Origin of the sequence: Streptococcus acidominimus (assembly GCF_001921825.1) — a bacterium.
Taxonomy (GTDB): Bacteria; Bacillota; Bacilli; order Lactobacillales; family Streptococcaceae; genus Streptococcus; species Streptococcus acidominimus.
Genome location: NZ_MSJL01000010.1, coordinates 1 through 57671, shown reverse-complemented (window position 1 = coordinate 57671; position 57671 = coordinate 1). Strand labels below are relative to the sequence as shown.

The following is a 57671-nucleotide window of genomic DNA, read 5'->3' as shown; positions in this document are numbered from 1 at the left end:
AGGGGAACAAACGGTACTGTCCTTTGGAGATATTCGCTTGGATTTAAAAAGCATGCAGGTCAGCTATGTGGGATTAACGGAGGAGTTGACCAAGAATGAATTTCAGATTTTACGCATTTTATTTGAACGCGCACAAGCTATTGTCAGTCGTGAAGAATTGATGAAAGGCTTGTGGAACAGCGATCTATTTGTCGATGACAAACGCTAACAGTGAATGTTGGTCGCCTGCGGCGCAAATTAGCAGCCCTAGGCTTGCAGGATTTGATTGCGACTAAAAAAGGAATTGGCTACGGGTTGGTGAGAAAAGATGACTAAAGGGCGGATTGGTTTTTTTATTAGGCACTGGCTAGGAAGACGCTGGTTTTTTATGGCAGGAATGTTTAGTTTTCTAGGTTTGATTGTCGGTGTTAGTACCCTTTTTCGTGTGGAGACGGACTTGGCAGCCTATACCAGTCTTTTGCTAATGGTTATTGGAATGCTTGTCATAGCCGTTGACTTGTCTAGAGAGTGGCGAAACTATGTCTTGGCTGAACGAGGGGAAGAGATTAGAAGTGGGACAGCGACAGAGTTGCTCATGCAGGAGCGGGTAAATCAGCTAGAGGAAAGATTGAAGGCGTGTTTGGAACAGGAGCGGGAGCGACAAAATGATTTTCAGGACTACTATACCTTGTGGACCCACCAGATGAAGATTCCTATTGCAGCCAGTCAGCTCTTGGTTGGAGACCTGCTGGCAAGTGAGGAAAAGCAAGCCTTAGAGCGGGAATTATTCAAGATTGAGCAGTATACAAGTCTAGCCTTAAACTACTTACGCTTACACTCTTTTCATGAGGATTTGGTGGTTCAGCGTGAATCGCTTGATACTCTGGTGAGACAAGTAGTTAAGAAATTTTCGATTTTTTTTATTCAACAAAAGATAGAGCTACGTTTGGATAGCTTGGATCTGGTCCTTGCCACGGATAAAAAATGGTTTAGTTTATTGTTGGAACAATTCATCTCGAACGCTATTAAATATACGGCGGGTGGTCAGATTTGGATTTACTTAGATGGGGATGATCTCCTTATTCAAGACACGGGTATCGGCATTGCAAAAAGCGATATGGAGCGGAGTTTTGCCCATGGTTTTTCGGGTTACAATGGACGGATTTCCCAGCAGTCATCAGGACTAGGGCTTTACTTGGCACAACATATTAGCGGAAAGCTAGGCATCCGTTTTTCTCTGACATCTGAAGTAGGACAGGGGACCCAAGTCCGTATCTCCCTAAAAGAAGAGGAGCTAGTGCTCGATTAACAACCTTACAAGAATGTAAGGTAAATGTGAGGTAAAGCTAAGGTAGGCGGGTGTGAAATAAGGTATCATAATGATAGTCATTCAGTCTCTCAAGCTCTTATAGTCGTTTCCTTTATCTTTTATAATTGTAAACTCTGTGCAAAAAAGAGACGCAACTGTCGCAACTTTTAGGGATAAATATCCCTGTGAAATAGTTCTCAACTAGACGAATACCTGCGACTTTTGACCAAAACTTTGTTTTCTTCATTTCCCAGACAGTTTGAGCTACTACTAAAAGTAAAGGAACTATATACTCTTCAGAAATCAAAAGATGTTGGGAATAGAGGGCTACTTGTGGCTTTGCCACCTAGTATATGTCTGAATGTTATTGAGGATTAGTCTGTCTTTGATGGCTGACAAGTCAACTGCAAGACTATACGGTAAAGAGGCAGTCCATGCTTTAGAAAGAGGATTGCTTGCCTCGAGAAGATCGCCACCAGCATCGGTCCATGATGTAGAGAGTGATGTTTAAATAAATAAGGAGGTTATTATGGTATTACTCAACGTTCAACACGTCCAGAAAGTCTATCAAACTCGCTTTTTGGCCAATCAAGTAGAAGCCCTTAAAGATATTCATTTCACCGTGGAACAGGGTGAATATGTTGCTATTATGGGAGAATCTGGATCAGGTAAATCGACCCTGCTGAATATTTTAGCTATGCTGGACAAGCCGACCCAAGGTAAGGTTTTCTTGAATGGTGTAGATACCCAGACGATTAAAAATAAGGACGCTTCAGCCTTCCGGCGAGAGAAATTGGGGTTTGTTTTTCAGGATTTTAACCTACTAGACACCTTGTCGGTCAAGGACAATGTCCTGCTACCCTTGGTACTTTCTCGCGTTCCGCTTAGCGAGATGAACCAGCGTCAGCTTGAGGTTCTCAACAGCCTAGACATTGCGGATTTGAAGGACAAGATGCCCTATGAAATCTCTGGTGGTCAGCAACAGCGAGTAGCGGTCGCAAGAGCCATTATTACCAAGCCCGAAATCCTGCTGGCAGATGAACCCACTGGCGCGCTTGATTCCAAGTCTTCTGCGACCCTGCTCGATATTTTTGACCAGATCAATGAACTGGGACAAACCCTACTCATGGTGACCCACTCCACCACAGCAGCCAGCCGTGCCAAACGTGTCCTCTTTATCAAGGATGGTAGGCTCTACAACCAGATTTTCCGAGGAGAACGTAGCACACAGGAAATGTTCCAGCTTATTTCAGATACACTGACCCTGATGGCGAATCGAGGTGAGTAGTATGTGGAATGTAACCTACAAATTAGCAGTCAGCAATCTGCTTAAAAACCGCAAATTATACTTTCCTTTTGCCTTGATGACGGTCTTTTCAGTGACCATCGCCTACCTCTTTACCTCTCTCAGCAACAATCCACACTTAGCAGAAATCAAGGGTGCAAATAGTGTGAGACTGACCCTGCAATTGGGGCAGGTTGTTGTCATGATTGCTGTTGCGATGATGTTTCTTTATGCCAATAGCTTTGTCATGAAATATCGCTCTAAGGAGCTGGGGATCTATACAGTCCTTGGTTTAGAAAAGCGCCACTTGCTCTTGATGACCTTGTTTGAAACCCTTCTTTTTTCAACGATTACAATCAGTCTAGGCTTGCTTCCGGGAGTATTGTTCGACAAGCTAATCTATGCGATTTTGCTCAAAGCCATACACTTCGAGGTGGTTTTGGTCTCTGTCTTTCAGTGGGCAAATGTCCTAACCGTTCTAGTTTATTTTGCCCTACTGTTCCTCTTTTTAGCAATCTTAAATGCTGGGAAATTGAGCCTATCGTCCTCCCTAAATCTGGTCAAGGGACGAAAACGCGGAGAAGGTCGGGGACGATTGCTACTTCCGCAAACCTTGTTGGGGCTAGCGGTCTTAGGTGGGGCATACTATTTGGCACAGACCGTCAGTAGTCCAGTCAAGACCCTGCCCACCTTTTTTGTGGCAGTTTTAATGGTTATCTTTGCGACTTATCTACTATTTAACACAGGGATTATTAGCCTTTTAAAATGGCTTCAGAAGCGCCAAAGTTACTATTATCAACCCGCTAATTTTATCGCGGTCTCCAATCTGGTCTTTCGGATGCGTAAAAATGCTATGGGTTTAGCCACGATTACGATTTTATCGACAATGTTTATCGTGACCATGATTGGTGGAACCAATATCTATGTGGGGGCAACGATATGGTCAACCTGACTCACCCTAATGCTTACAACCTTACCTATACGCTGGATAGAAAGGGTGTACCTACGGAAGGTTCGATTGTTGACAAGGAGGCCAAGGTCAAGGAATTGGCTTCCCAGACCTTGGAACTAAATGCCATTCCTGTTACAGGAATCGTTACCTATCGCTATATCGAACAACTTGCTGGAAAACTGGAGGAGAACAAGGTTCAGTTCTTTGACAGATTGACAGTCGGTTTTGATATGGCAGACATCAGTATCCTTTATATCTTTGATGCAGCTTCCTACCAAGAGATGACAGGTGAGCACTTGGAGCTAGCCAGCAATCAAGTAGCAGTTTATGCAAAAGGTATTGATCTAGATAGTCGAAAGCCCTTGATGATTGGTGATCAAGCCTTTACGATTCAGAAAGTATTGTCGAGGAATTTCACCGATTATAAAGCACCAAGCAATATCACCCATGTAGTGCCAGGTTTGATTTTGGTCGTGCAGGATTTAGATGAGATAAGGGAAGATGTGGATCGAAAAGTCTATGTCGGAGTAGAGACCAGCTTGAGTGAGCAGGAGCAGGCACAGCGCTGGGAGGATTGGCGTGAAGTAGATTTCAATGAGATGTCTAAATCATTGATGATTCATGGAATGGGAAGGGGCAGTCGGGCAGCGACACATGCCAGTACCTTTGCTTTTTCAGGCTCTCTCTTCTTTATCGGAGTATTCTTGTCGATAGTCTTTTTAGTAGCGACGATTCTGGTCATTTACTACAAGCAGATTTCAGAAGCCTATGAGGATCGGGAACGTTTTGGCATCATGCAAAAGCTAGGACTTGATGAGCAGCAGACCAAGCAAAGTGTTCGCAAGCAGATGTTGACAGTCTTTTTCCTTCCGCTCGTTTTTGCCTTTACTCACTTGCTTTTTGCTTACAAGATGTTGCAGAATATTTTACTTGTAATAGGTGTCTTAAATAGCAATCTGGTAATGCAGGTAACGCTCGTTAGCTGTCTCGGCTATCTGGTGCTTTATGTGGTGGTGTATCTCTTAACCTCCCGCTCCTATCGCAACATTATCAGTTCCCATTAAATTGTTCAAAATCAGTCTCAAGACGGATGTGAGGAACGGTAAGATTGGGTATACTAAAGTCAATCCTAAATATTTTTCATAATCTCCTAAAAAGCATCAGTCCTAGGGCTGGTGTTTTTTTGTAGTCATTACCAAGATATAGTCATTTAGTTTATATTTTTATTACTTCGTTAACTCGTCTTGTTGTACTCCAGTACTACCTGCGACTTTTAACGAAAACTTCGTTTTCTTCATTTCCCACCTCAAACAGTCTCTCCCCAGACTGTTTGAGCTAGTACTAAAAATAAACTAAACGACTATAATAAATAAGTATATAGACTACTACTCATATTCTATAAAAATCAACATTCAACTATCTAGGCAGTTTTGAAGGTATTTTCGATATAGTCTCCACCGGTTTGCAGACTTGTGTTAGGTCATTCAGAAAAGACCAAAAGAGAAACTTTTCATTACATGTTAGACTTGTGGTATAATGGATAGGAAAAAATTGTGAGTACAGTGAGCCATTGGTCACTGGTGGAAAAGGGGAGCAGTTGTGTGTTTAGCCTTTCCCTAATCCACCTCTTCACTAAACAACTATGAAAGGAAGTGTATATGATGTCCAGTTCAAGATTAGAAGCCTTTAGCGATGGTGTGCTAGCCATCATTATCACCATCATGGTGCTTGAATTAAAAGTTCCTGAAGTCGATAATATAGCGGGTCTAACCTCCCTGATCCCCAGCATCCTAGCCTACATTCTTAGTTTCCTATATGTTGCTATCTATTGGAATAACCACCATCACCTAGCAAAAGGGATTACGGCAGTCAATCCCAACATACTGTGGGCCAACATGCTGTGGTTACTCTCTATTTCATTTATCCCATGGGCTACGGCATGGCTAGCCACATTTTATACGAGTGCATTACCTGTGATGGTTTATTGCCTTGTATTATTGATGGTCGCTATGACCTACCTTATTCTGCAAAATCAGATTACCAAGGGCAACCCCGCATTGCGAAAGAAGATAGGGAGAGACCGAAAGGGGAAACTATCAATTGTCCTCTATCTGATCTCGGTTGCCGTGTCCCCCGTCTTTTCCTCCTTATCTCTCCTATGTGTGGTGCTTGTAGCTATCATGTGGCTCATTCCGGATCAGCGTATTGAGCAACTATTCCGTTAGCGCCTCCTCAAATAGGAAGAGATAGTACATCTATTCTAACAAGAAAGAAAACAGGTGAGAAAGAGGTCAAGCTCTTTATACTCTCTAACTCCCCTAACTATTGTAAGTCTACAAAAGGGGAACAAATTTATACAACAAGTCGTTATAGGGTTCAAGAAATCTTATAAAAAATCAAAATCTGGAACTGGCTAAAGCTGAAACAGTTATGTCCCAAAGGGAGCCATACTTGACACGAGTTGCACTCGTTCTATCTTGTTTTAAGGGAACAGGCTAAAAACCTCCACTGGAGCTTTTTACTCAGCAAGGTGAGTTAACGACGTCAGATTTTGATTTTTGACGAGTATTAGTTATTAGAATGAAGGAGAAACCATGACATTTGAAGAGATTCTACCGGGCTTAAAGGCCAAGAAAAAATATGTTCGGACAGGTTGGGGCGGAGCTGAAAACTATGTCCAGCTCTTTGATACCATCGAACAAAACGGTGTAGCACTAGAGGTAACCCCCTACTTTTTAATCAATGTATCAGGCGAGGGGGAAGGATTTTCGATGTGGAGTCCAACGCCCTGTGATGTTTTAGCGACAGATTGGGTGGAAGTCCATGACTAAGAAAGTCCTTGTGACGGGCGTTTCCTCGGGGATTGGACGGGCTCAGGCACAGCTATTTTTGAAAAAGGGCTATGAAGTCTATGGTGTGGATCAGGGACAAGATCCCTCATTGACCGGTGACTTTCATTTTTTGCCGTTAGACCTGCGGGAATCTCTAGTTCCGCTGTTTGACTGGTTACCAGAAGTGGATATCCTCTGCAATACTGCTGGGAAGTTAGATGGTTATAAGGCCTTGTTAGAGGTCAGCGAGGAAGAAATAGAGGCGATCTTTTCTGTTAATCTGTTTGCGACCATGCGGCTTACCCGCTTTTATCTCGCAAAGATGTTGGAAAAGCAGGCGGGCATCATCATCAATATGTGTTCGATTGCTAGCTTTCTTGCTGGTGGTGGCGGTGCAGCCTATACGGCTAGCAAGCATGCTCTGGCAGGTTTTACCAAGCAGCTGGCGCTCGATTATGCCGATAGAGGAATTCAGGTCTTTGGGATAGCCCCGGGAGCAGTAAAGACAGCCATGACAGCAAGTGATTTTGAAGAGGGCGGGCTAGCGGACTGGGTCGCAGCCGAAACACCAATTAAGCGGTGGTTAGAGCCAGATGAAGTCGCAGAAGTCACCTTGTTTTTAGCAAGCGGAAAGGCCAGCGCTATGCAAGGAGAGATTCTCAAGATTGACGGTGGTTGGAGCTTGAAATAAATGCTATTAGCTATACATGAGAAGAGTGGCATGATGTAGCACTTGGTTTTCAAAGAGAGAAGAGGAATGGGGTTGCTTCCCTTTTAGTTGATGGGCGGATGTACTCTCATAGGTCTGTGCGAAAATGATGATGCTATCTAATATCCCTGTCTGCAATAGGAGAGGGATTTTTGTTTGCGATTCTGTTCTTGGAGAAGAGGGTCAGGGCTTTATTGACCCTAGAAAATATGCTATAATAGGAGCGAAAATAGTAGATTGGAAAGATAATATGACAAATTATGCAATTATTTTAGCGGCAGGCAAGGGTACTCGGATGAAATCGGACTTGCCCAAGGTCTTACATAAGGTCGCAGGTATTTCAATGTTGGAACATGTTTTTCGTAGTGTTTCTGCCATTTCACCTGAAAAAATCGTAACTGTTGTTGGTCACAAGGCAGACATGGTTGAGGCCGTTCTAGCTAAGCAGACAGAGTTTGTGACCCAGTCAGAACAGCTGGGGACTGGTCATGCGGTCATGATGGCAGAGCCTCTGCTACAAGATTGTAGCGGGCAAACCTTGGTGATTGCAGGTGATACACCGCTGATTACAGGCGAGAGCCTGCGTGACTTGGTCGAATTTCATGTCAACCATAAAAACGTTGCTACTATTCTGACAGCAGAAACAGACAATCCATTTGGCTACGGGCGTATTGTGCGCAATCAACATGCCGAGGTGACCAAGATTGTCGAAGAAAAAGATGCCTCTGATTTTGAAAAGCAAATCAAGGAAATCAATACAGGCACCTATATTTTTGATAATGAACGCTTGTTTGAGGCACTTAAAAATATCAATACCAACAATGCACAGGGAGAGTACTATATCACGGATGTTATCAGTATTTTCCGCCAAGCAGGTGAAAAGGTCGGTGCCTATCTTCTCCGTGATTTTGATGAAAGTCTTGGAGTGAATGATCGTGTCGCTCTTGCAAAAGCAGAAGAGGTGATGCGTGAGCGGATTAACAGAGCCCACATGGTTAATGGCGTTAGCTTTGTGAACCCGGCAGCGACCTATATTGATATTGATGTGGTGATTGCGCCGGATGTGCAGATTGAAGCCAATGTGACCTTGAAAGGTAAGACCTCTATCGGTGCAGAAAGTGTGCTGACAAATGGTAGCTACATTGTCGATTCAGAAATCGGTGCGCGCGTGGTGGTGACGAACTCTATGATTGAAGAGTCGTATATCGCAGAAGCTGTGACGATTGGTCCCTATGCTCATATCCGCCCGGGTTCCCAGCTAGCAAAAGATGTCCACATTGGTAATTTTGTTGAGATCAAAGGTTCTAGCATTGGGGAAAATACCAAGGCTGGTCATTTGACCTATATCGGCAATGCAGAGGTGGGGCGTGATGTTAACTTTGGTGCCGGAACGATTACGGTCAACTATGACGGACAGAAAAAATATACCACCAAGATTGGCAACCATGTTTTTGTTGGCTCTAATTCAACCTTGATTGCTCCGCTTGAAATTGGAGACAATGGACTGACAGCAGCTGGCTCAACGATTACCAAGGATGTGCCAGAAGATGCAGTAGCCATTGGTCGGAGTCGTCAAGAAAATAAGGAAGAATATGCTAAACGTTTGCCGCATTATCCAAAGAAAGGCTAGGAGTTACTATGAAATTTGAAGAAAAGACCATTAAGAGAACAGAGATTTTTAAGGGACACATTTTTGATGTCGTCGTAGATGACGTGGCGCTTCCCATGGGGGGAGAAGCGAAGCGGGAATTGATTTTTCACAAGGGGGCAGTCTGTGTGCTAGCCCTGACCCCTGAGGATAAGTTAATCTTGGTCAAGCAATACCGCAAGGCGATTGAGCAGACGAGCTACGAGATTCCAGCAGGCAAGTTAGAAATTGGAGAAAATGCTGATCCTAAGGCAGCAGCCCTAAGGGAGCTGGAAGAAGAGACCGGTTATACGGGTGACTTGGAACTCTTGTATGATTTTTATTCAGCTATTGGTTTTTGCAATGAGCGTCTGCGTCTCTACCTAGCAAAAAATTTAGTCAGGGTTGAGAATCCCCGTCCCATGGACGATGATGAAGTGATTGAAATGCATCATGTGAGCTTGGAAGAGGCGCTTGACCTGATTGCAAGTGGGGATATTTGTGATGCCAAGACCATCATTGCGATTCAACAGCTACAATTGATGAGAAAGTAGGACGGACATGAGGAAGCCCTTATTGACAGATGAATTGTTAGAAGAAACGAGACGGAGAAAAAGCTCCCTTCCTCAAGGCTTTGGCTACTATGACCCTGAAAGGGAGTTTGAGGATGGGGATGAATTTGAGTTCGAAGAAGACTGGGAAGATGAGGATAGAGGGTATCGTGAGGGTTACACTCATAGGATTCCTGTTGATGCCTCTATTATCAAAAGCCGTCGGATTGAAACCGTCAAGCGAGAGGAATTTCGCAGTAAAATCAACAAAATTCTCTTTTGGGTGATACTTCTTGTTATCCTTTTCCTCATAGCAGTCTTTTTTTGGTAAGGAGTTTAGATGAAATTTGGAATTATTGCAGCTATGCCCGAAGAATTGAAGACCTTGGTTGAAGAGCTGGAGCATGGGACAGAGCAGGTTGTCTTAGGGCGAACCTATTATACAGGAAAACTAGGCCAGCATGAGGTAGTCTTGGTGCAATCAGGTGTCGGCAAGGTCATGTCTGCCATGTCAGTGGCTATTTTAGCCCAGCAATTTCAGGTAGATGTGCTGGTCAATACTGGCTCTGCTGGTGCAGTCGCAGACGGGATTGCGATCGGTGATGTGGTCATTGCTCGTAAGCTAGCCTACCATGATGCGGACTTGACTGCCTTTGGCTATGACTACGGTCAGATGTCTGCCCAGCCCTTGTATTTTGAAGCGGACAAGGATCTCGTTTCTAAGATGCAGGGTATTCTTGCGCAACAAGGGATCAGCGCACATCTAGGTTTGATTGCGACAGGTGATAGTTTCATTGCAGGACAGGACAAGATTATGGCGATTAAGGCTCATTTCCCAGATGTCCTAGCGGTTGAAATGGAGGGGGCAGCCATTGCCCAAGCGGCGTATAGTATCAATCTCCCATTTCTTGTCATTCGTGCCATGAGCGATACGGCGCAAGGTGATGCCAACATCACTTTTGACCAATTTATCATTGAAGCAGGCAAACGCTCGGCTCAAGTCTTACTTGCCTTGTTGCAGCAGTAAAGATAGGGAGTGGGTTACACTCAATCCTAGGCAAGGGAAGACGAAGCTCTTCCAATTTAACTGGTTATTGGTAGGGCTTCTTTGAGGAACAGAAGATATAAAGTCTGTTAATACTCGTTAAAAATGCCAGCGTACCCAGGGGCGTCCCTAGCTCTTGCAGGCTATGTGCCTGTTTTATAGAGAGAAGTAGACACTCTCGAGGTAAAATAAACATAGTAAAAGAGGCTGTTTTGAGCCTCTTTTACTATTTGTTCATGTCCTTTAAAATCTCAATAGATTCGATCTTGATGTCCGTTTTGGGTTTGTCCTTGTCATCTGTTTCAGTTGCTGCAATATTATCTACAACATCCAGCCCCTCAATGACTTGACCAAAGACCGTGTAGCCACCATCAAGACTTGGGTTTCCACCTGTTTTATAGGCTTCCTTGATTTTAGCTGGGTACTTGCTCGAGTCTAACTGCCCGGAAGCGTCCTTGGTATTTTGGTTGATAAAGAATTGACTGCCGTTGGTGTTAGGCCCAGCATTGGCCATAGATAGAGCACCTCGGATATTGTACAGGAAAGCGGAGCGTTCATTCTTAAAACCATTTCCTCCGTCAATCGTCTTGTCTTTACCAGCCCAGATAGACTCGCCTCCCATACCAGTTCCTTTGGGATCTCCACCTTGGATCATAAAGCCGTTGATGACCCGGTGGAAGATGACGCCGTTGTAGTAGCCCTCTTTAGCATGGGTTAGGAAATTTTCAACAGCTAGAGGCGCTTGCTCTGGAAAGAGCTTTAAGGTGATGTCTCCTGCACTGGTCTTAATGCGGACAGCGGCTTCCTTGTCTCCGACCTCCTTTGTCAATTGCGGGAAAGTTGCATCGGGATTGTTAATGGCGTAGGCCAGATCTTTAGCATATTGACTTGCAGCAGTCGCATCTGCGCTAGAGGTGGTCGCTGGGGTGCTGGTGGATGAAGTTGTTGTAGAGTTCGTCGCACAAGCAGAGAGCATAAGGCTCGCAGCTAGGGTAAACAGTAGTCGTTTTTTCATAACATTCCTTTCCTATGGATGGGCTATACTCAAGACGCCAAGATACAAAAGGGTAACGGGCAAATGGCTATATACTCTTCAAAAATCAGATTCAAACTATGTCAGAGTCGCCTTGTCGTATGTCAGTACAGCCTGTGGCTAGCTTCCTTGTTTGCTTTTTGATTTTTATTGGGTCTTAGTACTATTGTAGCATGAATTTTTTCCTTTTTCAAAATTCGGATTGAGGCACCAGATTGTATAGGAGTACATTATTGGTGATGTTGACTGATTTCTGGTGAGGGTTGGAGCGCTCCATTAGGATATAAGGTACTTGTATAGGCGTTTCGTTTATCTTTTGTAATTGAACTCGGGCTACGAGCTGTGCAAAAAAGAGTAATAACTGTTTCAGTTTTAGCTGATGATGGTTCTTTAGAAAATAGGCTGAAAACCTCCACAGGAGCTTTTCACTCATCAAGAATCTTGACAAAGTCTTCTTTTGATTTTTAAAGAGTATAATGTATAATAGGAGAGGAAGATTAGAGTTTGTAAGGGATACTTCCTGAAAATCCAAAAGAAGTTCTTGACAAAGTTTCATTTGGATTTTCGAAGAGTATAACATCAATGCTCATGTGACTGATGAATAGCTTAAGAAAGATAGGTACAATTGATGACAGTAGAAAAGCAGGTTCAAGAACTCTATAAAGACCATGCCCGTATGCCTTATATCGCACCAGACCGTGACTTGGCGACATGGTTGTTGGATGCCAAGCCTGTTCCCAAGCGCAATATGGAGCGATTAGCTGGAGGTCTTTTGGCAGGGGATATTATTCTCCTGTGGCGGATTCAGTTTGATACCTTTACAAACGATTCTGTCTTTCCTAAGTATTTTGAATATACCTATGGAATTGACGCTCCTAAGCATCTGGCAGAGCTTGTGGAAGCTGGTTATGCCTATCTGGAAACAGCCTTTGATTCTCTGGATCACCTCAATGCGACCATGAAGAAAAATATTCTGAAGCAAAAGGGGGTTGCAGGTCTGTCTAAAATGAAGGCGGCAGATTTGGATGTGGCTCTGAAAGAGCATTTTTCAGAAGAAGAATTATCCCAAACCTTTAGCGTGCGTGGTTATAAGCTGACAGATAAGGGGGCAGCAGCTCTTGTGGCTAACCCCGAGGTGATTGATCGTCATCCTAAGAAGAAATTCTAATCTGTTTTAAATAGACAATTTATGATATTGCATAAATTTAAAATTAACAAATTATTTGGAGAATGAAGTTCAGACTTGGGATTTAAATATAAAAAATGGTATGGGTTACAATATGATGACAGAAAAGGCAGTCAGATGACAACTATTTCCTTTTGTGACATTCAACATACAGTTTCATTAAAAAGGCTTGGAAAGCCTTTTTTCTATTCAAAATTGTGGTAAGATATCTCTATCACAGAAAAGGAAGGAAGAGTATATGTCTTTAACATTACCTCAAAAAACTATGCTGTTTTCAGCCGTAGCCCTGTCGCTTTTTACTGGAACAGCCCAAGCAGACGAGCTAGCACCAATATGGTCAGCGCGTTCTCTGGAGGAAATCAAGGCGGATATTTTAGAACAAAGTGATAAGCAGACCTATACCATCAAGTATGGAGACACGCTAAGCACCATTGCCCAAGCGTTTGATATTGAGATGAGCGTGTTAGCGAGGGTCAATCAAATTGCGAATATCAATCTGATTTTTCCGAATACGACCTTAACGGTGACAAACAATTCACAGGAAGAAGTTACTTCTATTGAAATTCAACCATCTCAAGGTCAAGAGCCCACTGAAGCGGTTAAAGCAACTGTAGATTTGGACAAGCAACAGGTGGTGATTGATGACCAAGTCATTCCAATCGGGGGTACAGCAGAGCCAACAGAAGTAGCTTCAGAAGCGACTGTGCAAGCTGATTCAGAAAGCCCAGCAAGCGATGCTTATCCGATACCAGAACAACAACAGGCGACTGAAGCAGTATCAGCAGCAACCGTGCAAGCTGATTCAGAAAGCCCAGCAAATGATGCTCATCTGGTACCAGCTCAACAACAGGAGGCTGAACCAGTGGCTGAGGCAGTAGCACCAGCTCTTGAACAAGCACAGGCAAGCCAACCGGCTCCAGTTGCTCCAGTAAGCGATTCAGCAATCGTCACGAATCCTGTCACGGCAAACCCTATCAATATGGGGCTTCAATTACATACGGCAGCCTTTAAGGAAGAAGTGGCGAGCATCTACGGTATTACTGCATTTAGTCTCTATCGTCCAGGTGACAGTGGTGATCATGGTAAAGGCCTGGCAGTCGACTTCATGGTGGGAAATAATACCGAGCTGGGAGACCAGGTAGCGAATTACGCCATTCAACAGATGGGCGCCAAAAACATTTCCTATATTATTTGGAAGCAGCATTTCTATTCTCCAACTCCAAACATCTACGGACCAGCCCACACCTGGAACCCGATGCCCGACCGTGGCAGTATCACAGAAAACCACTATGACCACGTTCACGTATCCATGAACCCATAACTCCTTTCCCCAATGAGCCTTGCTTGTTGGGGTATTTTGCTTCTATCCTCTACTAGACCTCCTCGTAAAGTATGGTATAATAGAGACATGGCAAAACAAAAAACGACAAAAAAAGGGCGTACAACTAGGCGTCCGACAAAGGCTGAATTGGCACAACAAGAAAAAATAAAATCTCTATTATTCCGCTTTCTGGCAGTTATCTTCCTCCTCTTTGCAGTTAGCAAACTAGGGGTATTTGGTGTGACCGCTTATAATCTCTTTCGGTTATTGGTCGGAAGTGCAGCATACCTGTTGATCGGAGCTCTGCTCGTTTACACAGTGTTCTCTAAAAAAATAAAGCAACGCGAAGGGACTATTTCAGGATTCTGGCTTGTATTTGCAGGTATTTTACTGGAATACCAGGCTTATTTTGATTTGAGCTACAAGGGAAAAGAACTACTAACTCATACATTTCGACTAGCCCTATCAGATCTGTCCGCTTTTCGGGTAAAGGAATTTTTAGGTGGTGGTCTCATTGGTGGTAGCCTTTATCTACCTGTTTCTTTTTTATTTGCAGCGATTGGCACCTTCTTTATCGGGCTACTCTTTATCCTCTTCGGTCTTTTCTTTATGAGTCCTTGGTCTATCTATGATGTGGCAGATGGTCTGGCTCTTTTACGGGAAAAGATTCAAGAAAGGGCGGCTATTCGTGCGGAAAAACGGGCTGAAAAAGCAGAAGCAAAAGCCAAACTTCAGGCGGCAGAAGAAGCGAGACGCTTAGCAGAACTAGATCAAGAATGTGAAGAAAAACCAGATGTTTGGGAAGAACCTGCTACGCCTACTCCGGTAGAAGCTCCGCTAGTTGATGTGGAGACGGGTGAAATCCTCGAAGTGGAAGATCGTGAGATTCCGATTCTGGCAGAGGAGCGTGAGCCTTTCGTTGATGAAGAAGAGTTCCCTGTCTTATTGGCTGCTGATGAGGAAGAGGGGCAGGAAGCGGCTGAAGATATGGAAGATCTAATAGAAGATATTGCCCTTGATTTCAAGCCCAAGGCTAGACTGGCTTATCAGTTGCCCTCCATTGACCTATTTGCACCGATCAAGGTCAAAAGTCAGGCAAATGAGAAAAAAATTGTCCGCCAGAATATCAAAGTTTTGGAGGATACCTTTGCAAGTTTTGGGATCAAAGTGGTGGTGGAGCGAGCTGAGATCGGACCGTCAGTGACCAAGTATGAAGTTAAGCCTGCCGTTGGTGTGCGGGTCAATCGAATTTCCAATCTGGCAGATGACTTGGCTCTCGCCCTTGCAGCCAAAGATGTCCGGATCGAAGCACCGATTCCGGGGAAATCCTTGGTCGGCATTGAAGTGCCCAACTCTGAAGTCGCCATGGTACCTTTTAGAGAATTGTGGGAACAGGCTAAGACTTCGCCAACCAAACTCCTTGATATTCCACTGGGCAAGGCAGTGAATGGGTCTGTACGCTCCTTTGATTTGGCAAGGATGCCCCATTTATTGGTGGCTGGCTCAACCGGTTCAGGGAAGTCTGTTGCGGTCAATGGTATCATTGCCTCTATTTTAATGAAGGCTGGTCCAGATCAGGTTAAGTTTATGATGATTGACCCCAAAATGGTCGAATTATCGGTCTACAATGATATTCCGCACCTCTTGATCCCTGTTGTTACCAATCCTCGAAAAGCTGCACGAGCACTTCAAAAGGTCGTGGATGAAATGGAAAAACGCTACGAGCTTTTCAGTCACTTAGGTGTGCGGCATCTTGAAGGCTACAATGCAAAGGTGACCGAATTTAACCGTCATTCAGAAGAAAAACAGATTCCACTACCTTTAATTGTCGTGATTGTGGATGAGTTGGCAGATTTGATGATGGTTGCGAGCAAGGAAGTGGAAGATGCGATTATCCGTCTGGGGCAAAAGGCACGGGCGGCAGGTATTCACATGATCTTAGCGACCCAACGCCCATCTGTCGATGTTATCTCTGGTTTGATTAAGGCCAACGTACCGTCTCGGATCGCTTTTGCTGTGTCAAGCGGGACAGATAGTCGAACGATTTTGGATGAAAATGGGGCAGAAAAATTATTGGGACGTGGGGACATGCTCTTTAAGCCTATTGATGAAAACCATCCTGTGCGCCTGCAAGGTTCCTTTATTTCGGATGATGATGTTGAAGCTATTGTCAGCTTTATTAAGAATCAAGCAGAGGCAGAGTATGATGAGTCCTTTGATCCTGGAGAAGTGACAGAGGGTGACTTTGAAAGTGGAGCAGGTGATAGCAGCGGAGACCCGCTTTTTGACCAAGCAAGAGCCCTTGTCATTGAAACGCAAAAAGCGAGTGCTTCCATGATTCAGCGCCGTTTATCTGTCGGCTTTAACCGAGCAACGCGTTTGATGGAAGAGTTGGAAGCCGCAGGCGTTATTGGCCCTGCTGAAGGTACAAAACCAAGGAAGGTGTTGGAAACCCAATGATACAATTAGACACGCTACATCATCTTGCCATTATCGGCAGTGATTACCAAAAGACAAAAGAATTTTATGTCGACAAGTTAGGATTCGAGCAGCTAGATGAGCATGTCCGTCCGGAAAAGCAGGACATGCTCTTTAATGTCCGCAAGGGAAATCTGGTACTTGAAATCTTTATCAAACCAACTGCGCCCATGAGACCTGTCCTGCCACAGCCAGAACATACAGGGCTACGGCATCTTGCCTTTAAAGTTGCAGATGTCGCCAGCTGTTTACAGGACTTTGATGCCCTCAATATTCCTCATGAACCACTGCGTTATGACGACTATGACGGACGCAAAATGGCATTCTTCTTCGACCCGGATGGCTTACCATTGGAAATACATGAATGAGAAAAGAGCCACACTCTTGTGTATGGCTTCGTTAGCTACAAATACTCCTAGAAGTGCTTACTTCTAGGAGTATTTCATATGTAGTCATTTCGTTTATATTTATAGAGTATGAGAAAAGTTACACTTTTCTTATCTATCACTTGTCTAGTTATCAACTACACCTACCTGCGGCTTTTGACGAAAACATTGTTTTCTTCATTTCCCGCCTCGCCCAGTCTCTCCCCAGACTGTTTTGACGAAAACATTGTTTTCTTTATTTCCCGCCTCGCCCAGTCTCTCCCCAGACTGTTTTGACGAAAATATTGTTTTCTTCATTTCCCACCTCAAACAGTCTCTCCCCAGACTGGGGGAGCTACTACTAAACATAAATCAAAAAAACTATTATATAGGATCTTTAGCTAAAGGCAGACAGTTATGATGTCGAATGTCAGAGTAGCTTTAGCAGGGATAAGAGCAAGGCAACAGCCCTACAAGCAGAGCTTTAAATAGCAATGGTCACGACTAGCTCTTGATGGTAAACAGGGCGATGATAAGTGCCAAGTACATGAAGAAGGTCAAGATAAAACCCGCCCGCCAAAAGAACTTGAAAAAACGTTGATAAGAAAAGAGGCGCTTCTTCATTAAGAAATAATAGACGATCGCTAGGGCGAGTAGGGATAAGGCTAGTACCAGCTGTGGCAATAGGCTGTGGTAGTAAGCCTTGTCTGAAATCAGATAAAATTCAAATGCAAGGAGCGGAAAAGCGATGTCAGCAAAGTTGTACCCCTTTTTTTGCAAACGAAATAGTTTGACAACTGTGATCGAAATGATGAAGGAAAGGATAAGGAGTAGCACCGAGGCAATTTTCAAGAATATCATAGCTTTATTCTATAAAAAAAGTGAGGAAAAGTAAACATAAAGCTTGATTTTTTGCTAAAATCCTGTATAATGAGAAGGTATGTGAAAAATCACATATTTGTGGGAGGTAAAAATCTGTAATTACCGCAAAAACCACAATAGGAGGATTTAAAGATGGCTAAAAAAGTCGAAAAACTTGTAAAACTTCAAATTCCTGCAGGTAAAGCTACTCCAGCTCCGCCAGTCGGACCAGCACTTGGTCAAGCAGGGATCAACATCATGGGATTCACTAAGGAATTTAACGCTCGTACAGCTGACCAAGCTGGTATGATCATTCCAGTCGTAATCTCAGTATACGAAGATAAATCATTTGATTTCATCTGTAAAACACCACCAGCTGCTGTTCTTTTGAAAAAAGCTGCAGGTGTTGAAAAAGGTTCAGGCACACCAAACAAAACAAAAGTTGCAACAGTTACTCGTGCGCAAGTACAAGAAATTGCTGAAACTAAAATGCCAGATTTAAACGCTGCAAACCTTGAGGCTGCAATGCGTATGATCGAAGGTACTGCTCGTTCTATGGGATTCACTGTTGTTGACTAATCAATAACGCCCACAACCCGCAAGACTTCATCATTTCTGATGAGTGACGTGGGAGATGAAAATCGATATGACCACATTACAAGGAGAACAAAAAATGGCTAAAAAAAGCAAACAAATGCGTGCTGCACTTGAAAAAATCGACAGCACAAAAGCTTACAGCGTAGAAGAAGCTGTGGCTCTTGCACAAGAAACTAACTTTGCAAAATTTGATGCAACTGTGGAAGTTGCTTACAACTTGAACATTGATGTTCGTAAAGCAGATCAACAAATCCGTGGCGCAATGGTATTGCCAAACGGAACTGGTAAAACATCACGCGTATTGGTATTTGCACGCGGTGCAAAGGCAGAAGAAGCAAAAGCTGCTGGTGCAGACTTTGTTGGCGAAGATGATCTCGTTGCAAAAATCAACGGTGGTTGGTTAGATTTCGATGTTGTAATCGCTACACCTGATATGATGGCACTTGTTGGACGTCTTGGACGTGTCCTTGGACCACGTAACTTGATGCCAAACCCTAAAACTGGTACAGTAACAATGGATGTTGCAAAAGCAGTTGAAGAGTCTAAAGGTGGTAAAATCACTTACCGTGCTGATAAAGCAGGTATCGTACAAGCAATTATCGGTAAAGTATCATTCAATGCTGAACAATTGGTAGGAAACTTCAAAGCTTTCCACGATACAATGGTTAAAGCAAAACCAGCGACAGCAAAAGGTACCTACATCACAAGCTTGACAATCACAACTACTCAAGGTGTGGGAATCAAGGTTGATCCAAATTCATTGTAATAAAAGAAAAAGTCTTATCGCTCGGTAAGGCTTTTCCTATTTCCCATGTCTTTTTATATATTTCAAAGAAAATCAAAGTTAGAAACTCTGCCCTATGCCAGTAGAGCCTGTGATGGATTTCCTTGTTCGCTTTTGAGCTTATGGGGTATAGTCAATCCACTTGAAAACAGTATTCTATGTATGTTTATGACACATGCTCAGGGCGGTCTTTCTAATGCCATAACATATTTTTTAAAGCTAAATCGCTATATTAGACCACGCACTGAATGGCTGGATAGGGAGTTTTCAGTTTCTCTTTTGTCTGTTGATTTTCAGTGGGTCTAATGCTCTATAAAAATCAAAATCTGGAACTGGTTAAAGCTGAAACAGTTATGTCCCAAAGAGGGGGACACTTGACACGAGTTCCCTTCGTTTTATTTCCTCCCTCCAACAGTCAATTCCTAGACTGTGCGACACGAGCTCCCCTCGTTTCATTTCCCCACCTTCCCCAGTCAATTCCTAGACTGTGTGGCACGAGTTTCACTCGTTCTATCTTGTTTTAAGGGAACAGGCTAAAAACCTCCACTGGAGCTTTTTACTCAACAAGGTGAATGAACGACGTCAGATTTTGATTTTTGACGAGTATAACTTTGTTTCTAGCCTATTTTTATGGTTGGATTTGCCAGCTTTTTTATCTTGAGCCAGTGAGACGAATGCCTGCTAATATGGTTCGTGAGTTCTAGTTTTACAAGTTAGGCGTAAAAGGTTATAATAAGGAACTAGACAGATAGAAATAGATGAAAGAATGAAGATGACGAAAATTAGAACAACAGAACAGACACAGCAACAGGCAAGTATGGTTAGAGGCCTTGCTTGGCTGACAGCCGGAAATTTTATTAGTCGTTTGATAGGAATTGCCTATATCATACCGTGGTATTTATGGATGGGAAGCCACCGGGCAGAAGCCAATGGCTTGTTTAATATGGGCTATCAGGTATATGGGAATTTCCTATTGATTTCAACCGTTGGTTTGCCGACGGCTGTTGCTAAGCAAATTGCCAAGTATAATGTACAAGGTCGGCAGGATATTTCCTACTATCTGGTGAGGGAGTTTTTTAAACTCATGCTGATTTTAGGGGCAGTCTTTGCGGGAGTTATGTTTATCAGTTCTCCGACCCTAGCAGAGCTGTCGGGAGTGAAAGAGCAATTAACGCCGGTGATGTACAGTCTGGTTCCCCCGCTCTTTATTTTCCCAGCCATGAGCATTATGCGTGGATTTTTCCAAGGGCATCATGATATGAAGCCCTATGCCATTAGCCAGATTGTGGAGCAGATTGCCCGTGTGATTTGGATTTTGGTAACCACTTTCTATATCATGAAGTTGGGGTCGGGAGACTATCTTTCAGCAGTTATCCAATCGACCTTTGCAGCCTTTATTGGAATGATTGCAAGTTTCGGTGTCCTCGTGTACAGTTTGCATAAGGAGGGCTTTATTGCCAAGGTGATAGGCGCTAAGCCTAAGGATGTCACGATTGATCTGAAGCCCTTGGTTCTGGAAACGCTCAAAGAAGCAGTTCCACTCATTATTTTGGGATCAGCGATTCAGATTTTTCAAATTATCGATCAATTGACCTTCATCAATACCCTGCTTGGGATAACCGATCTTACGAGGACGGAATTGTTGAAGCTATCGACCTATATGACTGCCAATCCAAGTAAGATTACCATGTTGATTATCGGGATTACAACCTCGATCGGTAGTGTAGCGATTCCGATGATCACAGAGCGATTTGTTCAAAAAGATCAGAAGAAGACAGCTGATTTAATTATCGATAATATCCAGCTATTCTTTCTCCTGATTCTTCCTGCCATTGTTGGTTCGGTAGTTCTAGCACGTCCCCTTTACAGTGTCTTTTATGGGCCTGTTGAGGATCAAGCAATCTACCTCTTTGTTATCAATCTGCTCTTGGTCTTTATTCAGGGGCTATACTCCCTACTTGGGGTTATTATTCAGGCGATTTTCCAAAATCGCAAGGCGATGTTGTATTTTTTCATCGGTTTTGCAGTGAAATTGGTCTTCCAATTTCCAGCCCTATACTTGTTCAAGGTGTATGGTCCTTTAGTGTCTACCGCGGTTGCTTTAACCGTTTCAGTGGTTTTATTTGACCGTCGTATCGATCAGATTATTCCAATTCCGCAAGCCCGTTTGCGGAAGAATTTTCACCAGGTCTTGGGCATTTCCCTGATCATGGGGCTAGGTGTGTGGCTGGTGGAAACGGGTATTGGCTTAGTCTTTCCAGCAACGGGGTATCTGTCGAGTGCCATTCATGTTAGCATTGCAGGTTTTGTCGGTATTTTTATCTTTGGAATCTTGACCTTGAAAACGCGTCATCTCGATCGGCTGATTGGAAATCGTGCGGCTATCCTGCGTAAAAAATTACATATTTCATAGAAAGATCTCATCCGTGAGATTTTTCTTTTTTATCTGCTCATCATACTACATAAAATAATAATTTTATGATAAAATAGTAAAGATAGAATAGAGGAGTAAGATGATGAGACCAAAATATGAACGTATTCTTATAAAATTATCTGGAGAAGCCTTGGCTGGTGACCGTGGTGTCGGGATTGATATTCCAACGGTTCAAAAAATGGCTCAGGAAATTCAAGAGGTAGCTGCTTCAGGTGTTCAGATTGCTTTGGTGATCGGTGGTGGTAACCTTTGGCGTGGAGAACCAGCAGCAGAGGCTGGTATGGATCGTGTGCAGGCAGACTATACGGGTATGCTTGGTACAGTGATGAATGCCTTGGTTATGGCAGATGCTTTGCAACAGTTTGGTGTCGAGACACGCGTGCAAACAGCGATTGCTATGCAGTCAGTGGCAGAGCCTTATATCCGTGGACGTGCCTTGCGCCACTTGGAAAAAGGTAGAATCGTGATCTTTGGTGCAGGAATTGGCTCACCTTACTTTTCAACGGATACGACAGCGGCTCTCCGTGCTGCCGAGATTGAAGCAGATGCGATTTTAATGGCAAAAAATGGTGTGGATGGTGTCTACAATGCTGATCCGAAGAAGGATGCCAATGCGGTGAAATTTAATGAGTTGACCCATCGTGAAGTCATCAGTCGTGGTTTGAAGATTATGGATGCCACAGCCTCTACCTTGTCGATGGATAATGATATTGATCTTGTTGTTTTTAATATGAATGAGCCTGGTAATATCAAGCGTGTCGTATTTGGAGAGCAAATCGGAACAACGGTTTCAAATAACAAAGAAGTAAAATAAAGGAGATTTTATGACAAAGGAAATTATTTCAAAAGCCCAAGAGCGTATGGCGCAGTCGCATCAAAGTTTGGCGCGGGAGTTTGGCCATATCCGTGCAGGTCGTGCCAATGCGAGCTTGCTCGATCGGATTTCAGTTGAATACTACGGAGCAGACACACCGCTCAACCAATTGGCAGGGATCACCGTACCAGAAGCGCGTGTCTTGTTGATCACCCCATTTGATAAGTCAATCTTGAAGGATATTGAACGGGCGATTAACGCTTCTGACCTTGGTTTGACCCCACAATCTGATGGCACAGTGATTCGTCTCGTGATTCCAGCCTTGACGGAGGAGACACGGAAGAACTTAGCCAAGGATGTGAAGAAGGTTGGGGAAAATTCTAAAGTGGCTATTCGTAATATCCGCCGCGATGCTATGGATGAAGCCAAGAAAGCTGAAAAAGCCAAGGAAATTACAGAGGACGATTTGAAATCACTTGAAAAAGAGATTCAGAAAGTGACCGACGATGCCATTAAGAAAATCGACCAGATGACTGCTGAAAAGGAAAAAGAACTCTTAGAAGTCTAATACTCTATGAACATAAAAATGTCCTTTTGATGTTAAAAGAGTACGAGGAATGTGAATGGGCGGGGAGGGCTCCCTTAGCCCTTTTGGCATTATATGGTCATCTTCCCACTAAGATGAGAAGCCGTAAAATCGACCGTACTGAACAGACATCACAATAGAAAGAATGATATGAACCAATTATTAGCAACCTTTATCACGGGTCTAGTGATCGATGAGAATAAGGAATTTTACTATGTCCAAAAGGATGGTTTGACCTTTGCTCTTGCAAAAGAGGAGGGGCAACATCAGCTAGGTGATCCTATCAAAGGCTTTGCCTACATGGATATGAAGCAGAGACTTCGTATGACGACAAAAGAGGTGACTGCGACCCGTACTCGTTTTGGTTGGGGAGAGGTGACGGAAGTGCGTCGCGACCTCGGTGTCTTTGTAGATACGGGCTTGCCTGATAAGCAGGTGGTGGTCTCTCTTGATGTCTTACCTGACTTGAAAGAGTTGTGGCCTAAAAAAGGTGACAAGCTCTATGTTCGCTATGATGTGGATAAAAAAGACCGGATTTGGGCATTGCCTGCCTTGCAGGAAGACTTTCAGCGTTTGGCTGGACCTGCCTATGACAACATGCAAAATCAAAACCTGCGTGCCATTGTCTATCGTCTCAAATTGAGCGGTACCTTTGTATACCTGCCAGATAACCAGATGCTAGGCTTTATTCACCCAAGTGAGCGATTTGCCGAGCCCCGTCTTGGAGAAGAGTTGCAGGTGCGAGTTATCGGCTACCGCCAAGTGGATCGTACCTTGAACTTGTCTACTAGACCGCGTTCTTTTGAGATGCTGGAAAATGATGCGCAGATGGTGTTGACCTATCTGGAGAGCACAGGTGGCTTTATGACCTTAAATGATAAATCTTCACCAGAAGACATCAAGGCTACCTTTGGTATTTCAAAAGGGCAATTTAAAAAGGCCTTGGGTGGCTTGATGAAGGCTGGGAAAATTAAACAGGATGAATCGGGAACAGAATTGGTCTAAGTGTAACCTTTTTTGCCTGCCATTCGTTATATAAATAGTAAAGAAAGATAGGAGATGGAGAGTGAAGAAATTTGTAGCGTGGTGTGTGGTGATTGCTTTATCTAGCATTTCAATCCCTGTTTTGGCAGATGAATTGATGGATATTACGCGAGCCGCTGGATATGATGTCAAAGAGATCAATCGTCCTAAATCATCGATTATTATTGATGGGAACACCGGTGATATTGTCTGGCAGGATAATCCTGATGAGTTGCGTGACCCTGCTAGTATGAGTAAGGTAATGACGCTTTATTTGGTCTATGAGGCAATGAGCCAAGGGAAATTTACCGAGGATACGGTGATTACAGCGACAGCCAATGACCAAGCGATTGCAGGTATCTATGAGATTTCAAACAACAAGATTGTGGCAGGAGTTGACTACACTATTGGGGAATTGATCACCATGACGGCTGTTCCGTCCTCCAATGCAACGACCGTGATGTTGGCAAATTACATTTCAGACAATGATCCAGATGTCTTTTTGGATATGATGAATGCTAAATCCCAAGAGCTCGGAATGACCAATACCTACTGGTCAAATGCTAGTGGTGCAGCAGCTCGTTCTTTCCATGGCTACTATAATCCAACGCGTTACAATCATGATGCAGCCAATCAGACTACTGCAAGAGACTTGTCTATTCTCGTCTACCATTTCTTGAAAAATTATCCGGGAATTTTAGAGCACACCAAGCATCCCGTGGTAACAGTCAAGGCAGGAACGCCTTATGAAGAAACCTTTGAAACCTACAATTATTCGCTTCCGGGTGCCAAATATGGGGTTGAAGGTGTGGATGGACTGAAAACAGGTTCTAGTCCGCGCGGAGCCTTTAACTACATTGCAACTGCTAAACGTGGTGAGCAACGCTTGATCAGTCTGATTATGGGGGTTGGGGATTGGTCTGACCAAGATGGTGAGTACTATCGCCATCCATTTGGAAATGCCCTGCTTGAAAAAGCCTATGCCGATTATGACTACAAAAAGGCATTGACAGCAGGCACGCAAACCATCAATGGTCAAAGCTACCACTTATCATCTGATCTTTATGCGACTGTCCCTCGAGGGCAAGAGCCGACTTATATAGTTGAAAACAATCAGTTGCGGGTCAATAATGGTCTGGAAACTGTAAGTCCTTTGATTTCAGATAGTGTGGCTGTTGAGCCAGCTGGAGCAGAAGGGACGAAGCCAGTGGCTACTGAAGCGCAGACATCTAGTGAACAGGAATCAGCTGCACCAAATTCAACTGATTGGAAGAGTTTAGTTAGCACCTACTGGTATCTTTTCCTTATTCCAATTGTTCTTGTTCTTATTGCCCTGCCGTTTATCCTAGCAGTTCGTAAGAGTAAAAAGCGTCGTGAGGATAGAGAAAAATATGCGACATCGCGGTCGCGCCGTCGTCGTAGAAGATAAGTGAGGCTGTTGTGAGAAAAAGTTTTTATAGTTGGCTGATGACCCAGCGCAATCCGAAAAGTCAGGAAGCGGTGGCAATCCTAGCTGATCTAGTCTTTGAAGAATCAGATTTCCCAAAACAGTCGGATCAATTCGATGAGGTGAGCCGTTTCCTAGAAGAACAAGCAAGTTTTAGCTTTTCGATGTCAGATTTCGATCGCATTTGGGAAGATTATTTAGCGCATTGAGACGCAGGGGAATGTTCATTATAAAATCAAAGAGCTATTTTCAAAAGCCTCAACTACCTGTGACTTTTGACGAAACTTTGTTTACTTCATTTCCCGCCTCCAACAGTCTCTCCCTAGGCTTTGTGTCTTAGGGAACGAAATGCGAGTTGGAACTTACGGTGCAAGCCCAGACTGATTGCAAGCTAGTCGTCTATGTTTACTATGGACGCTCAATGTTCCCGTTCTTAAATCGATGGCTGTTTATATCTTTGGAGACCTGTCCATGTTCTGAATGTATGTTTAGCCCCATGAAAAAATGTCCTTTGGGCATTTTTTTGATATAATAGAAAAAAGACCGATAAAGGAGCAAGCTATTGCAAGAACATTCAATTGATATTCACCTCTCCCATCCAGACGATATGTTGAGTTTGTTTGGGTCAAATGAACGCCATCTACGTCTGATGGAGCAGGAATTGGGCGTTATTATTCATGCTCGAACAGAAGTGGTACAGGTGATTGGGGAGCCAGCTGATGTAGAGTTGACCCGTTTGGTCATCCAGTCCTTACTCGTCTTGATCAACCGTGGTTTGACGATTCAGTTACCGGATGTGGTGACTGCCATTTCCATGGCTAAAAATGATGAGATTGAGAAATTTGTAGCCCTCTATGAAGAAGAAATTATCAAGGATCATTATGGCAAGCCCATTCGTGTCAAGACCTTGGGGCAAAAGCACTATGTAGATAGTATCAAGAATCACGACATTGTCTTTGGAATTGGACCAGCGGGGACAGGAAAGACCTTTCTTGCGGTGACGCTTGCAGTGACCGCCCTTAAGCGTGGCCAAGTCAAACGCATTATCTTGACCCGACCTGCAGTGGAGGCAGGTGAAAGTTTGGGATTTTTGCCGGGAGATTTGAAAGAGAAGGTGGATCCATATCTTCGTCCGGTTTATGATGCGCTCTACCAAATTTTAGGGAAGGATCAGACAACGCGACTGATGGAACGTGAGATTATTGAGATTGCTCCCTTAGCCTACATGCGTGGTCGGACCTTGGAAGATGCTTTTGTCATTCTGGATGAGGCGCAAAATACGACCATGATGCAGATGAAGATGTTCTTGACCCGTCTTGGTTTCCACTCTAAAATGATTGTCAATGGAGATAGCAGTCAGATTGACCTGCCGCGCAATGTTAAATCTGGTTTGATCGATACGATGGAAAAATTGAAGGGGATCCCACAGATTGACTTCGTCCATTTTTCAGCCAAGGATGTTGTCCGCCACCCTGTCGTTGCGGAAATCATCAAGGCTTATGAGCAAGAGTAGCTAAGAAAAAAGAACTGGCGCCAGTTCTTTTTTCTTATAGGTATAGTCGTTTGGTTTATGTCAAAAGCCGCGGTAGTTGATCCTCTTTATACTCCCCCTATAAAAATCAACATCTGGAACTGGCTAAAGCTGAAACAGTTATATCCCAAAGGGGATCACACTTGACACGAGTTGCCCTCGTTTTATTTCCCTGCTACAACAGTCTATTCCTAGACTGTTGTAGCAAGGAGAACTCAGTTCTTTCTTGTTTTAAGGGAACAGGCTAAAAACCTCCACTGGAGCTTTTTACTCAGCAAGGCGAGTTAACGACGTCAGATTTTGATTTTTGACGAGTATAAACATCAAAAAGATACTTTGTCATCCTAACTTGATGAATTGAACTTGGGCTAAAAGCTAGGAAAAAAGAGAGGTAGCTGTTGCAACTTTAGTTGCTTATAGATCAAGACTGATGTAGTCACGATGCAGACTTGCAGCGACAGCTGGATTAGTGATAAAGCCTTGATAGGTCGTCACTCCTTGTCGGAAACCAGCGTCTTCTAAGATAGCCTTTTTGAAGCCCTTATTAGCAAGGTTGACAATATAAGGTAAGGTTACATTGGTCAATGCAATGGTAGAAGTACGAGCAACAGCTCCCGGGATATTGGCAACAGCATAGTGGATGACACCATGTTTTTCATAGATGGGTTCATCATGAGTTGTCACGCGGTCGGCTGTTTCAACAACTCCGCCTTGATCAACTGCTACGTCTACAATGACAGAGCCTGAGCGCATTTGTTTAATCATCTGTTCAGTCACTAATTTTGGTGCTTTTGCTCCGGGAAGCAGCACTGCTCCAATCACGACATCTGCATCTTTGACACTGGCCTCAATGTTGAAGGGATTGGACATAAGGGTTTGGATCTGATTCCCAAAGATCTCTTCCAAGACCGAAAGGCGCTTAGCACTAATATCAAGAATGGTTACCTGAGCGCCAAGTCCTAGAGCAATCCGAGCTGCATGTGTACCGACTACTCCACCACCGATAATGGTCACTTTTCCTTTCGGAACGCCAGGTACTCCGCCTAGAAGAACTCCGGAACCACCTTCTTGCTTGGTAAGGAAATGGGCACCGATTTGAACTGCCATACGACCAGCCACTTCACTCATGGGGGTAAGAAGGGGGAGTTGGCCATTATCAGTTACAGTTTCATAAGCAATTCCTGTTGTTTTACTTGTTAGCATAGCTTCTGCCAATTCAGGTGCTGCTGCCATGTGAAGATAGGTAAAGAGGAGTAGGTCTTCACGGAGAAAGCCATATTCTTCAGCTAGGGGTTCTTTGACTTTCACGACCAATTCACTGGCCCAGACTTCTTTTGCTGTGGAGAGAATCTTCGCACCTTGTGCTTCATAATCTGCATCCGCAAAGCCAGAACCCATTCCAGCTCCTGTTTCAATCACGACTTGATGACCTTGTGAAACCAGACTTTGGACACCCGCAGGTGTCATCGCCACACGATTTTCATTGTTTTTTATTTCTTTTGGAATACCAATTAGCATAGTCAGCCTCCTTTTTTCTATGTCCCTAGTGTATAGAAAAGCGCCTAGAAAATCAAGTGAAACTCTAGTTGCTTCAATTATTTTAGAGGAAAGAGGGGAACAGGTTGGATATTTAATCTAGGCTGACCTCTATGGTAGTGATCAAAGGTGCTAGGTTCGGCGTTTCGAGAAGATATTGAAGAAGAGGGACAGACAGTATGAGGGGTCTCTCTTTTTTCTGTATTTTAAAGATTCAAATGAACAAAGAAATATATGTTTTGGCGATATTGCTATCAATTTAAAGCTCTAGGACTGACTGATTCGGGGAAGTTAGTTTTGAGAAACCTATTTCCTAGATAGCTGAAGCCTCCCTCTTTTTAATGCTTTAAGAATTGAAGAAGTAGTAGGAAATAGCTTATAGATAAGAGTTCCAGAAAGTCTGAATCTGGTTTTTTCATCAAGATGAGCAGATGATGGCTATATTTTATCAATTTATTATTCATTATGGAAAGGAATTACGAATAAGTATAAGAAGGGCTTTTGATAAATTGGATACTTGAAGGAGGAGTAGGTCAAGTAATGGCTTTTTATCTTTGAGATTAGAGCGCTTCTCTGCCTACCTGCTTTCCTGATAGTATCGTCTATGGTGTAGAGAAAAACTCAAATGACAGTAGCTCCTAAAACTGTTTGTGTTCTTTGACAACAGAATATCCCCACCTCCCTAAAAGCGTGACGATGGATAAAAAGAAGAAGAGGGTGGTGAAGTAGCTAGAAAGGTATATCTAGCCCGGTCACGGTAACGTAAAAGCATGGTCATAGACCATAAGCTGAAGGAGTTGGCAGTTCCTAGACTATAAACTGTGCATCACAAAACACTGATGAAAGGATACGTCCTTTCACAGCACGGCGTCAATCGCCTTTGATTCGCTACGAGGAGGAATAAGATGAATCAAATCAAAAGAGATACAGAAGTCACTTTAGCTGACTTACGCGCCCTAGGTCGACAAGGAGGAGTAACCGCCCGCCTTATTGACGGAAGTATTGTAACCTTGCATCCTCAATTTGGGACAATGTTACGGAAAGGTTATATTGCAGGTAGATTAGAAGAGGTGGAAGTCGTCTATGACTATCCAGGTCTTTACTCACAGATCCGTACGATTCTATCAAACGGGGTCTTGGTTGCTAGACGAGAAGGCATAGGGAATAGGAGTGTGCTTCGTCTGACAGGTAAGGGCTATAAACGGAAAGAGTAGGAGGAGAGAAAAAATGAGCATACCCCCTATATTTTTAAGCTGAAATATGATAGAATAAACCTAAACAGAAAGTGAGACATGATTATGAAAAAGACAATATTGGATACCCTCAAACAAACCACAAAAAAACAGCCTATTGTAGCTGGTACAGTTTTAGCGCTTGTACTCATCACGGGAGGCTTCTTCCTGACGCAACCAAGCGCTAAAACAGCTTCTACTTCAAAAGTAGAACAAACGAGCTCTAGCTCTAGTGTAGACAAGGAAGCTACACTTCTTAAAAAAGCAGAGGCTGCTGTCAAGCTCCTTGAAGATAATCAAGTAAAGGAAAATATTTCTGCAGCTGAAACAGCAGTTAAGGCTCTCAAGGCAGGAGATACAAAAGACAAGCTGACCAAACGAGTTGAAGCAGTCAAAACAGCTTTTGCCAAGAAAGAAGCAGAGGCAAAACTGGCAAAAGAAGCAGAAGATGCCGTTGTAGCTCTTGAAAAGGATCAAGTGAACGAGAAGGTCGCTTCTGCCCAGACAGCAGTTGATAAGATTGCCAATAAGGATACGAAAGACAAGCTCCAACAGCGTATCAACTCTGTCAAGAGTGTGCTAGATGCCCAAGCTCAACAAGCAATAGCTCAAGCCAAGGCAGAGGAAGAGGCACGAGCAGTCCAAGCTGCCGCAGAAGCGCAAGCTCAACAGGCTGTGGCACAAGAACAGGCACCCGCTCAACCTGCTTATGAAGCCCCTACTCAAACAGGAGGAGAGGCTCCAGCTCCTGCCCAAGACTACACCCCACCTGCTCCAGCAGCTCCGCAAGAGCCCCAACAAAAGTTGACCCAGGAACAAGTCCAACAACAGGTGAATGACGCAGAAGCTAATTTTAATAACGGAACTTATGATTATTAATGACCTCAAGACAAGTCCAGCACTTGTCTTTTTTGTTTAAAGGAAAGAGGTTTATGATTTCAGCTCGTTCTCCCTCTAGAGGGAATAATGACACACTTTGGTAGCTTTAGGAGCTACTTTTTTTATCTAAAAACAAATAAAGGAGATAGTAAATGAATGATTCTCAAACTCCCTCTTACCGCAACCGTAAGAAAAATGGGAAGAAGAAATTGAAACGCACCCTTGCTATGATTAGTGCAGGGGTCGCTTTAGGTGGTGCAGGGGTCGCAAGCCTTGTCCCACAAGTCCCTTGGAATCAAGGAGTTGTTAAAGCAAATGAAATCCAACACGGGAGACAGATTGGTACGTTAAACGGTGTCCCCGTTGTACAGGCCAACACTGCCGATATGTCCTCGCCTGAGTTCCAAGGATTGGTTGACTCTCTGTTAGAAGGTAAGGATTTAAGTGGCGTCAAATATATCGCTGACCAGATTCAATGGAATGCCAATACTCAGGTAAAAGGAGTGAACGGTGTCCAAACAGGGACACTGCACAATGTCTTTGGTACTAATATCAGTCACTTCCTCCAACAGGACGGCTTTGTTAAAGAAGATACAGGGGCCTATCTTAATCCAGGTCAATCACTAGCAGTGACTAATGTCGGAACAGTTACCGACCTTGAAACAGGAGAAAAAATTCCAGTTGATTTGATTATCACACACGTGGATGTAGAGCGTGGAAATGATGGCTGGTCGAATAAGAATGTGGCTATGGCGATTAAGAACCAAGGATCAGTTATCACTGTTGGTGTAGTCACGCCGACAGGAAGTGGTAATTTTTCCTCCACAGGTGGTCAGACAGAGGCTGGATCAGGTGGTGGTGGTCAAGCAGGAACAGGTTTAGGTGCTGGTTACATTGAACGGGTAACGTATGTGGCAGGACTTGTCCGCCAAGATACTAAGCAAGCCATTCCGAATGAACAAATTTTAATGGCCATGAAAGTCTCAGATATTGATGCCAGACAATTAGCTACTCTTGGTAGTCAAGGAGCTTTGGGATACATTGTCGGACCAAATACGGATTTATCTATTTCTGGAGGAGGCTTGGTTTCTGGCACGGCGACAGCTGTCAATAATGATTCTACCCAGCTTCTCCCAACTGCTTATACAGTCTTAAAGCAATGGAATTCCAATAGTGTCTCTTATCGTTATATGGACGGTCAAGGAAACCACTTTGACATTGTAACGGGTCTTTTTGGAAACATGGGCTTTAAGCTCAACGCAGACTCTAAAGGCTCTGTCACTATTCACAAGACCGGGACTGCTTCTGGGACAAGCATGTGGAACACACTTTATACCCTAGAGGGAAATGTCTTCCGCTTGACCAATAGGGAGACGGGCGTAACCTTTGAAGGCACTACCGATGAAAAAGGAAGTGTGACCTTGACCGACATTCCTTTTGGAAACTACACGGTGGAAGAAATCAGTTCCTCCCCAGGTTTCCATAAGACCTTTGCGCCCCAGGATATCACCTTGAGCGCCCAGACCCCGAAAGCGACTGTCAATGGAAAAGAAGATCAGCTTATCACTGTCAATGGTACCAATGATGAAATCACAGGCAAAATCAAGGTGGTCAAAAAGGGAACAGAGTCCCAGCTAGCCCTGTGGAATCAATACTATTCGCTACTTGGAAATAGATTCAAGTTGACTAACAAGCAGTCTGGTAAGGTGTATGAAGTGACGACTGATGCCAAAGGGGAAGCCCTTGTGGAGAACATGCAGTTGGGAGACTATACTGTTGAGGAAATCTCTGCTTCGGCTGGATTCGCTAAAACCTTTAAAAACCAGTCAGCTAGTCTCAAGCAGGATGGCACGCTTGAAATCACGGTTTCAGGTACCAATGATGAGATCAAGGGGGAAAATACCCTTGAGAAACGAGACAAGGATACCGCTACTGCTTCCCAAGGTCAAGGGATCTTGAAGCAGGCAGAGTACACCCTCTACTATGCAGAAGATACAACAGGATCTGCTAGTCATCAGAAGGATACCCCTGTCAAGTGGACCGATATTCCCAATGCTAAACTCCTCAAAGGAAAGAAGGTCAAGACCTCCATCATCAACGGAAAAGAAGTGGATAATGGCGAGAATATTGTCCTAAATGTTGATGACAAGGACTTGACGGTGGCGGTTGGAAACCTTGCCCTAGGCAAATACTACTGGAAAGAAAGCAACGCTCCTGAAGGCTATGCCATTGATGGCAAAAAACATCCCTTTACCATTGCCAAGAAAGATGATGCGACCAAGAATATTGTTACGCCAAGAACCAAATCCCTTGAACAGATCATCAAGGCGAAAATCTCTATCCAAAAGATTGTCCAAAGCAAGGGAGACGGCAGCCATTCTGGTATCAATGATGTGACCTTTAAAGCAACTCCAATCAATGATACCAAGGCAGAAGCTCTTGAGTTTACAACGACCATTAAGGAAGATGAAGATGGCTTTGCGACCACAGAGCTTCTTTATGGCGATTGGAAGATTGAAGAGATGGAAGCCCCAGCAGGCTATGAGAAGATTGACCCTATCTACATCCACATGAGCTATGATGAGAAAACAGATCTCTACACCATCACCGCCTCTAAACACAAGGATGGTTCACAGCCATTTTCCAGCCGTACCTTTAGCCAGTCAGATGACCAGCCAGAAAAGAATGGCCATGTCAAAGGAACTCTTGTAGGAACGTTAACCTCAACCAATGCCTTGATTAGTCTCTCCCGCATGACCTTTAAGGACAATCCAATCCCAGAACTCACTCCTGAAGAGCCAACTTTCCAACCAGAGAAGTTTGACTTATCTGAAGCCAAGTTCGACCTCACAGGAGAAAAACTCATGGATGATGACGACGAGCTGGCAGATGAGTATACAGAGACCAACAAGGATCCCTATGTCGACAAGGTGGACAACAACGAGCCACCAAACCTCAATACTAAGCTGGTCAAGCGAGGGAATACCCTCTTTTATCAAGTGTGGCTTGATACGACCCACTTTACCCCAGAGCAACTGATTCAATCAACAGGCTTGACAGATCGCTATGATGCCCAACGCTTGACCTTAGATGTCAAGAGCATCAAGGGCTATGATGGCAAGACAGGTGAGGAAGTGACTCAACTCTTTGACATCACCGACAAGGACGGTAAGTTGACCATTCAAACCAAGAAAGAGCTTGTCAAGGACGGGATACTTGATCTAGACCGCCTTGCCTTTGGTCGTTACTATAAGTTTGATCTGCCTGCCACTGTCAAGGATGATGTAGAAGCAGGGGCAGATATTGAAAATACTGCGAGCCAGTTCGTGACGATCGCAAATCCCAAGACACCGTCTGATGGAGAAGAAACAGAAGGAACTCCTCCAGAAAAAACACTTGAAAAACCAACGCAAAAGCGGGTGAATAAAGTCAAAGAAGTAGAAGAGCCAACTTTCCAACCAGAGAAGTTTGACTTATCTGAAGCCAAGTTCGACCTCACAGGAGAAAAACTCATGGATGATGACGATGAGTTGGCAGATGAGTATACAGAGACCAACAAGGATCCCTATGCCGACAAGGTGGATAACAACGAGCCTCAAAATCTCAATACTAAGCTGGTCAAACGTGGAGATAAGATTTTCTATCAAGTGTGGCTCGATACGACCCACTTTACCCCAGATCAGCTGATTCAAGCAACAGGCTTGACAGATCGCTATGATGCCCAACGCTTGACCTTAGATGTCAAGAGCATCAAGGGTTATGATGGTAAGACAGGTGAGGAAGTGACTCAACTCTTTGACATCACCGACAAAGACGGTAAGCTGACCATTCAAACCAAGAAGGAGCTTGTCAAGGACGGGATACTTGATCTAGACCGCCTTGCCTTTGGTCGTTACTATAAGTTTGATATCCCCGCTACTGTCAAGGATGATGTAGAAGCAGGGGCAGATATTGAAAATACTGCGAGCCAGTTCGTGACGACAATGAACCCTAAGACCAAAGAGCCGAATAAACCAGTTGAAAAACCAACGCAAAAGCGGGTAAACAAGGTGAAGCAGCTCAAACCAGAACCCCATAAGTTCGTGCTTGATAAAGCAGCAGTAGATGTTAAGGGAACCAAGCTATTGGATGATGATAGTGAGTTGAAGAACCGCTATCAGGAGACCAATAAGGATCCTTATGTCGATCAAACGAAGAACAACGAACCAGAGAACATCGATACAGCAGTCGTTAATGCAGGAACGGTTCTTCATTATCAGGTCTGGATGGATACTACTCCGTTTGACAAAGACAGTCTACTTCAAACTAGCAGTATAGAGGACGACTATGATGAGCGCTACGTGACCATTGATCCAACAGCGGTCAAGGTCTACAATAAGGCGACAGGAAAAGAGGTGACCCAGCAGTTCACCATCACAGATCAGAACGGGAAACTCTCTATTGAACCGAACGATTCCGTCAAGAAGACGCTTGGTCAAATCAAGGTATTAGATACGGCTAAGTTTGACCTAGGTGTCTATTATCAAGTGGAGATCCCAGCGACCGTCAAGAAAGATGTGGCAGCGGGCGTTGACATCACCAACACCGCTAAACAGATTATTGTCAACCAGGATGGTAAGAAAGAAGAGCTGATCACGGAAAAGCGGGTGAACAAGACGCCTCAAGAGGCAAAACCAGGAGGCTTCTTACCAAGAACAGGTGAAGGAGGCACTATCCTTTATACCTTGCTTGGAGGGCTTCTCTTTGGCACTCTCTTAGAATGGAGAACAGGCTTCTTGCGCAAGCACCTACAAAAAGCCTTGAACCGTAGTTCAAAGTAAGCTAGCTGTATCGAGACTATTGTTAGAAGACCAAAAGATACTCTGGGTCTACTCACATCTGACAGTGATTTTCTATGGTTGAAACAAGAGACTTGCCAAAAGCAACTTGATACAGTATACTAATCATGAAGCAGAGAGGATCTCCTTGATGGAGAGTTTCTGGTTCAACGAAAGTCCAGATTGAGGTAGAAGCTCGTTTTCTACCTCTATTTTTATATCCAAACCCTAATGAGCAGGTTCTTATGGACTTGCTCGTTTTATAGCCGTTTAGTTTATTTTTAGTCTAGCTCAAACAGTCTGGGGATAGACTGTTTGAGGTGGGAAATAAAGAAAACGAAGTTTTCGTTAAAAGTCGCAGGTAGTTGTCTAGTTGATAACTAGACAAGTGACAGATAAGAAAAGTGTAACTTTTCTCAATGGTACAACTCAAGATACGAGAGCGTTAAGCAACTCCTAGACAAAATAGGAAATACGACGAAGAAGCTTTGGCTTCTAGGAGTATTTATCTTTTTGTCAGTGAGTTGTAGCTCAAGTTCAATTATACAAGATACAAGGGCGTTAGACGGGCAAAGCAAAAATAGGAGTTTTGACGAAGAACTACAAGTTCTAGGAAAAACTATCTTTTTTGCACAGCTCGTAGCCCGAGTTCAATTATACAAGCCGAGTTAACGAAGTAATAAAAATATAAACTAAATGACTATATTTAGAAGGAGACGGTGATGACAAGAGAAAAGACACCACCCTTTCGCTTCCAGATTTTACAGAAGATTGCGGTCTTGTCAACTGATTCCACAGGCTGGACCAAGGAAGTGAATTTGATTTCATATAATGATAAGAAACCTGTCTTGGATATCCGCAAATGGAGTCCAAAGGGCAAAATGGGTCGAGGGATTACCCTCAAAGCAGAAGAACTAGAGGCTTTACAAGAAGTCCTCGCTACATTACAGATAGAACAAGGAGAAATAAATTATGGATATGGCAATTAAGATTGTAACGCTGATTGGAGGTCTGATGGCAGTATCAGGACTCTTTTGGATGTTGTTTGGCGTGTACAACCTCTTTGCGGGACGGAAAAATAAGCGTCCTGAACAGATTGATGAGGGGCAAGAAGGTATCATCAATGGCTTTGCCCTAGCAGCCTTTTCGGGGGCGATTGCGACCGGGATTGTGGCAGCCATCCGAGCGCTCACGTTTTAAGGAGGTTTGCCATGAAACTAGATGTTTCAGACCTCACCGCAAGTCTTTTGGAATACAACTCCTTGGTCAACCAGTCCGCTATCGCCATAAACAAGGCGCTCTTGGTCATAGGTAATATCCTCTTGTCCATCTTCTTACTGATCGAAATGATGAAGTGGCAGGAGCTGGTTGGCAGTACAATGGGTAAAAAAATGCCGATCAAACTGTGGTTTGAAATAGGCTTCAAGTATCTGGCTTGTTGGTTTCTCATCCAGTACTCTGCCCCGATCCTAGACGGGCTGATGTGGCTCTTAAATAGCGGTGTCCACTTGGTTTCTAAAGTCGTAAAGATTGAAGAATACTCCTATCAATTTAAACTTGGTACGGTCAGGGGACCTGCCAAGATCATCTTAAACTTGATTGGTGGGACAGTCTCACTCTTTGCCAATATGATCGCAAAGCTGATTGTCTTTTTGCGCTATATGGAGCTTTACTTCCTAAAGGGAATAGCTCCTGTTTTACTCCCCTCTATGGTGAATGAGACAGTTCGTCCGATCGCCATCAGTTTTTTGAAGTATTTTGCCTCCTACGTCCTCATTACTCTAGGTTTAGCGGTTGTGGGAGTCATCTATACGAGTCTTTTTTCTTCAAACCTCCTATCAACGTTAGTAGTATCCACAAATATTCCTTATGGGATAGCGATTGTGTCCATCTTTCAAGGTGGTATCTATATCTTCACCATAGTAGGAGTTGGACGAAAAATGAGACAGTTATTGGGGGGTGTAAGATGAACAAACTAGGTTCGCTATTTTTAGATGATTTTATCAAAGAGAACAAGCCCATCTTCTTCCAGTTGACAGGACGGGGCTTGTTGTTGGTGATAGGGGCAGTGATGACACTTGGTGTGACATTCCTCCTCTTTTTCTTTGGCTACCCAGACTTTCTGGTCGCAGCCATAGCCCTTATCTTATTTGCGCCCACCATTGTATTTGGACTAGGGATTGATCGAAAGCTCTCTTTAGTTGAGCGTTTTTATTTTTGGATTCTTACGAAACGTAGAATCTATCAGTTAGAAAACCAAGATAGAAAGGAGTATCATCCACGTGATTTTATTCAAGAAAAAACGGTCAGAGAAACTGACCCCGTCTGAGCAAGCACGGGCAGACCGCTTGAAGCGTCAGAAGAAGCCCACAACGCAAAATACCTTAGCCTATACCAGTTTATTCCAAGGAGGCCTCATGCACATTGTGGGCGACAGCTACTCGACCACTTATCGTCTGGGAGACGCTTCTTACTTAGCGGCAGACTACCAACAACAGCTGACCATAGGGGAAGCCCATGCCAAGGCCTTTAATGCCCTTGATGCAGGCGCAAGCATGCAGCTCTTGATTCTCAATCGCAGGGTCAAAGAAGATGTCCTCAAGCAGGTCTTGTATGAGCCTAGCCATGATGCATCAGATGTCTACCGTTCGGAGCTGAACCGCCAGATTGAAGAACGCTTTACAGTGACCAGCCATAACTTTGAAATCCAAAAATACATGACCATTTCTCAGGAAGCAGAGAGTCGGAAACAAGCCCAACTGGCTTTGCAGGATGTAGGGGTGACGCTGGAAGAAATCTATAAGACAGTGGATGTCTCCTTTGAGCCCTTGTCTGAAATGGAGCGCCTGTCTGTCTTTTCAGAGATTTTAAATGGGGAGGAAACCCTGCCCTACACCTATGATGATCTGCGGATCTCTGGTCTGACCAGTAAGGACTTGATTGCCCCAGACTTGATGGAGGTTCATAGAAATAACCTGACCCTCAATGGGAAAGTCGCCAAAACTCTTTACATCAAATACTATCCTAAGTCTATGGAAGATGATCTGATCAAGGAGCTGACCTCGGCTGGGATTGAGCTTGCGATTTCGATACAGGCACAGGCCTACGATACAGGAGAGATCTTGGAGGAGATTGAGGGAAGCCAGTCTGAAGCGGTCCTAGAACAGATCCGCTCTGCCAAGAAATCCCAAGTACCAGTAGAATTGACTTTGGAATCGCAGGCTTCGGAAGATTTTTCAGAGGCGCAGAAATGGCGAAAAGAGGTCAAGGAGCGCGATCAGAAAATCTTTAGGGGCTTGATTCTGGTTCACTTTCAGGCAGATAGTCAGGAAGAACTTGCCCTCCACCAAGGCAAGATTGAGCGAGCAGGTCGAAAGGTCGGGGTGCGATTCGGGGAAATCTATTACCACCAAGAAGAAGCCCTCAATACTCTTCTTCCGATTGGGAAAAACTACCTCGATTTGAAGCAAAATGTCCGTATCAAGAAGGTCTTTCCCAGAAGCATGACCACCGCTAACCTTGCGACCCAGATTCCCTTTGCTTCGGTCGATTGTATCTCCAAAAGCCCCAATGCCCGCTACTATGGTCAACACCAGGTGTCGCATAATATCATCTCGATTGACCGAAAAGAGGATCTCCTATCGGCAGGGGGAGTGATTGTCGGGGCTTCTGGATCCGGTAAGTCGGTCGTTGCCAAGAATGAGATTATCTCCACCCTCTTAAAGTACCAGCAGGATAGGGTGATGGTCATTGACCCGGAAGCCGAGTACCTGGATATTGGTCAGGAGTTTGGGGCTGAAATCATTGATATTTCTGTCGGAACCAAGACCTCCTTTAACCTGATGGACTTGCCGGATGAGGATAAGCTCATGAATGATGATCGGGACGCAGAGGGGGCAAAGTCCAATTTCCTAGTCACCCTCTTTACCAGCCTCCTATCAGACGTGGAACATGAGACAGTGTCTCTGATTGATCGGGTGACCAAGGAAACCTATCAGCGTTATCCAAAGCCGACCCTAAAGGAATGGCATCAGGTCTTAAGCGAGCAGGAAGAACCAGAGGCGAGACAACTGGCTTTGAAGTTAGAGATTTACACCCTAGGAAGCTATGACATCTTCTCCAAAGCGACCTCTGTCAACCTAGACAATCGCTTTATCATCTTCAATCTCCAAGGTCTGTCTGGCCAGCTCAAGCATTTCGCCTTGTTGGTCATTCAAGACTTTATCTGGAATCAGGTAGTCGAGGCTAGAAGCAAGGGGGAGACCATTTGGTTCTATTTTGATGAGCTCCAGCTCTACTTTGAGGAGGACTACCAAGCTACCTACTTTAACCACCTGTGGGCACGGATTCGGAAATACGGCTGTGTCCCAACAGGGATTACCCAGATGCCAGAGACCTTAACTGGTTCCCCACAAGGACGCAAGCTCCTTGGCAATAGCCAGTTTAAGATCCTCTTGAAACTAGAGGGCTTAGCCTTGAAAGAAGCCAAGAAGGTTGTCAAGCTCACTGAACAACAAGCCCGCTATATTGAGCGCCCGAAAGCCAAGGGAACAGGTCTCATTGTGGCAGGTGACACCATCGTCCCCTTTGAGAATCCGATTCCCAAGGACTCACGGCTTTACCGTCTGATTGCGACAGATGCCTAAGAGGTTAGAAAGAAAGGAGAGCTATGAAAGAAAAGAAAGCGATCCAGCTTCAGAGAGATCAAGGGCAGCTAGAAAGCCCTGTTTCTGTTCGGAAACTGGCTTCCCTTTCCCAACGCAATTGGAGGAAGATGGAGACAAGCGCCAAGGCTTCTCTGTTGAAAAAGCTAACGACAGAAGAGGTCAAGGGAATCCGAGAGCGGGTTCGCAAGGTAGGACCAGTGACGGCAAGAGCTCATCAGACGCAGAAGCCCACAAAGAAAGCACCAAGCATTCAAAAGCCCTCCTTTCTTAGTAGAAAAGGAACTCGTCCCTCACAGCTGGGGAAACAGTTGAAAGGAGAAGCGGGGCGACAGGCAGTCTCTTTCTTCTACCGAGAGGATCGGGAAGAAGAGGGCAGGACAAGGCAAGGGCTACAAAAGGGCAGAAGGGGGTTAGAGCATGTGCAGACCAGTCTAAAGCTTTTTCATTCCAGCCTTTCTCGCAGCACAAAAGCCCATGCCCTGTCTCTTTCACAGAAAGAAGACCAAGCAGACCAGAAAAAGCGGTCTCCGGTTCTTTCCCCTAAGCGGCGGAATCCCTCCTCCCTTTCCCTCCAGAGGGGAATATGGGGAGGAAGGGTTCGTCCAGTACCTGTTTTCTTTTCGAGCAGTGTGGGGAGGTGGACTGTCTGGGGGATCGGTGGCTTTCTTCTGTTCCTTTTGATGATGGCAAGTGTCCTTAGTCAGACCTTTCCTATCCAGAGTGAGTATGACTTGAATGAAACCTACCTCTATCTGACCCAGCTCGATCGGAAGAATTCAACAGAAGAGGTGGAATACTATACCAACTGGGAAGACCCCCTGCTTTACATTCACTATCACTACGATCGTATCCATGACGTTCAGCGACTGAATCCAGATCTTTCGTTCATGGATCAAGGAGCAGGGCGAACCTATGTCGAGGAGCTTTGGAAGGATTTGAATAAAGCCCCCCACCAGCTCAAGACCATCCAAAATCTTTATCAGGAGGAAAAGACCAAGTATGTCCTCTCAAAAGAGGAACAAGGAGAGTTTGAAGAGTTGATGGAAGAGGCCAAAGAGTTTGGCAAGTTTGCCAGTCTTTTGGAACTTGACAATCCCTTTTATCTGGAAGAGGATCCAAAGGTGGATGAGCCCTTACCGATCAAACAGCGCTTTGGCTACACCAGTCCAGACAAGCGAACAGATACCACGGTTCTGGCGATAGGAGGGAACCACCCTCTCTATGCTCCCCTAAGGGGAGAGGTCAAAGTGGAAGACGGGACTGTAACCATTGAGGCAGCAGATGCCAAGTTCACCTTTTACAAGGTCTCTCATATTCGGGTAGAGACAGGACAAGAAGTTGAGAGCGGGACACAGATTGGACAGACCAGCCCTGCTGGAGACCAGACCATCTCTTATCAGAAGAAGTTGGTCTACACTCCCAAAGCTACTCTCACTAACTGGAGTCCAGAACCCCGAGAAGACTGGTTTTATGTCAACCCGGGCTTTTACTTTCAAGCAGTGCGCTACCTAGAAGCAACCTATGTCAAGGATCTCACGGTAGATGGGGACAAGGCAAAGAAAGTCCAGCTGATCAAGAACTACCTGACCAAGGAACTTCAAAAGGAGGGAAAGCAGCTGTCTCTCAAGGGACTTGCTTCTATCTTGGGGAACTTTGACATTGAAAGCAGTATCACCGCAAAACGTGCCGAGGGAGACTACCTGTCTCCTCCCATTGGTGCTAGTAGCAGTTCTTGGGATGATCCGGACTGGCTGTCCATGAGTGGACCTGCCATCTACAATGGGCGCTATTCCAATATCCTCCACCGAGGACTTGGACTTGGCCAGTGGACGGATACGGCAGATGGTTCGGTGCGCCATACTATGTTGCTTGACTATGCCAAAGGCAAAGAGAAGAAATGGTATGACTTGGAGTTACAGCTCGACTTCATGCTTCATGGGGATTCGCCTTATTATAGGGCAGTGGTGCGAGACATTTTGACCAGTGATGCGTCAACGGATGACTTGACCCTTGCCTTTCTTGTCCAGTGGGAGGGCAATCCCGGGGATAAGCTAACAGCCAGAAGGCAGTCTGCCAAGCAATGGGAGGTCTATTTGAAGGGTGGCAGTACGGGTACTAGCACAGGGACTTCTAGCCAGACTGTCCCGAATGAGTATAAGGACAAGCTCCCTTATGGTTTGCCTAGTAATCAGGCAGTCTTAGAGGGGCAGGGCTATCCGGGCAATGCCTATGCGCCGGGTCAGTGTACCTGGTTTGTTTATAACCGCTTCTACCAAATTGGAAAACCCATTGACCCTTACTTGGGCAATGCGACCAACTGGGCGAGTTCTAGCCAACTGAGGGGTTATCAGGTAACGACAGAGCCACAGGCAGGCTCTGCGGTCGTCTTTCTGGCAGGGGCAGGAGGAAGCCATCCAGTCTATGGACACGTTGGTTTTTGTGAAGCGGTCAATGAAGACGGTTCTTTTTTGATGAGTGAGATGAATGCGGCCGGAGGGTTGTACAGCTTGAGCTGGCGTGTCCTATCCCCTCAAACAGGAATCTACTTTGTGACACCGAAATAAGGAAAGGAAATAAAAGAGCATGTATAATGAACGATTAGTAAAAGTCTTAAAGCTAGGGGCAGCAGTGATCACTGTCGTCCTTGTCTTTATCTTGGGCTATGGGACAGCTTCTGTCCAGTCAAAGATGAAGCCCAAAGCAGTACCAAGCACCCAAGCTGTCCAAAAGGAAGAAGCCACCCCACCAAAGGAGCTGAAGCGCAAAGAAGTGGAAGACTTTCTGGTGGCTTACTACACCCGAAAGGACTTGGGAGAAAACCGCAACCGCTACAAGCCCTTTATGACCGAGGGGCTTTATACGGCAACGGTCTCTGAAGAGGACAAGCCTCTCGAGAAGACCTACCAAGGTTATGTGGTGGACCGTGCCTATCAGGATGCGACCATCTACATTGATACAGAAAACAAGATGGTGATCAGCCAAGTTCGCTATTCCCAACTCATCTTAGAGGAAAAGGATAAACGCGAGGGCAAATCCTACACCGAGCAGGGAACGGCGACACTTCGCTTGACTTATAGTGAGACAGAAGCGGGCTTTTTGGTCAATCAGATAGAGCCGATTGTCCTTTCAGACGGCACAGAACTTACCCAAGGATCAAAATTGGATACCATTCCTAAGCAATAGTTGGGGAAAGTGTTTCGTCTTTCCCTCTCTCCCTAGGGTGTTTTGAGATTGATCAAAAAAATGTCTATAAATAGGCAAAAAACTTTGAAAGAGTGATTGACAAATGCTTCATTCTCTGATATACTATCATGGTGTCGCTGGTTTAGCTCAGTCGGTAGAGCGCATCCATGGTAAGGATGAGGTCGCCGGTTCAATCCCGGCAACTAGCATACTAACCATGAAAGCCCTTGTTCTGCAAGGGTTTTTAATATTTCTGTCCCCAATTTGCCTAAATGTTTATTTTGGCTAATAGGGATAAAGGGAGTGTCTCTTAGTATGGTTCTATTTCTTATACTCGCAAAACTCAAATGTAAATGAGAACACCATCACCTCGTCATATAGCGGTATAGAATAAGAGAACCTGCGGATTTTTGGGCTTCTAGTTCGTGTTTCAAAATTATTTCCCAAAAAGTCTAGTAATCCTTGACATCCGTATAGATTCTGTTAGAATGATACATGTATAGAAACAGGGAAAGGAGAATAACAATGAATAACAAGGTAACAATGATTCGTTATGTTTTTCAGAATAGCCTCCTTTCTAAGTATCAGCCTTAGTGTCTTTTTGTGGACTTGAGGGACTCGAGATGGAGCTATTCTATCTCGGGTTTTTTGTATGCTTTTTAGGATTATAAGGAGGAGATAATGATAGGACTGATTATTCGATATGTAAGGCAGCATAAGTGGCTGTACTTACTGGTTGCGGTTACCCTGATAGTCTATGATGTCTGTCTGTTGATACCGACAAAGATTATTCAGGGGTTGGTGGACAAGATTGGTCATGGAACGTTGACCACAGCTGGTCTCATGCAGGATATGCTGATTCTGTTAGGAGTGACCATTCTAACCTATATTACTGCCTATATTTGGCATTTGAAGTTGTTCCAGTCGTCGGTGCAGTTTAAGTTTGACATGCAGCAGAGTTCTTTCCGAAAACTGGTCGTTATGCGGACGCCATTTTATGAAAAGTTCCGCTCGGGTGATGTGATGACGCGGTTTTCAACAGATGTGGAAGGTTTGATGGACATGGTAGGCTACGGTCTGATGATCGTGGTCTATGGAGGAGGCATGATTGCCTTTATTATTCCGACCATGCTGCTCATCTCTTGGCAGATTAGCCTCGTAGCCTTGGTGCCAATGGTGCTTTTGGTGGTGGCAATTTATGCGATTGGGCAACGCCAAGATCAGGCAGTTGAGGCTAACCGGGAAGCAGTGGCAGGCTTGAATGATGAGGTTTTGGAAGTGGTCGAAGGGATTCGTGTCACGAGGGCTTATAGCAAGAAAGAGCGGCAGAAGCGCAAGTTCCAAGAGCGCACCCATAAGCTGGCGCGTGGTGGGGATAATATTATGGCGCTGCAGTCTCTCTATAATCCCTTGGCAACGATTTTATTGGGCTTTGCAACACTGGCGGTCTTAGGGATGGGAGCTATTTTCTTAGAGAATGGTCAGATAACGCTCGGGCAAGTGATTGCCTTGCAACTTTATACAGTGTCGCTTCTAGAGCCTTTTTGGATGCTGTCGGACTTCATCCTAGTCTATCAGACAGGAAAGACCTCTTTTGCCAAGTTGCAGGAGTTGGTGGAGACGGGTGATGAGATGGAAGAAGATGGTGCAGACTTGCTGGGAGACTTGCATGAGATCGCATTTGACAACTACGATTTTCGGTATCCACAGGCAGAGCGCAATAGTCTAACTGGCATTTCTTGGGTCTTGAAAGCAGGTCAGACAGTCGGAATTGTCGGAAAGACAGGGTCAGGAAAGACCACCTTGATTCGTCAGTTTTTGCGCCAATATCCTATCGGTAAGGGTCGTTTTACCATCAATGGGCAGTCGGTTCTTGCTATCAAGCGCTCTTCTATCGAAGAGAAGATAGGTTATGTACCACAGGAGCATGTCCTATTTTCTAAAACGGTGCGTGAAAATATCGCTCTTGGTAAAGGAGGCAGTCAGTTGGATGAGATCGTTCAAGCGATTGAGACGGCGGACTTTACCAAGGACTTGGAACGGATGTCAGAGGGGATAGAAACCCTTATCGGGGAGCGAGGGGTGTCGATTTCAGGAGGGCAGAAGCAGCGGATTTCCATTGCTCGTGCTTTCTTACGAAATCCAGACCTGCTGATCTTAGACGATTCGCTATCGGCAGTTGATGCCAGAACCGAACGTCAGATTATTGAAAATATCCAGCGGGAGCGAGAGGGAAAGACCAACATTATCGTGACGCACCGTCTGTCGGCAGTGCAACATGCGGACTGGGTCTTGGTTTTAGAAGATGGTCGTATCATCGAAGAGGGAACGCCCGCACAGCTCCTAGCAAATGCAGGCTGGTACTATGAGCAATACCAGCGTCAACAAAGTCAGGAAGGAGGAGGAGAATGAGGGTTATTGTTACTCTATTAAAAGAAATTCGTCGCGTCAAAGGCTTGTTTGCTCTAGGCGTTGTCATCTATCTTGCTGGGTCAACTTTGGTACGCCTATCGCCAATCCTCTTGCAGCGAATCATAGACGGATCGGTGACGGATCTAAGCAAGGGGCTAGCCTTTAATCGAGCAGATTTTCTCTTACAGTTAGCAGTCTACATGGGCTTGAATATCGTGGGTAGCGTCTTCTTTTATCTCTCGACACGCCTGCTGATGCACTGTGCTAATCGGATTGCGGAAACCTTGCGCAATCGTGCCTATGACCAGATGCAGCGCCTGCCAATTTCCTATTTTGATGATAAGCCAGCAGGGAAAATCGCCACGCGGATTGTCAACGATACGGAAACCTTGCGCAACCAGTTTTATGCCACCTTGGTCTATATCTTTAATAACCTAGTGCGTCTAGTCTTTACCTATGGGATTATCTTTTACATGAATGTGACCCTAGGCTTGATTTTACTTGCGCTCTTACCAGCATTCTATGTCCTGCAAGTCTTTTACAAACGCTTGACAGACCAGCCCATGAAAGATTTTTATGATGCCAGAAGTGACATCAATACTAAGGTAAATGAAACTATGAATGGAGCGAGCCTCATTCAGCTCTATGGTCAGGAAGAGGCTGTGATGCAGGATTTTGACCAGACTGCCAATAAGATGAGGCAGGCAGAAAATCGGATTATCTGGGCACAGTCTATCGCGACCTGGAACATGACCGAGTTTCTCAAATACTTGGTTATAACCTTGGTCTTGACGCTTGTTGGTCAACGATTTTTAGCAGGTCAGTGGCAGTTGACAGCAGGGGTTCTCTTCGTCTATGTCAACTATATTGCAGATGTTTTTGATTCGGTGGGACGGTTGGTTCAACAATTTCCCAACATGCTCCGTTCTTTAGAGACAGGAAAACGCTTGTTGGCTCTGTTGGAAGAGCCTGTTGAAGAAGATAGCGAGGCGGAGTTGGAGGTGAGCGCAGGTCGTATCGTCTTTGACCAAGTCCAATTTGCCTACGAGGAAGGCAAGCCTATTTTACAGGATATTTCCTTTGAGGTTGAAAAAGGGGAAACCATTGCCTTGGTCGGACATACCGGATCAGGTAAGACTTCTATCATGAACCTCCTCTATCGCTTCTATGATCCACAAGCAGGTTCTGTCTCGATTGATGGGCAGAATATCAGAAACTATGCCCGTGAAAGTGTCCGTAGCCACATGGGCATTGTCCTTCAGGATCCCTATCTCTTTACGGGAACGATTGCGACAAATGTCAGCATGAATGAGGAGGACATGGATCGTAAGAAGATTATGGACTCTCTGGAAAAGGTTGGAGCTAGGGATTTACTGAAACGACTTGAGAGAGGGATTGATGAGCCTGTTGTTGAAAAAGGTTCTTCCTTTTCAAGTGGGGAGCGGCAGCTCATTGCCTTTGCCCGTACCCTTTACTCTGATCCCAAGATTTTGATTTTGGATGAAGCGACCTCGCATATTGATACAGAGACAGAGGAAATGATTCAGCACGCCATGGAAGTGGTGAAAGAGGGGCGGACAACCCTTATCATTGCCCACCGACTTTCTACGATTCAAAATGCAAACCAGATCTTAGTTCTTGATAAGGGGCGCATTGTCGAACGGGGCAATCATGAGGAACTCATAGCCTTGGGAGGGATCTACGCCCAAATGCATGCTATTCAGCAAAAAGTAGGGTATAATACTGTTAGCTAAGAACTACATTCACAGATTTGGCTGTGAATCTAGGTTCTCTTAGAGAGGAACTGTTTTAATAGAAGCATTCAGCTTATAATGCTAGTCTAGTATTTTAGTTTATATTTTATAGTCGCTCAGTTTACTTTTATAGAGTATTATTACTTCCTTAACTCGTCTTGCTGTACTCCAGTGCTACCTCCAACTTTTGCCGAAAACTTCGTTTTCTTCATTTCCCGTTTCATCCAGTCTCTCCCCAGCCTGTTTTTACGAAAATTTAGTTCCCGCTTCAAGCAGTTGCAACTGCTCTAGCCCTAGTGCTTCGTTGTCTATTTTGGTGTCTAGTGACGATAACGAATAGGGGCTGGATATTGCAAGTGGGGGTAGTTAATGATATAGTATAAGTGGTTCGCTTAGATAAGCCCTGCTTTATGCTGCTGATGGATAGGGTAGAAGGGGTATCTTATACTCCCCAATAAAAATCAAAATCTGGAACTGGCTAAAGCTGAAACAGTTATGTCCCAAAGAGGGAACAGGCTAAAAACCTCCACTGGAGCTTTTTATTCAGCAAGGTGAGTTAACGACATCAGATTTTGATTTTTGACGAGTATTACAAATATAATATAAGGAATAATGTAGAAATATGGAAAAAATTAGTGTAGTAGTTCCTGTATATAATGGAGAGAAGTATCTCAAGATGTGTGTGGAAAGTATTATGAAGCAGACATATAGCCAGTTGGAGATACTGATTATCAATGATGGCTCGACAGATGGGACAGCCTTGCTCATTGAGCAATTACGGGCGCAGGATAGTCGGATCCGTGTGCTTCATAAGAAGCAAAATGAGGGGATTGGGGCAGCTCGAAATAGTGCCTTGGACATGGTGACAGGAGACTATCTGGCTTTTATCGATAGCGATGATTGGATGGATCCCAATCATATTGAGGATTTGTACGGCTTACTCACACGAACCAATAGTGACGTTGCCATTGCCAACTTTACACAATATGTTGAGGATACAGGTCACTATAATCTCCATATCACAGATGATGACTACTATGAGGCGGTCTATACGCCAGAGGAATGGTTTGTTTTCCAGTATGGTCATGGGAATAATTTGAGCCTTTGCTTCACGGTTCCTTGGTGCAAATTGTATAAGACCTCACTGTTTGAAACCATCCACTATCCGACAGATGGATTTGGCGAAGATGACAAGACAACTTGGAAAACCTATCTGATGGCAGACAAGATTGCCTATATGCACCGTTCCAGCTATCTCTATCGTGTCAATACAGGCAGCATGACAAAGACAGCAGATCTTGCGACTGTTTTTTCAGCGCAGCCAGTTGCAGAGCGCTTGGAAGTCTTGAGCCTGCTTGGGTTTGATGTGTCACGGGAAGTCGCAGCTTATAAGTGGCGTGCCCAATTAAACCGTGATAAGGAATTGAAGACCGGCAATATCCAGCGATATAAGGAATTAGAGTTCCGTCTAAAATTGTTAGAGAAATATGGGAAGTGATATGAGAGTTTATATTACAAATATCAACGGGCTAGCAGGCACAGCCTCCTTTGCGCAAAATATGGTAACAGATATTGCCCACACTCTCGGCTATCGAGAGCTGGGAATTTACTGTTATCAAATGGCGGCTGATAGTCCGAGTGAGCTAAATAAGCGCTTAGACGGGATTGTGGCAGGGCTTCATCATGGTGATGTCGTGATTTTCCAAACACCGACCTGGAATACGACGGCTTTTGACGAAAAAGTCATGGAAAAATTAAAAATGTACAATGTCAAAGTCATCCTCTTTATTCATGATGTGGTGCCCTTGATGTTTGCAGGAAATTTTTATTTGATGGAGCGGACGATCCGCTACTACAACCAAGCTGACCTCATTGTCGCTCCTAGTCAAGCCATGATTGACCAGTTGCGTGAGCATGGCTTAACAGTAGAAAAAACGATTATTCAAGGGATGTGGGATCATCCAACGAGTATCACTTCTGTTCCAGCAGCCTTTCTCCCAACCATTCATTTTCCGGGTGATGCGGAGCGGTTCAGCTTTGTGAAGGCCTGGGACTATGAGATTCCCTTGCATCTATATGCTCGAAATGGAGGCGATTTGCCAAAGCAGGTTGTCTACCATTCCTATATGCCGGATGACCAGCTCTTGCTGGAATTGTCCAAGGGTGGCTTTGGGCTAGTCTGGATGGATGATCATGATAAAGGCTATCAGCGATTGTATTGTCCGCACAAATTAGGAACCTTTTTGACGGCGGGGATTCCTGTCTTTGTTCAGAGAGGGATTGCTAATCAGGAAATCATTGAAAACAATAAGCTGGGCTTTGTCGTGGATTCCTTGGATGAGGTCGTGGCGAGGATTCAGGCGATGAGCGAGGGAGAGTACCAGCAGATTGTTGCCAAGGTTCGCTCCTTTAATCGCTTGCTTCGTCAAGGTTACTTTACGCGAAAATTATTAGTAAATGCAGTGTTTGAGGTGTTGTGTGAGTAAGAAAAGAGAATTATCAGAGATTCAGGTTCTACCCATTTTAGAGAGTCTGCGCTTTATTAAAGAACATCAGGCTTCGGTCGCGCGGTTTGGTGATGGTGAAATTGATATTATCAATGGGTCGAGTATTCCCTATCAAGAGTATGATGAGAACTTGGCATTGGCTTTGAAAGTGATCTTGCAATTGCCGAGTAGCGAGGACCTCTTGGTCTGTTTGCCAGATGTTTTTCAAAAGATTGAACGCTACAATCAGAATGCTCAGGTTTTCTGGCAATCACATTTTGAGAAATATAGGGATTTTTATCAAGAAGAGTGCCAGTCCGATTGGTACGGCTCAACGTTCCTGTCGCGCCCCTATATTGATTTACAGGACAAGTCCTTGGCGGATGTCTATTTCGCAGCGATTCGGGACTTGTGGCAGGGACGTGACGTGCTATTGGTCGAGGGAGAAACTTCTCGCTCGGGCGTGGGAAATGACCTATTTGCGAATGCGGTTTCTCTTTCTCGGATCATCTGTCCTTCTAAAAATGCCTTTGCTCATTATGACGCTATCATGGAGCGTATCTTGGAGCATGCAGAGGATAGATTGGTCATTCTGATGTTGGGACCGACTGCAAAGGTCTTGGTCTATGATTTGATGAAGCGTGGATTTCAGGCGATTGATCTGGGGCATATCGATTCGGAATATGAGTGGTACCAGATGAAAGCAACGCATAAAGTGAAACTGCATCATAAGCACACGGCGGAGTTCAATCGGGATGAAGGAATTGAACTGGTACAAGATGATGTATATGCGCAGCAAATTGTGGCAACAGTAGGAGTTGACTGGGCAAAAGAAGAGGAGCAGATGATGTCAGAGTTTGAAACGATTAGTATCATTGTACCTGTTTACAATGTGGAGCGCTATTTAAAGCGGTGTCTGGATTCCTTGTTGAGGCAGACCTATACAGACTTTGAGCTGTTACTGATTAACGACGGTTCGACAGATAGCAGTGCAGAGATCTGTGAGGAGTACGCTAAAAAGGACAAGCGGATTCGGGTCATTCATCAGGAAAATGCAGGTCCCTCAGCGGCACGAAACCGTGGGATTGAGTTAGCGCAGGGACGTTATATCACTTTCGTTGATTCTGATGATTTTGTGGAAGACTACTACCTAGACAATCTGCATACAGCGCTGGTAAAGAATCATGCCGATATTTCGATTTGTAACTTTAACTCTTTCAATGAAGACCGGCAAAGTTTCCTATTTTCCATTACAAAAGAAATGTATTTTGAACAGACCTATACCGTAGAAGAATGGCTAAATCAGGAAAATACAGCCAAAAACAATCTGTATCTAACCTTCACTTTTTCGCCTCTGAAGCTCTTCAAGCGAGAACTCTTTGATGGGATTAGCTTTCCGGTTGGACGCTTGCGCGAAGATGATGCTACGATCTATAAAGTGTACTTGAAAGCAAGGAAGATTGCCTTTATCAACCAAGGTTCCTACTATTATTCACAGCGCAGTGAGGGCTTGTCGCGAAATGGGATGCTGGATGATATTCGCAGTATGATTAGCAATGCCGAAGAGCGCCTTGCCCTTCTAGTGACACTGGGATATGATGTGCGAGAGCATATTGATTCTTATATCAAACGCTTGAAAAAGTGCCAGGCAGATAGCTTACGGGCTGGTCAAATTGGCCTCTATCAAGAATTAACGACCAAATTAGACTTGATTGAACAGCACCAAAAGGAGGACTAGGGTGGAAAAAGTCACAGTGATTGTCCCTGTTTTTAATGCCGGACCTTATTTGAAAACCTGTTTAGAGAGTATTGTGGGGCAGACCTATCAAGATTTGGAAATCCTGCTGATCAATGATGGCTCGACAGATGAATCTGCCAGCCTCTGCGAAGCCTATCGCAAGATGGATTCCCGCGTTCGCCTTGTCCATAAGAAATTAGGTGGTAGTGGTGTGGGTGCTGCAAGGAATACCGCCCTACCCCTTATTACCGGTGATTACGTTTTGTTTGTGGACAATGATGACTGGCTGGAGCCAGATCATATCGAGCGTCTATACCAGTCTTTAAAAGAGACGGACAGCGATATTGCCATTGCCAACTTTACCGAGTTTGATGAAGAAAAGCAGGTCTTTCGTTTTCACTTGACAGCGGATGACTATTTCCAAAAAGTCTATCGTCCCGAAGAATGGTTTCAGATGCAGTACGAGGGCAAATCTGCCTTTAGCCAGTGTTTTACAGTTCCTTGGTGCAAATTGTACAAGGCAGCCCTTTTTGACAATATCGTCTATCCAGAAGATGAAAAAGTTGAAGATGATTTAACGACTTGGAAAGTCTATTTGATGGCAGATCGGATTGTTTATTCTCATACAAGCCTTTATTACCACCGGAAACGTTCGACGAGCGTGACAAAGACGGTCGATATGGCGGCTGTTTTTCCTCTGAAAAGTATTGAAGAGCGCGTGACCATCCTTTCGATCTTGGGGATTGATATTGGAGCAGAATTGCGCGCTTACCGCTGGCGCCTGAACTTACATAAAGAGAGTTTCCTCCAAGCAGGGAAGGTACAAGAGTATCAAAAATGCCTGCAAAAACTTCAGATTTTAGAAAAATGGCAGAAATAATGGTTATCAGAAAGAAATGAGAAAGAGGCTGATAACCCAAGAATAACCTCAAAAAGATAGCAATCTCTATATTTTTGAGGTTTTTTTGCTATTCAAAATAGAGTGATTTTCAGAAATATTCCATAAAATTAGGCGTCTATTTCCGAGAATATATAAAAAACAGAGAAAATTATATAAAAAATAGTAGAAAAATATGGAAATTATAGAATAAATTACTTGAATTTTCGGGGGGGGGGGGATGATATAATATAGAATGCACGTTTTGTGCCAAAAATAAATATCCACATAAAAGGAAGTTTTCATGAGTAGTAAATTCAACAAAGACGGTTACGGCGAGTCGTCCCGTAAGACGCGTGTCAAGCTACACAAGTCTGGGAAGCACTGGGTTCGTACTGTGATGTCTCAGATTGGATTAATTCGCTTGATACGCGGTGGTTCAGTTGAAAAGACAGTTAAAGTAGATGATTTGTCTCTCGACAACATCTCAGCAACAACTATTTTAAAAGGAGCGGCAGCTCTGGGAGCGATAGCAGGTGGCGTCAGTTTGACGGATGATGTTTATGCAGAGGAAGTGGTGATTGCTACTGAAACAACGACATCTACCGTGGTAGGAGCAGACGAAGTTGCCTTAACTAGCCCTTCAGCCACCGTAGATGAAGCTGCTGACAAAGCAGCAGAAGAACAGGAACAGCAATCGGAAAAAGATTCGGAGTCGCTGTCACAATCAACGAGTGAATCAGCTTCAACTTTTGCGAGTGAGTCTGTGTCAGAATCTATTTCTGAATCCGTATCAGAATCTCTCTCCGAGTCAGTTTCAGATTCGCAAAGTGAGTCTGCTTCAGCCAGTGAATCTCTGTCTGAGTCTACCTCAGGTTCACTTAGTGAATCTGTATCAGCTAGTGAACTAACAAGTAGTTCAGCAACAAGTGAGTCAGATGCTTCTAAAGAAATAGAAGCATCTGTTATTCCAAAAGCTGATGAGAAGACTGAAAAGAATGCAAGTATGGCAGAGATCCCGGTAACAAAGGAATCAGCTGTTGCAAACCTAACAGTAGCAATCAATAATTTAAAGCAAACGTTGAACACGGCAGAGAGTTTGGAAATGTCGGATTTGGTGGCGGCATATGCTCTCTTACTCCAAGCTCAAGGGGTTATCAGTAGTTCTGATCCTTCATTAGAACAATTGAACTTGATGCAAAGTGTCATCGTAGCAACAGATAGTGCCGTTCAGAAACGAGTTTCTGAAAAGGTAATGGCGTCTGGAACAAGAACTGGAGACTACATTACTACAAGTAATGGTTTGACCTATGCTGAGACAACAGCTAGTGACGGTTCGAAACGTATCCGATTGACCTCGATTATGCCACATTCAGCTGAACACGGAAAGACCTTTGAAGAATTAGGGTTGATGGGCAGAGGATTTAGGGCGACAGTTAATGGTACAAAAATCACATTAGAATTTAAAGACCTTTCAAAGGGTATTTCTTCTTGGGGGTATTTCCTAAATAATAACGTTTCACAGCTAATCAGTAATCTACGTGGTGTCTATGACACTGTGACCAAAACGATTACATGGACTGCTGATTATGACAATAGCTTTCTAAGAAACGGGAATGCGACAACGAAAAAGAACTACAACCCTGGCTATATAGGAGCCTATATTGGAACCTCTGGAGGATTGGGAACTCCTACAAATATCACAATCAATGGGGCAAGAACTTCGGCAGGTCGTTCTTCAACAGTAAGTGGCGTCACTGGTACACAGTACTATACGACGGGTACACAATCTTTAGGGACACATCGCATTTCCTTTACGACATCTTATACCGGTTCGCTGAGTGAATTGTCGAATATTCGCTTGCGACTATTTGCCAACACGGCCTCCAATCAAAGTTATCCAAGTGGTTATGAGGATGGTAGGCAGGCAAATGGACATCGTCCATCTGGTTCTAAGTATATCGTGTCAAACGGTCATGGTACAGCAGTCAGTGGGTATTATGTTCAAGGAGTGAATAGAGATGTTGCTGAATCGCTCAGTGCTTCTGAGTCAAGGTCTATCTCAGCATCAGATTCTATGAAGGAATCTGTTTCTCAATCCCAATCGAAGAGTATATCTGCTTCTCAGTCAGTTTCTAACTCTCAATCATTGAGTACGTCTGCTTCTAAGAGTGCTTCGATCTCTAAGTCAGTTTCTGACTCTCAATCATTGAGTACATCTGCTTCTGAGAGTACTTCAATCTCTAAATCTCAATCATTGAGTACATCTGCTTCTAAGAGTACTTCAATCTCTAAATCTCAATCATTGAGTACGTCTGCTTCTAAGAGTACTTCGGTCTCTAAATCTCAATCATTGAGTACATCTGCTTCTAAGAGTACTTCGGTCTCTAAATCTCAATCATTGAGTACATCTGCTTCTAAGAGTACTTCAATCTCTAAATCTCAATCATTGAGTACGTCTGCTTCTAAGAGTACTTCGGTCTCTAAATCTCAATCATTGAGTACGTCTGCTTCTAAGAGTACTTCGGTCTCTAAATCTCAATCATTGAGTACGTCTGCTTCTAAGAGTACTTCGGTCTCTAAATCTCAATCATTGAGTACATCTGCTTCTAAGAGTACTTCGGTCTCTAAATCTCAATCATTGAGTACGTCTGCTTCTAAGAGTACTTCGGTCTCTAAGTCAGTTTCTCAATCGGTGAGTGAATCGGCTTCAAAATCAGCTTCACTATCAACTTCTATTAGTGAATCAGTATCTGAATCAGTGAGCGAGTCCGTTTCTGAATCTATCTCTGAATCAGTAAGCGAGTCAGTCAGCGAATCTGTCTCTGAATCAATTAGTGAATCAGTGAGCGAGTCAGTGTCAGAATCTATCTCTGAATCGGTAAGTGAATCCGTATCAGAATCTATCTCTGAATCGGTAAGTGAGTCCGTATCTGAATCAGTTTCTGAATCAGTGAGCGAGTCAGTAAGTGAATCCATTTCTGAATCAGTGAGCGAATCTGTATCAGAATCTATCTCTGAATCGGTAAGTGAGTCCGTTTCTGAATCTGTATCTGAATCCATCAGTGAGTCAGTAAGTGAATCTATCTCTGAATCAGTGAGCGAATCCGTATCAGAATCAGTGTCTGAATCAATCAGCGAGTCAGTAAGTGAATCTATCTCTGAATCGGTAAGTGAGTCCGTTTCTGAATCTGTATCAGAATCTATCTCTGAATCGGTAAGTGAGTCCGTATCAGAATCAGTGTCTGAATCAGTGTCAGAATCCATCTCTGAATCAGTGAGCGAATCTGTATCAGAATCTATCTCTGAATCCGTCAGCGAGTCAGTAAGTGAATCCATCTCTGAATCCATCAGTGAATCCGTATCAGAATCTATCTCTGAATCGGTTAGCGAGTCAGTGTCTGAATCTATTTCTGAATCAGTGAGCGAGTCAGTAAGTGAATCTATCTCTGAATCAGTAAGTGAGTCAGTATCAGAATCCATCTCTGAATCAGTGAGCGAATCCGTATCAGAATCCATCTCTGAATCAGTGAGCGAGTCAGTGTCAGAATCTATCTCTGAATCGGTAAGTGAATCAGTAAGCGAATCTGTATCTGAATCAATCAGTGAGTCCGTTTCTGAATCTGTATCTGAATCAGTGAGCGAGTCCGTATCAGAATCAGTATCTGAATCAATTAGTGAGTCAGTAAGTGAATCTATCTCTGAATCAGTGAGCGAATCAGTGTCAGAATCTATCTCTGAATCAGTGAGCGAATCCGTATCAGAATCTATCTCTGAATCAGTAAGTGAGTCAGTAAGTGAATCTATCTCTGAATCGGTAAGTGAGTCCGTATCAGAATCAGTGTCTGAATCCATCAGTGAGTCCATTTCTGAATCTGTATCAGAATCCATCAGTGAGTCCGTTTCTGAATCAGTATCAGAATCAATCAGTGAATCAGTATCAGAATCTATCTCTGAATCAGTAAGTGAGTCAGTAAGTGAATCTATCTCTGAATCAGTGAGCGAATCAGTAAGTGAATCTATCTCTGAATCGGTAAGTGAGTCCGTTTCTGAATCTGTATCAGAATCAATTAGTGAGTCCGTTTCTGAATCAGTGTCTGAATCAATCAGTGAGTCAGTAAGTGAATCCATCTCTGAATCAGTGAGCGAATCTGTATCAGAATCTATCTCTGAATCCATCAGTGAGTCCGTTTCTGAATCTATCTCTGAATCAGTGAGCGAATCAGTATCAGAATCAGTGTCTGAATCCATCAGTGAATCCGTATCAGAATCTATCTCTGAATCGGTAAGTGAATCCGTATCAGAATCTATCTCTGAATCAGTAAGTGAATCTATCTCTGAATCGGTAAGTGAGTCCGTATCAGAATCAGTGTCTGAATCAGTATCAGAATCTATCTCTGAATCCGTCAGCGAGTCAGTAAGTGAATCCATCTCTGAATCAGTGAGCGAATCAGTATCAGAATCTATCTCTGAATCCGTCAGCGAGTCAGTAAGTGAATCCATCTCTGAATCAGTGAGCGAGTCAGTGTCAGAATCTATCTCTGAATCCATCAGTGAGTCCGTTTCTGAATCTATCTCTGAATCAGTGAGTGAGTCAGTGTCAGAATCTATCTCTGAATCCGTAAGCGAGTCAGTAAGTGAATCCATCTCTGAATCAGTGAGCGAATCTGTATCAGAATCTATCTCTGAATCCGTTAGCGAGTCAGTAAGTGAATCCATTTCTGAATCCGTTAGCGAGTCAGTAAGTGAATCCATTTCTGAATCAGTGAGCGAGTCAGTGTCAGAATCTATCTCTGAATCGGTAAGTGAATCAGTAAGCGAATCTGTATCTGAATCCATCAGTGAGTCCGTTTCTGAATCTGTCTCTGAATCCATCAGTGAGTCCGTTTCTGAATCAGTGTCTGAATCCATCAGTGAATCCGTATCAGAATCTATCTCTGAATCGGTTAGCGAGTCAGTATCAGAATCCATCTCTGAATCGGTAAGTGAGTCCGTTTCTGAATCAGTGTCTGAATCCATCAGTGAGTCCGTTTCTGAATCTATCTCTGAATCAGTGAGTGAGTCAGTAAGTGAATCTATCTCTGAATCAGTGAGCGAATCCGTATCAGAATCTATCTCTGAATCGGTAAGTGAATCCGTATCAGAATCTATCTCTGAATCCGTAAGCGAGTCAGTAAGTGAATCCATCTCTGAATCAGTGAGCGAATCAGTGTCAGAATCTATCTCTGAATCGGTAAGTGAATCCGTATCAGAATCTATCTCTGAATCGGTAAGTGAGTCCGTTTCTGAATCTGTATCTGAATCCATCAGTGAGTCCGTTTCTGAATCAGTGTCTGAATCCA

At 44.1% G+C, this 57671-nt stretch carries 42 protein-coding genes, 1 tRNA gene and 4 pseudogenes (1 of these 47 running past the window's edge); 42 read left to right on the top strand and 5 right to left on the bottom strand.

Annotated features, from left to right (window positions below; all coding sequences use genetic code 11):
- From BU200_RS03460 to BU200_RS03410, 11 genes and pseudogenes are all read left to right on the top strand, one after another.
- A pseudogene (locus BU200_RS03460) lies at window positions 1-315 on the top strand (response regulator transcription factor) (it extends 362 nt beyond the left edge of the window).
- A 52-nt stretch (window positions 316-367) separates the two neighbouring features.
- A complete protein-coding gene (locus BU200_RS03455) occupies window positions 368-1288 on the top strand; it encodes a sensor histidine kinase (protein ID WP_158015092.1) in 921 nt (306 codons plus the stop codon).
- A gap of 529 nt (window positions 1289-1817) precedes the next feature.
- Window positions 1818-2576, top strand: a complete 759-nt coding sequence (locus BU200_RS03450) for an ABC transporter ATP-binding protein (protein WP_075098834.1) — start codon at window positions 1818-1820, stop codon at window positions 2574-2576.
- Between the two features lies 1 nt (window position 2577).
- Window positions 2578-4589, top strand: a pseudogene (locus BU200_RS11765) (FtsX-like permease family protein).
- Between the two features lie 594 nt (window positions 4590-5183).
- Window positions 5184-5750 carry a TMEM175 family protein gene (locus tag BU200_RS03440; protein ID WP_244912659.1) on the top strand — a complete coding sequence of 189 codons (567 nt, stop codon included), beginning with the start codon at window positions 5184-5186 and terminating at the stop codon, window positions 5748-5750.
- 369 nt (window positions 5751-6119) lie between these two features.
- Window positions 6120-6356 (top strand): DUF2829 domain-containing protein, encoded by a 237-nt coding sequence (locus BU200_RS03435; RefSeq protein WP_000141913.1) that lies wholly within the window; start codon window positions 6120-6122, stop codon window positions 6354-6356.
- Window positions 6349-7047 carry a 3-oxoacyl-ACP reductase gene (locus tag BU200_RS03430; protein WP_075098833.1) on the top strand — a complete coding sequence of 233 codons (699 nt, stop codon included), beginning with the start codon at window positions 6349-6351 and terminating at the stop codon, window positions 7045-7047. The genes BU200_RS03435 and BU200_RS03430 overlap by 8 nt, the downstream gene beginning before the upstream one ends.
- Window positions 7048-7315: 268 nt before the next feature.
- Window positions 7316-8695: a bifunctional UDP-N-acetylglucosamine diphosphorylase/glucosamine-1-phosphate N-acetyltransferase GlmU gene (gene glmU, locus BU200_RS03425; RefSeq protein WP_075098832.1), complete on the top strand. Its 1380-nt coding sequence runs from the start codon at window positions 7316-7318 to the stop codon at window positions 8693-8695.
- A gap of 8 nt (window positions 8696-8703) precedes the next feature.
- The gene (locus BU200_RS03420) at window positions 8704-9246 is read left to right on the top strand and encodes an NUDIX hydrolase (RefSeq protein WP_075098831.1); all 543 of its coding nucleotides are present in this window, start codon (window positions 8704-8706) and stop codon (window positions 9244-9246) included.
- A 7-nt stretch (window positions 9247-9253) separates the two neighbouring features.
- A complete protein-coding gene (gene macP, locus BU200_RS03415) occupies window positions 9254-9574 on the top strand; it encodes a cell wall synthase accessory phosphoprotein MacP (protein WP_075098830.1) in 321 nt (106 codons plus the stop codon).
- A 9-nt stretch (window positions 9575-9583) separates the two neighbouring features.
- Window positions 9584-10270: a 5'-methylthioadenosine/adenosylhomocysteine nucleosidase gene (locus BU200_RS03410; RefSeq protein ID WP_075098829.1), complete on the top strand. Its 687-nt coding sequence runs from the start codon at window positions 9584-9586 to the stop codon at window positions 10268-10270.
- A gap of 244 nt (window positions 10271-10514) precedes the next feature.
- Here the strand turns inward: BU200_RS03410 and BU200_RS03405 are convergent, their stop codons facing one another.
- On the bottom strand, window positions 10515-11303 hold the full coding sequence (locus tag BU200_RS03405) for a peptidylprolyl isomerase (RefSeq protein ID WP_075098828.1): 789 nt from the start codon (window positions 11301-11303) through the stop codon (window positions 10515-10517).
- Between the two features lie 646 nt (window positions 11304-11949).
- Here BU200_RS03405 and BU200_RS03395 point away from each other — a divergent pair.
- From BU200_RS03395 to gloA2, 4 genes are all read left to right on the top strand, one after another.
- Window positions 11950-12489 carry a hypothetical protein gene (locus BU200_RS03395; protein ID WP_075098826.1) on the top strand — a complete coding sequence of 180 codons (540 nt, stop codon included), beginning with the start codon at window positions 11950-11952 and terminating at the stop codon, window positions 12487-12489.
- Window positions 12490-12745: 256 nt separating this feature from the next.
- A complete protein-coding gene (locus BU200_RS03390) occupies window positions 12746-13828 on the top strand; it encodes a LysM peptidoglycan-binding domain-containing protein (protein ID WP_075098825.1) in 1083 nt (360 codons plus the stop codon).
- 87 nt (window positions 13829-13915) lie between these two features.
- Window positions 13916-16288: a DNA translocase FtsK gene (locus BU200_RS03385; protein WP_075098824.1), complete on the top strand. Its 2373-nt coding sequence runs from the start codon at window positions 13916-13918 to the stop codon at window positions 16286-16288.
- Entirely contained in the window at window positions 16288-16674 is a 387-nt protein-coding gene (gloA2, locus tag BU200_RS03380) for an SMU1112c/YaeR family gloxylase I-like metalloprotein (protein WP_075098839.1), read from the top strand. Before BU200_RS03385 ends, gloA2 begins: the two co-directional genes overlap by 1 nt.
- Before the next feature lie 501 nt (window positions 16675-17175).
- On the opposite strand, the gene BU200_RS03375 is transcribed toward gloA2, so the two are convergent.
- The gene (locus BU200_RS03375) at window positions 17176-17532 is read right to left on the bottom strand and encodes a DUF3397 domain-containing protein (RefSeq protein WP_075098823.1); all 357 of its coding nucleotides are present in this window, start codon (window positions 17530-17532) and stop codon (window positions 17176-17178) included.
- A gap of 153 nt (window positions 17533-17685) precedes the next feature.
- On the opposite strand from BU200_RS03375, the gene rplK reads away from it, so the two are divergent.
- The 9 genes from rplK (at window position 17686) to BU200_RS03330 (ending at window position 26730) form a co-directional block, all read left to right on the top strand.
- On the top strand, window positions 17686-18111 hold the full coding sequence (gene rplK / locus BU200_RS03370) for a 50S ribosomal protein L11 (RefSeq protein WP_075098822.1): 426 nt from the start codon (window positions 17686-17688) through the stop codon (window positions 18109-18111).
- Between the two features lie 94 nt (window positions 18112-18205).
- Window positions 18206-18895, top strand: a complete 690-nt coding sequence (gene rplA, locus BU200_RS03365; protein WP_075098821.1) for a 50S ribosomal protein L1 — start codon at window positions 18206-18208, stop codon at window positions 18893-18895.
- Window positions 18896-19685: 790 nt separating this feature from the next.
- Window positions 19686-21326 (top strand): putative polysaccharide biosynthesis protein, encoded by a 1641-nt coding sequence (locus BU200_RS03360; protein WP_075098838.1) that lies wholly within the window; start codon window positions 19686-19688, stop codon window positions 21324-21326.
- Window positions 21327-21429: 103 nt separating this feature from the next.
- A complete protein-coding gene (pyrH, locus tag BU200_RS03355; protein ID WP_075098820.1) occupies window positions 21430-22161 on the top strand; it encodes a UMP kinase in 732 nt (243 codons plus the stop codon).
- Window positions 22162-22171: 10 nt separating this feature from the next.
- Window positions 22172-22729: a ribosome recycling factor gene (gene frr, locus BU200_RS03350; protein WP_075098819.1), complete on the top strand. Its 558-nt coding sequence runs from the start codon at window positions 22172-22174 to the stop codon at window positions 22727-22729.
- A 168-nt stretch (window positions 22730-22897) separates the two neighbouring features.
- Window positions 22898-23752, top strand: coding sequence for an RNA-binding virulence regulatory protein CvfB (gene cvfB, locus BU200_RS03345; RefSeq protein ID WP_075098818.1), 855 nt, complete (start codon window positions 22898-22900; stop codon window positions 23750-23752).
- Between the two features lie 61 nt (window positions 23753-23813).
- A complete protein-coding gene (locus BU200_RS03340) occupies window positions 23814-25199 on the top strand; it encodes a DUF1958 domain-containing protein (protein WP_075098817.1) in 1386 nt (461 codons plus the stop codon).
- An 11-nt stretch (window positions 25200-25210) separates the two neighbouring features.
- Window positions 25211-25426 (top strand): YozE family protein, encoded by a 216-nt coding sequence (locus BU200_RS03335; RefSeq protein ID WP_075098816.1) that lies wholly within the window; start codon window positions 25211-25213, stop codon window positions 25424-25426.
- A gap of 353 nt (window positions 25427-25779) precedes the next feature.
- Window positions 25780-26730 carry a PhoH family protein gene (locus tag BU200_RS03330; protein ID WP_075098815.1) on the top strand — a complete coding sequence of 317 codons (951 nt, stop codon included), beginning with the start codon at window positions 25780-25782 and terminating at the stop codon, window positions 26728-26730.
- 432 nt (window positions 26731-27162) lie between these two features.
- On the opposite strand, the gene ald is transcribed toward BU200_RS03330, so the two are convergent.
- Window positions 27163-28266, bottom strand: a complete 1104-nt coding sequence (gene ald, locus BU200_RS03325) for an alanine dehydrogenase (RefSeq protein ID WP_075098814.1) — start codon at window positions 28264-28266, stop codon at window positions 27163-27165.
- A 923-nt stretch (window positions 28267-29189) separates the two neighbouring features.
- Here ald and BU200_RS03320 point away from each other — a divergent pair.
- From BU200_RS03320 to BU200_RS11665, 18 genes and pseudogenes are all read left to right on the top strand, one after another.
- Window positions 29190-29498: a hypothetical protein gene (locus BU200_RS03320; RefSeq protein WP_075098813.1), complete on the top strand. Its 309-nt coding sequence runs from the start codon at window positions 29190-29192 to the stop codon at window positions 29496-29498.
- A gap of 84 nt (window positions 29499-29582) precedes the next feature.
- Window positions 29583-30395, top strand: coding sequence for a hypothetical protein (locus BU200_RS03315; RefSeq protein ID WP_142237018.1), 813 nt, complete (start codon window positions 29583-29585; stop codon window positions 30393-30395).
- Window positions 30396-30547: 152 nt separating this feature from the next.
- Entirely contained in the window at window positions 30548-35215 is a 4668-nt protein-coding gene (locus BU200_RS03310; protein ID WP_075098811.1) for an SspB-related isopeptide-forming adhesin, read from the top strand.
- Between the two features lie 719 nt (window positions 35216-35934).
- A complete protein-coding gene (locus BU200_RS03305) occupies window positions 35935-36201 on the top strand; it encodes a YdbC family protein (protein WP_075098810.1) in 267 nt (88 codons plus the stop codon).
- Window positions 36191-36412: a hypothetical protein gene (locus tag BU200_RS03300; protein WP_228064032.1), complete on the top strand. Its 222-nt coding sequence runs from the start codon at window positions 36191-36193 to the stop codon at window positions 36410-36412. Before BU200_RS03305 ends, BU200_RS03300 begins: the two co-directional genes overlap by 11 nt.
- Window positions 36413-36423: 11 nt before the next feature.
- Window positions 36424-37182, top strand: coding sequence for a hypothetical protein (locus tag BU200_RS03295; RefSeq protein WP_083609346.1), 759 nt, complete (start codon window positions 36424-36426; stop codon window positions 37180-37182).
- Window positions 37179-37541 carry a hypothetical protein gene (locus BU200_RS03290; RefSeq protein ID WP_075098808.1) on the top strand — a complete coding sequence of 121 codons (363 nt, stop codon included), beginning with the start codon at window positions 37179-37181 and terminating at the stop codon, window positions 37539-37541. The genes BU200_RS03295 and BU200_RS03290 overlap by 4 nt, the downstream gene beginning before the upstream one ends.
- Window positions 37495-39858, top strand: coding sequence for a VirB4-like conjugal transfer ATPase, CD1110 family (locus BU200_RS03285; RefSeq protein WP_075098807.1), 2364 nt, complete (start codon window positions 37495-37497; stop codon window positions 39856-39858). Before BU200_RS03290 ends, BU200_RS03285 begins: the two co-directional genes overlap by 47 nt.
- 23 nt (window positions 39859-39881) lie before the next feature.
- Window positions 39882-42443 carry a phage tail tip lysozyme gene (locus BU200_RS03280; protein ID WP_075098806.1) on the top strand — a complete coding sequence of 854 codons (2562 nt, stop codon included), beginning with the start codon at window positions 39882-39884 and terminating at the stop codon, window positions 42441-42443.
- Between the two features lie 19 nt (window positions 42444-42462).
- A complete protein-coding gene (locus BU200_RS03275) occupies window positions 42463-43062 on the top strand; it encodes a hypothetical protein (RefSeq protein WP_075098805.1) in 600 nt (199 codons plus the stop codon).
- Window positions 43063-43198: 136 nt separating this feature from the next.
- A tRNA-Thr gene (locus BU200_RS03270) sits at window positions 43199-43271 on the top strand.
- 472 nt (window positions 43272-43743) lie between these two features.
- The gene (locus BU200_RS03265) at window positions 43744-45474 is read left to right on the top strand and encodes an ABC transporter ATP-binding protein (RefSeq protein WP_075098804.1); all 1731 of its coding nucleotides are present in this window, start codon (window positions 43744-43746) and stop codon (window positions 45472-45474) included.
- A complete protein-coding gene (locus BU200_RS03260) occupies window positions 45471-47228 on the top strand; it encodes an ABC transporter ATP-binding protein (protein ID WP_075098803.1) in 1758 nt (585 codons plus the stop codon). The genes BU200_RS03265 and BU200_RS03260 overlap by 4 nt, the downstream gene beginning before the upstream one ends.
- A 622-nt stretch (window positions 47229-47850) precedes the next feature.
- Window positions 47851-48726, top strand: a complete 876-nt coding sequence (locus tag BU200_RS03255; RefSeq protein ID WP_075098802.1) for a glycosyltransferase family 2 protein — start codon at window positions 47851-47853, stop codon at window positions 48724-48726.
- A 1-nt stretch (window position 48727) separates the two neighbouring features.
- Window positions 48728-49714, top strand: coding sequence for a sugar transferase (locus tag BU200_RS03250; protein WP_075098836.1), 987 nt, complete (start codon window positions 48728-48730; stop codon window positions 49712-49714).
- Window positions 49707-51452: an SP_1767 family glycosyltransferase gene (locus BU200_RS03245; protein ID WP_244912658.1), complete on the top strand. Its 1746-nt coding sequence runs from the start codon at window positions 49707-49709 to the stop codon at window positions 51450-51452. The genes BU200_RS03250 and BU200_RS03245 overlap by 8 nt, the downstream gene beginning before the upstream one ends.
- Before the next feature lies 1 nt (window position 51453).
- The gene (locus BU200_RS03240) at window positions 51454-52332 is read left to right on the top strand and encodes a glycosyltransferase family 2 protein (protein WP_075098800.1); all 879 of its coding nucleotides are present in this window, start codon (window positions 51454-51456) and stop codon (window positions 52330-52332) included.
- A 301-nt stretch (window positions 52333-52633) separates the two neighbouring features.
- Window positions 52634-52861 (top strand): annotated as a pseudogene (locus BU200_RS11665) (accessory Sec-dependent serine-rich glycoprotein adhesin); the annotation flags it as partial.
- A 29-nt stretch (window positions 52862-52890) separates the two neighbouring features.
- Here the strand turns inward: BU200_RS11665 and BU200_RS11660 are convergent.
- Window positions 52891-53394 (bottom strand): hypothetical protein, encoded by a 504-nt coding sequence (locus tag BU200_RS11660; protein ID WP_115265070.1) that lies wholly within the window; start codon window positions 53392-53394, stop codon window positions 52891-52893.
- Window positions 53395-55017: 1623 nt separating this feature from the next.
- Window positions 55018-57671: pseudogene (locus BU200_RS11655) on the bottom strand (hypothetical protein); the annotation flags it as partial.

What these genes read in the sequence shown, in the direction of transcription:
- BU200_RS03275 (WP_075098805.1), top strand. Translation starts at nt 42,463, where the DNA reads ATGTATAATGAACGATTAGTAAAAGTCTTAAAGCTAGGGGCAGCAGTG.
- BU200_RS03320 (WP_075098813.1), top strand. Translation starts at nt 29,190, where the DNA reads ATGAATCAAATCAAAAGAGATACAGAAGTCACTTTAGCTGACTTACGC.
- BU200_RS03410 (WP_075098829.1), top strand. Translation starts at nt 9,584, where the DNA reads ATGAAATTTGGAATTATTGCAGCTATGCCCGAAGAATTGAAGACCTTG.
- glmU (WP_075098832.1), top strand. Translation starts at nt 7,316, where the DNA reads ATGACAAATTATGCAATTATTTTAGCGGCAGGCAAGGGTACTCGGATG.
- BU200_RS03360 (WP_075098838.1), top strand. Translation starts at nt 19,686, where the DNA reads ATGACGAAAATTAGAACAACAGAACAGACACAGCAACAGGCAAGTATG.
- BU200_RS03440 (WP_244912659.1), top strand. Translation starts at nt 5,184, where the DNA reads ATGATGTCCAGTTCAAGATTAGAAGCCTTTAGCGATGGTGTGCTAGCC.
- BU200_RS03455 (WP_158015092.1), top strand. Translation starts at nt 368, where the DNA reads ATGGCAGGAATGTTTAGTTTTCTAGGTTTGATTGTCGGTGTTAGTACC.
- BU200_RS03450 (WP_075098834.1), top strand. Translation starts at nt 1,818, where the DNA reads ATGGTATTACTCAACGTTCAACACGTCCAGAAAGTCTATCAAACTCGC.
- BU200_RS03430 (WP_075098833.1), top strand. Translation starts at nt 6,349, where the DNA reads ATGACTAAGAAAGTCCTTGTGACGGGCGTTTCCTCGGGGATTGGACGG.
- pyrH (WP_075098820.1), top strand. Translation starts at nt 21,430, where the DNA reads ATGAGACCAAAATATGAACGTATTCTTATAAAATTATCTGGAGAAGCC.
- BU200_RS03300 (WP_228064032.1), top strand. Translation starts at nt 36,191, where the DNA reads ATGGCAATTAAGATTGTAACGCTGATTGGAGGTCTGATGGCAGTATCA.
- BU200_RS03395 (WP_075098826.1), top strand. Translation starts at nt 11,950, where the DNA reads ATGACAGTAGAAAAGCAGGTTCAAGAACTCTATAAAGACCATGCCCGT.
- BU200_RS03250 (WP_075098836.1), top strand. Translation starts at nt 48,728, where the DNA reads ATGAGAGTTTATATTACAAATATCAACGGGCTAGCAGGCACAGCCTCC.
- BU200_RS03265 (WP_075098804.1), top strand. Translation starts at nt 43,744, where the DNA reads ATGATAGGACTGATTATTCGATATGTAAGGCAGCATAAGTGGCTGTAC.
- BU200_RS03390 (WP_075098825.1), top strand. Translation starts at nt 12,746, where the DNA reads ATGTCTTTAACATTACCTCAAAAAACTATGCTGTTTTCAGCCGTAGCC.
- BU200_RS03405 (WP_075098828.1), bottom strand. Translation starts at nt 11,303, where the DNA reads ATGAAAAAACGACTACTGTTTACCCTAGCTGCGAGCCTTATGCTCTCT.
- cvfB (WP_075098818.1), top strand. Translation starts at nt 22,898, where the DNA reads ATGAACCAATTATTAGCAACCTTTATCACGGGTCTAGTGATCGATGAG.
- BU200_RS03295 (WP_083609346.1), top strand. Translation starts at nt 36,424, where the DNA reads ATGAAACTAGATGTTTCAGACCTCACCGCAAGTCTTTTGGAATACAAC.
- BU200_RS03310 (WP_075098811.1), top strand. Translation starts at nt 30,548, where the DNA reads ATGAATGATTCTCAAACTCCCTCTTACCGCAACCGTAAGAAAAATGGG.
- frr (WP_075098819.1), top strand. Translation starts at nt 22,172, where the DNA reads ATGACAAAGGAAATTATTTCAAAAGCCCAAGAGCGTATGGCGCAGTCG.
- BU200_RS03420 (WP_075098831.1), top strand. Translation starts at nt 8,704, where the DNA reads ATGAAATTTGAAGAAAAGACCATTAAGAGAACAGAGATTTTTAAGGGA.
- BU200_RS03280 (WP_075098806.1), top strand. Translation starts at nt 39,882, where the DNA reads ATGAAAGAAAAGAAAGCGATCCAGCTTCAGAGAGATCAAGGGCAGCTA.
- BU200_RS03315 (WP_142237018.1), top strand. Translation starts at nt 29,583, where the DNA reads ATGAAAAAGACAATATTGGATACCCTCAAACAAACCACAAAAAAACAG.
- rplA (WP_075098821.1), top strand. Translation starts at nt 18,206, where the DNA reads ATGGCTAAAAAAAGCAAACAAATGCGTGCTGCACTTGAAAAAATCGAC.
- BU200_RS03375 (WP_075098823.1), bottom strand. Translation starts at nt 17,532, where the DNA reads ATGATATTCTTGAAAATTGCCTCGGTGCTACTCCTTATCCTTTCCTTC.
- ald (WP_075098814.1), bottom strand. Translation starts at nt 28,266, where the DNA reads ATGCTAATTGGTATTCCAAAAGAAATAAAAAACAATGAAAATCGTGTG.
- BU200_RS03255 (WP_075098802.1), top strand. Translation starts at nt 47,851, where the DNA reads ATGGAAAAAATTAGTGTAGTAGTTCCTGTATATAATGGAGAGAAGTAT.
- BU200_RS03260 (WP_075098803.1), top strand. Translation starts at nt 45,471, where the DNA reads ATGAGGGTTATTGTTACTCTATTAAAAGAAATTCGTCGCGTCAAAGGC.
- BU200_RS03385 (WP_075098824.1), top strand. Translation starts at nt 13,916, where the DNA reads ATGGCAAAACAAAAAACGACAAAAAAAGGGCGTACAACTAGGCGTCCG.
- BU200_RS03290 (WP_075098808.1), top strand. Translation starts at nt 37,179, where the DNA reads ATGAACAAACTAGGTTCGCTATTTTTAGATGATTTTATCAAAGAGAAC.
- BU200_RS03305 (WP_075098810.1), top strand. Translation starts at nt 35,935, where the DNA reads ATGACAAGAGAAAAGACACCACCCTTTCGCTTCCAGATTTTACAGAAG.
- BU200_RS03435 (WP_000141913.1), top strand. Translation starts at nt 6,120, where the DNA reads ATGACATTTGAAGAGATTCTACCGGGCTTAAAGGCCAAGAAAAAATAT.
- rplK (WP_075098822.1), top strand. Translation starts at nt 17,686, where the DNA reads ATGGCTAAAAAAGTCGAAAAACTTGTAAAACTTCAAATTCCTGCAGGT.
- macP (WP_075098830.1), top strand. Translation starts at nt 9,254, where the DNA reads ATGAGGAAGCCCTTATTGACAGATGAATTGTTAGAAGAAACGAGACGG.